Genomic DNA, 57,671 nt, shown 5'->3' with positions numbered 1-57,671 from the left:
TGATTCAAGCCTTTAATTCGGGTCAAATGAAGGTCGCTATAGACATTCATCTGCGGCTTTTTCCCATATTTAAAGCTTTGTTTGTAACCACAAATCCCATTCCAGTTAAAAAAGCATTACAACTTCAAAACTGGCAAGTTGGTTCAACGCGTCCGCCTTTGTGCGAAGCTGACGCAAAAGTTACTCAGAAGTTGGAAGTTGTGATGAAGGAACTTAATCTTATCTAATAAAACTGGCATCTAACCTACTTTGGCACTCAAAGATACATTAGAAGAATTTAATAATAATTCTCAGTAATTTTGAAAGTGTGGCATACAAAAAGCCTATGTTACCACAGAAAAATTACTAATAAATTCTTTGGTGTAGAGTTATTTTTATCAAAAATATCTAAGCAATAAACAAGCTCATAAAAACAGGACTACAAGAAAGCAGAAGGTGACTATGTTGGAGGAAAAAAGTTAATTTCATAAAACATTAAAAATTATCAATTTGTTACTTATTTTTTTCTGCCATACTCAATCACCTTCTCGCTGAACTTTTAATAGACAGATACTTTGAACTGTCTTCAAAGACCGCTAAATTCTCATATTCTAACGACAAAATAATCTCAGGAGAAAATGACTAAAAACGAAACTAATTCCGCCCTCAAAATTATTCCATTGGGTGGCTTACATGAAATTGGTAAAAACACTTGCGTTTTTGAGTACGAAGATGAAATTATCCTCTTAGATGCAGGTTTGGCATTTCCCACAGATGGAATGCACGGAGTCAATATTGTTCTGCCAGACATGACCTACGTGCGGGAAAATCGCCATAAAATCAAAGGCATGATTGTTACCCACGGTCATGAAGACCATATCGGTGGTATAGCCTTTCACCTGAAACAATTTGAAATTCCTGTGATTTATGGCCCTCGCTTAGCCATGGCCATGCTAGAGGGTAAATTGGAAGAAGCAGGAGTACGCGATCGCACAGAATTAAGAAGTGTCCTTCCCCGCGACGTCGTGCGAATTGGTAAACACTTTTTTGTGGAATATATTCGCAACACCCACTCCATTGCTGACAGTTTCACCGTTGCTATCCATACCCCCCTCGGTGTCCTGATCCACACAGGAGACTTTAAATTTGACCACACACCCGTAGATGGTGAACGGTTTGATATCCAACGCTTAGCCGAACATGGGGAAAAAGGCGTTCTGTGTTTGATGAGTGATTCGACTAATTCTGAGGTACCTGGATTCACGCCTTCAGAAAGCTCAGTTTTTCCTAATCTGGATCGGGTTTTTTCCCAAGCACCAGGACGACTGTTTGTGACAACCTTTGCTTCTAGCGTCCACCGCATCAACATAATTTTGCAGTTAGCACAGAAGCATAACCGTGTCGTTACAGTCGTTGGACGTTCGATGCTGAATTTGATTGCCCATGCCCGCAATCTGGGTTATATCAAGTGTAACGACGACTTGCTTCAGCCTTTAAATTCCATCCGCAATCTGCCAGATGAAAACGTCTTGATTCTGACAACAGGTTCTCAAGGCGAACCGATGTCAGCCATGACACGCATTGCTAACAAAGAACACCCCCATATCAAAATTCGTCCAGGGGACACAGTCGTATTTTCTGCCAACCCGATTCCTGGGAATACGATCGCTGTTGTCAACGTCATCGATAAATTGATGATGCAGGGCGCAAATGTAGTCTACGGGCGGGAAAAAGGCATTCACGTTTCCGGTCACGGCTGTCAAGAAGACCAAAAACTCATGCTAGCCTTAACTCGTCCCAAGTTCTTCTTACCAGTTCATGGTGAACATCGGATGTTGGTGAAGCACGCCGAAACAGCCCAGAGTATGGGTGTTCCTGCCGAGAACATGGTGATTATCCAGAATGGTGATATTGTAGAGTTGACAGAAGAATCAATTCGTGCTGTAGGAAAAGTTCCATCTGGTTTAGAACTAGTAGATACTTCTAGTTCTGGTATGGTCAGCGCCAAAGTCTTGCAAGAACGGCAGAAAATGGCAGAAGAAGGTATTGTTACCATTGCCGCAGCAATAGATTGGACTGGCAAACTGATGGTAAAACCAGAAATTCACCTACGCGGTGTAGTCACAAGTATCGAGCGATCGCTCCTCCAAAAATGGGTAAAACAGCGAATTGAAGAAATCCTCAGTGTACGTTGGTCAGAATTTGCCCAAGGTTTCGAGAGTGATCAACCAGAAGTAGACTGGGGTGGATTGCAAGAAGTATTAGAACGGGAACTAGCACGTTCCATTCGTCGTGAATTGCAATGTCAACCATCACTGACATTGCTGATGCAAATTCCTGATGAACCGCCTGTAAAAGTTGCTGATGGTAGAAGACGGCGGACTCGCACAGCTGCTCAGGTAGCATCGTAGGAAATTGAAAATCTCCTATCTGTTGGCAAAATTCTAATTGCTTTTGAGTAAGCGAACACCAACAGACACATAAATACACACGGATAATCCATCTGTGTGTATCTGTGTGCATCTGTGTTCGATTTTTATTAATCAAACTTAGACGGCGGTATCTTATGGTTCCGAACTGTTGCCAACACGCTCAAGAAATTCAGGATAATTTTCTAAGTCTTCAGTTAGTCCAAATACCCCCTCTCCTGTGCGACCTAAGCGATCGCTATAAACTTTTTGCCAGAAACCTAGTGAATCCACAAATAAACCACAAGTAAAGTTAACACCGTCACCGGCACACCAAAACGTAGATGCTCCCAAAAGGTTAACTTATAACCCAACTCCGCCGCCGCTTCTACGACAATCAAGTTGGCGACTGCACCAAACAAAGTCAAATTACCTGCCAAAGTTGATGCTGCTGCTAGCAACAGCCAAGATTGGGTATCATCTTTCGCAATCAGAGGATGTAACAGCAGTACCGCAGGAACATTAGAAATTAAGTTCGACAAAATAGCTGTCACTCCCAGTAAACCAGCAGCAGAGTTCACTGCATAGGTAAAGGGTTGTAGTAAATTCAGTTTTTGAGCCGCTTTAGTCAATATAAATAGTCCAGAGAACATCACCAACAGATTCCAATCTACTTTTTGCAGAATGCGCTGTGGTTTGACTCGCCTAGTGATAAGTAATAAGCTAGCAGCTACTAAAGCTGACTCTGCTAAAGGTAAACCAACAGCAAAAGCAATTAACAATCCGGTGGTTATTATTAAGGTTTTGTTATACAAAGGTCTAAAGATGCGCTTTTTCCCTGTGGGTAAGTGTTCGCAGGGGACAATTGAGCGTACATTTGGGTAAAGTAAACACAGTAGAATTACTTGAATTGCTAACCCTGTTACAGCAATTGGAGTCATCACCCTCATAAAATCCAAGTAATGGACACCTGAAAAGGAGCCAATCAGGATGTTTTGAGGATTACCGCTCAAGGTAGCGACAGAACCAATGTTTGTTGCACCTGCGATCGCTAATAAGTAGGGTATGGGATTCAATCTCAAAGCTTGAGTGAGGCTCAAGACAAGTGGTGTAAAAATTAGTGCCAAGGTATCATTCAAAAAAAAAGCGGAAAGAATACCACTACCAAAGGTTAAAGCGATCAATATCCCTAAAGGACTGCGAGTAAAACGTAAAAGCAGCGACAATGCTTCAGGGAAAAATCCTGCGTAGGTTAAGTTAGCGTTCACCACCATCATGCTCAACAAAAACACTATCGTGGTGGGATCAATTGCTTGCCAAGCCTCCTGCAAACTTACTACACCCAAAGCAATTAAAAAGGCAGAACCCACCAAGGCGATCGCAGCACGATTCATGCGTAAACCAGGCAGGTAGCCTAATGCTAACCCCAGATAGGTCAACCCTAAAAAAATATAGGTGGCAAATTTCAATATATGTGGTAACATCTTTTGCTGGTTATCCTAATTCTGAATTAGGAATGCACAATTGTTGAATCAGGGGCAAAAAACGACAAACAGCGACCAGAAGACTCATAACCCCAGTCAGTGCGGCGTGAAAAGCATCGCAACTGATGACAAAAAAGTCATTTCTGGATGCTAAGTCTTCTTTCACACTAGACATGTACTTGGGCAAAATTCTAGTGAGAAATTTTCTGCAAAAAAACTTCGTAAATGCTACATTAATATCTGTCTAAAGACAGATGACTTTATTAAAATTTTAACTATGTCAAGTTATTAAGAAAATATCACAATCCCACTTCCGATCCCCAGGAAATTGAGATTAACTTGACGTAGTTAGAACAGTTCTGAGCAAAGTGACTACTGAAATAGCGAGTAGCATGTGTGTCGGGACAAGAATTTTCCGGGAAATGCAATTGTTACATTGTATATCTTCATCGAAGTGGTGAAGACCCTCAAGCAAAAAGAGGAGTAGGTAATGAAGGTATTTGACAATACCACAAAAAAGATTTTTTTCGCTAGCTGGGTAGCACTAACTCCAACCGAAGCCAGCAATACCAATGCTATTCACTCACATCATCCAGCCTCTAAACCTGATTTGGATATTCTCCAGCCTCTACGTCGGTGGCTAGACCACGTTAAAGTAAGCGATCGCCAATTCGCACATCGCTTGTGTCATCTAATTCCTGCTCAATGTCCCTTTGAGCGCGATGTTAAGCTATTTGGTAAAACCTTATTTCACATCCCACCAATGTGTAAGCTGAACCCCTTATACGAAGAAGTTATGAGCTTACGTTTCCGAGCGCTTTGCTATCTAGCCGATGAATGCGGCGAGGATGTTTCCCAGTATTGCTAGGGAATCGGAGATCGGGGATTGGGAATAGGTGTTTATTCCCCCCGTGTCTCCCGCGTCCTCCTTACCTCACTTTTGCGGCTTTCTGTTTTGCCACTTTTCAATGGCTTGCTGAGCCTTGTTATAGGCTGATGTTCCCTCTGGCACTAAAGAAGCCGTGGCAATTGCTGCTTTGGTTTCTCCTCTAGAAGCACGGCGCATAGCCAGTTGCAAAATGATTTCGCTCCACTTATTTATAGATTTTCGCGCTTGATCGGAACCTGGTTCTCCTGGTGAAACTTTCTTAGCGACTTCGATCGCACGGTTGTAAGTAGAAGCTTGTCCTGGCTGAATTAAGCCATTTGCAGCATCCAAAAGGGTTGTGTTAGCCACATATTGCTTGGCTTGTTGACGCCACTGTTGAATTGCTGCTTGTGCTTGTGGATAATTTGGCTGATCTTGATTAATTAACTCAGCAGCAGCCACAGCTGTGGCATACTTTCTCTGTTTGGCACGATTTTTAGCTAAGTCTAAGATCATGCCACTCCAAATTTTAATATTTGTTTGTGCTTGTTCGTAACCTTGAGTTCCAGGTTTGATTTTTTTAGCTTTAGCGATCGCCAAGCTGAGATGGCTTGCTTGATTCGGTTGCAGTGACATTTTCGCTAAGTCCGACAGCGCTTGCTGACGCTTAGCTGATTCAGATAGAGGAACAGTCGGTGGTTTGATTTGATTATTTTGTAGAGGCGGTGGAACAGTTGGCAAAATCTTGACAATCTTGTTATTTCTAGCAACCTCTGGTAGTACAGGCAGAATTTCTGTGTCACTGTCATCAGTAGCAGTTTTAGTGGCAGCTGGGGAAATCTCTACAGTTCTAAAACCTGCCTGATTGCGAAGAAAAACCACTGCCAGCAAGCCAATAACCATCATTGTACTTACACCCCACCACAGCAGTGGTTTCCAAATAGAGGTGCTGGCTGTGGCTGTTTGTTTTGCTTGTGAGTAGTTTGTTGTTGCTGGGGGTGAAAGTGATGAATAGTTGGAAATTTCTTCCTCCATTCCCCCTACTTCCCCCACTCCATTCCAGGTAGTTGTATTTGCTGTTAATTGATGGGAATTAGAATGCAGCGAAGGTGTGGGCAAAGCAGCAGCTAAAATTTCTTTAGAACTAAGGGAAGTTGTATTTTTGATACGATGATTAGTTTGTGATGTCGGTAAGATTCCTTGTTGCCTGGAGGGAATAATAGTAACAGGGTTTTGCGTTGGACGCCAGTAGTGTTGACATAGTTCTGGAGTGCGCAGACTCAAGTATCTTTCTAGATCATCCAAAGTCTTGCCATTGCCAGAACGCAAAGCTTCCAATACTGCTGCTGTAAAGAATCCATGACCAAGTTCGGTACTTTCGTGAGAAAATTGTTCTGGTTGGCAAGAAATAATAGTAGGAATTTGTAATTCTTGTGCTAGTTCAATTGCTTCTTGACCAATGAGAGTATTAGCCTGACTAGCATAAGCACGGTTGATGTCCAGCAATATCAATGTGTCAAGCCTAGCAAGTTGCAGATTTTGCATTAACGCCCGCAATTCTATGCCAGTTTCTTCAATGTGAGCAGGGTTTGCTTCTATAGGCATCAGGTAATCTTGTCCGTTGTGATTGATGCCATAACCACTAAAGAAAAACCACAGTCTGTCTTGGGGCTGCCAACATGCCGCAGCTAAATCTTCTAATAAAAGCAGAATGTTTTCCTTGGTGGGATAAGTAGATCTATCACCGAGAGGTGGTGAAGTGTCTGTCATTAAGAGACACTGCTGTTGTAAAAAACCTGCTTCTACTACCAAGAAATCTTTTAACGCCTCGGCATCGGCTTGAGCACATCCTAACGGTTGAAAGAATTGATATTGATTTACGCCAATAGCGATCGCCCAGTTATTTGCCATCGCACTTTCTGCCGGTTATGTTTTGCTTACTTAAAATCGCGGTTGTCTTTGCTGAAAAAACAAAGCTAACCTAGTGTTTTATTGATAGTCTGCGTGACTAAAACAATTGCGAGTTGGGAGTTCGCTGTTCAGAATTCCCAATTCCGGTTGATTTTCATTTAGACACAGAATAAAAAATGTATTTTTTCTTACTTGATTAACCGAAATTATACTGTGCTTGGATTCACCAAAAATTTTCATAGTGAGGAGTATACAGGTTATGAAGAGTTACAGTCATCAGTCATCATGCAGAATTCTCTTTGGAAATAGAATTATTCCTGGGAGACTTATTCAACTTATGCCATTAATTGCTAAGAGAATCCGGATAGCTCAGGCAGTAGTTTTGCTGGGTACTGCGGTTCCGATTTGGCTGACAATGGGCGCGATCGCACCCGAAATTGTGCGAGCTTACACCGCCAGAGTAGACCTGTTTATTGATCGCTTACCAGAAGAAAACTACGAAACCCTACTGCAAAGAGCAGAAGCCGCTGCTAGAGCTGCTGCTCAACGTAGTTTTGATCAAGATATCTTAGTAACAGATGTTTCCATATTTGTCTCCGTACAAAACAACGGAGCGATCGCACCAGTTTTAGAATTAGCAGTGACTCGCCCCCAGTGGCGTCAGCGTCCCGATCCACGACGCTGGGCAAAATACTTCAAAACAGCGCGATCGCTTCTATATTTTGGAGACAACTTCACAACCCCTGCTCCTGCAACGAATAACCAAGCTGGGAAGTAGGAGTGGGGAGGTGGGTGATGGGGAGCGTGAGGGGTGTGAAGGGACAAGGGAGACAAAGGGGACGGTTAACAACTAACAACTAACAACCAACAACCAATAACCAATTATGCCTTGATGGCTTAGAATAATAAGGTTGTCAAAAATTGCGTTATCCGCTAATATGGCTGTTCCAAAGAAGAAAACATCTAAATCCAAACGTGATAAGCGTCGAGCTACCTGGAGACGTAAAGCTAGCCTGGAAGCACAAAAAGCTCTCTCCCTTGGTAAGTCGATTTTGACTGGACGCTCTACCTTTGTCTACCCGTCTGCGGAAGAAGAGGAAGAAGAGGAATCATAAAACTGCTAATTGGTAATTGGTAATTGGTAATTGAGAGAATACATTATCTATTACCCATTACCTATGACTGATTACCAAATACTTATATAAAAATTAAAGTGTCTACAGAAGACCTATTTTTCTGGTAGCTATGCTAGGAAAGTTTTTTCAGAGACCGGCGCAGGAAGAAAAAGAACGGGTTCCACCCGGTCAATATTTGACTAAGGGTTTTCCTGTCTTAACCTATGGTGATACTCCCCAAGTCAACACAGATGAATGGCAATTTCGGGTATGGGGTTTGGTGACACCCAAGTCTTTTACTTGGTCAGATTTCATGGCGTTACCCCAGCACGAGTTTACTGCTGACTTCCACTGTGTAACCCGTTGGTCTAAACTCGATGTCAAATGGACTGGTATTAAGGTGACAGACTTCATGAAGCAAATTGAAGTTGATCCCAAAGCAGTCTATGTGATGGAACACTGCTACGGCGGTTACACCACTAATATTTCTATGGAAGATTTTCTCAAAGAAGAAAATTTCTTTGCTTTTAAATTATTTGGTGAACCATTACCAGCAGAACACGGTGGACCAATGCGACTGGTAGTTCCTCACCTTTATGCTTGGAAAAGCGCTAAGTGGATAAATGGCTTAGAATTTCTCCAAAATGAGGAATTGGGTTTTTGGGAACGCAATGGTTATCACCATAGAGGCGAACCTTGGGCAGAGGAGCGCTATAGTAATTTTTAATGATTTGACAACCTCACCCCGTCAAGAGAGGGGAGGGGGGTGAGGTTCGCACCTCATGACGGCTACTTATGCCATTTCACTATAAGTTTGATGCATTTGGCAGTCAGGGGGGACAAGGGCGACGAGGGGGACAAAGAATTTGTATCAATAATTTTGTGAAATGGTACTTAGATAGATTCTTAAAAATTTAAAACATTTTGTCGAGTCAGGAATTTATAACGGTAAGTTAAGAGAATCACCTGCCATGTGTAGCATGGAAGGTTAGTCAATCAGTCGTTATTGCAGACCAGTGCAAAGTCATCCCAACCCAGAATTTAATCCTAGTGTCACAGCGCATCGCGATCGCGGTTTGCAAAAAGTACTTGAACGCCTGATCGGAACAATGGAACGAGACGCTTTAGTCATACAAACAACAAACCGTCTCAGAGAAACTTTGCAAGTGGATCGCGTGGTTTTGTATTACTTTTACTATCAATGGCAAGGACAGGTAACATTTGAAGCCTTGAGTTCTGAAGAATTTTCTATCTTAGGTTCAACAGGACCTGATGATTGTTTTAATGATGAGTATGCTGCCATGTATTTGGCAGGACGGGTACGCGCAATCCCCGATATTGAATCAGAGGCAATTGCTACTTGTCACCGAGATTTTCTGCGCCAATTGCAGGTTCGCGCCAACCTGGTTGTACCAGTCTTGACTCCCAAAGGATTATGGGGACTATTAGTGGCTCACCACTGTCAAGCACCTCGTCAGTGGTTGTCATCAGATATTGAACTGATGCAAACAGAGGCGCAAGTTCTAGCAGCAGCGCCTTGTATTCGGGAGAGTTAAGGACTAGTATCCAATCAATCTTTTTAAAAAAGATAATTTACCCTTTGTGTAGGGAGCATATCGCCATTTTAAATCCAACCAAAAGGGATTGTGTAATACACTTTTATAGTGAGAAAATGTGTCAAAACTAAATTTACCGTGATAACTGCCGATACCGCTATCACCTACGCCACCAAATGGTAAGGATGAGACTCCAATATGCATGACTGTTTCATTGAGACACACAGTCCCTGATGAAGTTGTCTGTAAAACTCTTTGTTGAAGATTTTTGTTATTAGAAAATAAGTACAAAGCTAAAGCTTTAGGTAGGGAATTGATCAAAGCGATCGCTTCCGATACATCTGTGTATTCGATAATTGGTAAAACTGGCCCAAAAATTTCCTCTTGCATAATAGAATCTGTCAAGGAAACATTCTCTATTAATGTAGGAGCAATATAAAGTTGTTCTCTGTTTGTTTCTCCACCAAAAATAATTTTATTTCCCTTTAAAAGACTTATGATTCTATCAAATTGTTTTTGATTGATAATTCTGCCATAATCAGGACTGATGGCAGGGTTATTACCATAAAAGTCTTGGATACATTTTTGAATTGCAGATATTAAATTTTTTTTAATGTTAGTATGTACTAATAAATAATCTGGTGCTAAGCAAGTTTGTCCAGCATTAATAAACTTACCCCAAGTAATGCGTCTAGCAGTATGTGCAATATGAATATCTGTATCAACAATACAAGGATTTTTGCCACCCAATTCTAAGGTAACAGGTGTAAGATGTTTGGCTGCGGCTTCCATAATAATTTTAGCTACAGCAGTACCACCAGTGAAAAATATGTGATCAAACTTTTCTGACAATAATTTTTGACTTGTTTCCACACCTCCTTCAATAACTGTAATGTATTCTGGCTGGAAATATTTAGCTATGAGCTTAGAAATAACACTGGATGTATGCGGAGCTAATTCTGATGGTTTAATAATAGTACAATTTCCAGCAGCGATCGCTCCAATCAATGGTGTGATTACTAACTGAAAAGGATAGTTCCAAGTACCAATAATTAAAACAACTCCTAACGGTTCTGGATAAATTTTTGCTGAAGCAGGAATTAATTGCCAAGGGACTTTTGCTTTTTGAGGCTTAGTCCAGTTCTTAAGATTTTTGATACAATATTCAATTTCTTTGAAAACTAATATTATTTCTGAGGAAAAAGCCTCAAATTCTGGTTTATTTAAATCTGCTTTTAAAGCCTGACAAATTACTGTTTTGTTTTCCTTAACGCTTTGTTGTAAAAGTTTGAGCTGGGAAATACGAAAAGATAGTGATTTAGTTTTACCAGATTGAAAAAAAACTCGTTGTTGCTCAAGAATTGGATGAATTGAGGTTTCAGAAATCATTTAATTTCTCCAACAACTTTGTTTAATTTAAATGAGGATAACTGAAGAATGCCCATATCGATAAATTTTAATACATTTTGGTTATAAATAGATGTATCTCAACTTAATTGATAACTTATATCTAATGTGCATTCACTGCTGTTGTTAACGAGTAATCGCTCTGCATCCATTGGTTTATCGGTGTTCGTCTTCCCAAAAATTATCGGACGATGAGATGAATTCAAGCTACAAAAAATCGGTGAATATCGAACACAGATGAACACCGATGTACACAGATGAATCATCCGTGTGTCGGTGTTCGCTTTCTACAAAATAAATGTTTTGCACGCTGAATTCACATCAAACGTAATTTAGAAAGTTATTGTTTGATGGGTAAATTAACAGTAAATATGCTGCCTTTTCCTAACTCTGAATTTACTTCGATACTTCCTTTGTGCGCTTCTACTATTCGACGAGAAAGATACAGTCCTAAACCACTACCAGAACGCTTGTGACTACCTTGGCGAAATCGTTCAAATAAAGTTGCTTGTTCTTCAGGAGGAATTCCAGGTCCTGTATCTGCTATTTTGATCGTAATACTTCTATCATTACTGGTAATTGGTACAAGACTTATGGTGACAAAACCTTTATCGGTAAACTTAATGGCGTTACCGATTAAGTTGGTGAATAGGCGATGTAGTTCTAAGCGATCGCCTACAATTGTACTTTTGCTAGAATGCTCATCAATATCTAAATTTATTGCCAGTTGCTTGGCTTGGGCCAAAGGAGTTAGTTCGCCTGCAACTTCTTTGAGTAATTGCTCTAAATTAACTGGTTGAAAGGCTAGGGTTTTACGACCTGCTTCAAAACGATATACTTCCAATAAGGTATTCACCATCGCTAGCAGGTTGGTATTACTACGAGCCATGATGGTGATCACTTCCTGCATCGGTGCTGATAAACTCCCTAGCGCACCTTCCGAAAGCAGTGTCAGCATTCGTTCTGCTGCAACTAGAGGTGTGCGTAAGTCGTGGGTGAGACGAGAAACAAAATCTTCTCTTTGACGCGCAATTTCATCTCTTTCATCTATACTATGCTTTAATCGCAGCAGCGATCGCACTCTTGCTAATAACTCATCCACTGTCACAGGTTTACGGATAAAATCATCAGCACCTAAATCTAAACCTTGGGCGACATTGGGTGAATCGTGGGCTGTAATCAGTAAAATCGGGATAAATGGCAAACTCCTATTTTCTCTGATCCGCTTAGTTACTTCATAACCATCCATCCCTGGCATCATCAGATCTAGCAACACTAAATCAAAATTAGCTTCAGAAATTTTTGCCAATGCAGAAACACCATTTTCTGCTGTAGTAACTGTGTAGCCTTCTTCTTCTAAAATGGTTTTGATTAAAAACACGTTATCAGGTGAATCATCAACTACCAGAATATTGTCTGAGTTAAAAGATTGTGTAATCATTGGCCTTTAGGAATTTGAGTAATGTTGAATTAATATTTAATTTATTAGTATTAATGATATCTATATTTACTACTTTTTTCTCACTTGCTCTCTTATTACTTTTATATATCGATGATAAAATGATTTTGCGAATGAATCACGAAAATGCAAATATTTTTGTATGCTGATGCAAGAAATTGTTAGAAATCAAGTCCATAAAATAAAAAATACTAATTACTGCTTTTATCAAGCAATAAACAACTATCATTTATGCTCACATAAAATTATATTTTTGGCCACGTCTATCTATTTATAACAAATGAAGAGGAAACAAAAACCACATATTAATATAAAGTCAAGTAATTATTAGTTTACCAGCTATTTGTCCTACCTATATGAACTGGCATCTGACCAATATTTATACACAGCTTTGAGAACAAGATAATTTTGCTGCCCATAAATTTGCATCGAAATGTTTATCTTTACTTGATTATATGTAGCCACTCACTCAACTTTAATTGAAGATATAAATTGCATACTTTTTAATATTGGTAAAGCAACATAACGTAATGATTTTCAATCGCATAACGCTAAGGCATTAGCTCAAGGATTTTTTGGGTAATTTAACAATCCTCATGCAATGCTGAAGTTTATTTTAGCTTAGATTGGTGGTCAATCTTATTCTGACTCAAACTGCATTCTTAATAGCAGCAAGTTGCGATCTAACGACATCATCTTGTGATTGAACGATAGCAAGTTGTGATCTAACGGCAGTGATCGCATACCCAGAAAATGAATACAATCAAGTTGAAAAGTCATAAAATATGTAACTAAATCAGGTTTTATGGGTAAAAATAATCAAAGCGATCGCATTTGTCTTGGCAAACGTTAGGAAAATAGAGAGGTTTGGTTAAAGGGGAAGCGGTCAGACTCGTTACCCATAAAGCCTGACAGCAATTGGTGTGGTGTTTTCCCAGATAACTGATAACTACTAACTGCTAAAGACTCTGGCAAAAGATGAGACTTGTCCTATAGTTATGTAGTATTTTTGGTGAAAGCCCGTCTTTATACATAACATTACTCCAATGAAACAGCTCCTCTGCCAACTATTGAATTGGAAAAAACATATCCAATGGATAATGTCAAAATCAGAAGGATTGAGAATTTCTACTTTCTGCCTTCTGCTTATGGTTTCTGCATTTTTTGCTACACCAGCTTTTGCTACAGGTGTATATGAAATGCCCAATTTAACACCCAATACTTGGGTTGTAGACCAAGCTGAAGTCCTTAGTCGTGTAAATGAAGGCAAAATTAGTAGTGCCTTAGAGGATTTAGCCAAGCAAACTGGAAATGAAGTCAGATTTGTTACCGTACGTCGTTTAGATTATGGTGAAACCCCGGAAAGCTTTACGAAAGCATTATTTGAAAAATGGTTTCCGACAACAGAAGCACAAGCCAATCAAACCTTATTAATGATTGATACCGTTACTAACGGTGCTGCTATTATCAGTGGCGATCGCGTCAAGTCTTTACTGACAGACGAAATTGCCAAAAGTGTGGCAGATGAAACCCTAATGGCACCTTTGCGAGATGGTGACAAATATAATCAAGCATTTTTAGATGCTAGCGATCGCTTAGTCGCTGTACTTTCTGGTGAACCGGATCCTGGTCCACCCCAAATAGTGGAAAAAGTGCAGGTAGAAGGCACCTTTGGGAAAACAGAAGCAGCCGATAAAGGCAATGCGATCGCCTGGGTAGTGGGGCTTTTAATTGCTGCCACTGTCATCCCAATGGCGACTTATTACATTTACCTAGCTGTCCAACCATCATCTTCTGATGGTCAGTAGTTGTTTGTTGGTTGTTGTTAGTTGTATCCTCTGGAAAGCCGCTTGCGCGTCTATGGAATGACCACCAAAAAACAACTAACAACCATTAACCAACAACTAATCTTGAACATACTCTTGCCCTGTCACCAAAGCAATCTCAGCACGAACAAATTCTCGACCTAAATAAGCTGCATGGTTGAGCTGAGTCACGGGACAGGGCTTTGTTTGTTCAAAGATTTGCACACATAATTCTTTTGCTGTCCTCCCTGTAAATACTGTTGTGTGAGTTCGTTCTACTTTTCCTCGTGCCGGAATTACTTTTCCCGTTTCTGGATCTACTGCTAAACCATGCTCATCAATTACATTAGTGAAATGCTTGGCACAAATCAGCCCTGTTTCTCGCTCTAAGTAAATAATGAAATATCCACCAGGATCAAGATCAATGTGACGCTGAGAAAGTTTATCATCTATTTGCGCTAAATCTTCCAATTTCAAACCCATACGTATCGTAAAACTAAACTTGACTCAAGGATTTTTTACCCTTTCTCAAGTTTAGTTCTTATCTTCGTCTAATTAGTCTGTTAGAGGAGAATTTTAGGCTTCAATTATATTTTTGAGAAAATGGTAATTCTGCATTGATTGCTTCAATTTCTTCTTGTTCGAGTTCATTTACTTCAGCGATGTAAGAACACAAAATTTGTCGCAAACGATTGTTGTAAAAACGATGCAAACTATAGTTTGGCATTGCTGGAAAACCACGGCGTTTTTTGTGGCGTCCGCCTGCACCAGGGTCAAAAATTTGGATACCGTTAGCGATCGCCCATTCAATCGGGGCATAATAACAAGCATTAAAATGTAAACAATCTATTTCTTGAAAGCTACCCCAGTAGCGCCCGTACATCCTATTGCCCTTGAACAAACAAAAAGACATCCCCATTGGTTGATGCTGATTGTGTTCGTTATATGCAGCGAAAAATAAAACGCGATCACGATAATTATCATGTAGCTGCTCAAAAAACCGCTTGGTTAGATATTTACTACCCCACCAGCCAAATTTATCGCAAGTATCTGCATAAAACTCGTACATTAACCCAAATAAAGACTTGGGAATTTCTTCTCCACACAAAGGTTGTAGTCGCAAACCAGCCTTCTCTACCGCTTTGCGTTCTCGCTTGATATTGCGGCGCTGGTTAGCGTTAAATACTGCTAGATAATCATCAAAAGTTTGAAAGCTAAGATTCTGCCAAATATAGCTATGATGCAGCCAAGCAGTAAAACCGCAGCGTTCTAAAACAGGACGCCATTGGGGATCTACATAGAGAAAATGGCAACCAGAAATACGATGTTTTGAGCAAAAAGCATCAATTTCATGCACCATAATTGCTGTAATCTCATCTTCATCTTCCCCAGGCGCAATTAAAAATCGATAACCTTCCGCAGGGGTAAACGGTGACATACCCAACATTTTTGGGTAATATTCTACACCTATACGTTGCGCCAAATCAGCCCATTGGTGATCAAACACAAATTCGCCATAACTGTGTCCCTTTAAGTAAAGTGGAGCAGCAGCAATGAGTGTTCTGTCTCGCCACAAGGTGAGGTGATTAGGTAACCAACCGGTTTTAGCTGTGGCGCTACCTGAAGTTTCCAAATTGTTCAGCCAGTTCCACTCTAAAAATGGGGTTGTCAGTGGTAGTGCTAAAGCATCCCAAATCGATTGGGTAACTTCGGCAATTTTATTGATCCAAGCAACAGAGTAGCGAGGCTTTAGTTGTTCCACCATCGCGAGCTTCCGATACAAAAATTAATAATTATCTTACAACTATTGATGAGGGATTGGGGGTGGGGTGATGGGGGGCTAGGGGTCCCCACTTTGTGGGGTTGGGGGGTGATGGGGAGTGTGAGGGGTAGTGAAAAACCACTAACCACTAACCACTAACCAATAACAACCAACTATCAACCATTAACTAACGAACAACTTGATAATGAAGAAAAACCTCTTGTCCTACAGTATTAACTTCTAGAAGTTTTAGCTGGGGAGCTAATTTTGGTGAAAATCCTTTGCCTCCCACAGGTGTAGGCGCACCAGTACCACCTAAAATTAAGGGACAAATGGTCAGCCAGAGTTCATCTATTAAATCTAATTCCACCATAGAGGCGACTAATTCACCACCACCTAGTATTGCTAATCGTGCTACACCTAATTTTGCTAGATGCTCTAGGGCTGCTGCAATGTCAATTTTTCCCTCTTCTGTTTCAAATACCAAAATCTGCTCAAATTCAGGTCTTTTATGCCAAAAAACCGCCCCTGTGGTTGTGGTGAGCAACCAACGTTTAATCGACTGCTGAAAAAAGCGAATTTCCGGATTTAGGTTGGCAGTGTGTGTAATTACTATCTGTACTGGTTGAAGGGGTTTACCCCCTTGTGTTCGATTTTGCAGCAGTTGTGGATTCGTTACTGTCAGTGTTGTGCCGTAAGCGCGGAGAGTATCAGCACCAAATAAGACTGCATCAGCAGCAGCGATTTTGCTTTCTAGATGTGCTTTATCGCTATTGGAGCCAAAGCGAGCAGGCGATCGCGTAACATCAGCGATCTTGCCATCTGCACTCATGGCTAAAACCACCGTAGTATAAGGTCGATATTTGATCATTGATTTTTTGTATATTTTTTCTCTAATATTTTTGACTTTTGATTATCAAAAATAATGATACTGGCACATTCCTGTTTACAACTAATTTCACTGCTTTATTTGCATAAAATTAAATTTGCAATCACAACTAGTTGCTTTCAGTGTTTGTGTAAGATGTATTTTTTTGCTATCCAGTCATATGATGGTTTAAAATTTTGGGCAACAACCAATATTCATTGCTTAATAATATTAGTTAATCTAATTGCATTTGGTTGCTGTTGTGGTTTGCAAATGCCAAGTGAGAGTGCCGATGGCTAAGCAGCGTCAATCCTCCTTTAGAAGGATTTTAGTATCAAAGATTTTGCTCCTGTCTGTTCCAGTATTATTGATAGGTGAAATAGTTGCCTATCAAAAAGCACGTTATAGTCTGCTAGAAACTGCCCGTCAAAATTTAACCGCAAGTGCCGTTCTCAAGGGAGAAAAGATTGCAGATACATTCGCTGCTTTAAAAGCAAATTTGCTCAGTGCGACTAAAACCCAGGTAATTCAATCAGGTACACTTCCCCAAATAGAAGAGTTTTTGCATCAGCTAGCACAACAGCAACCACGGCAAATTGAATGCATACAATTAGTAGATTCTAATAGCGATACGATTAGTGCTAGTACTTGTGGCAAAGAACCAATAAGTCAATTAAATTCTTCTTTTTCTGATCAGGAATTAGAAGTAAAGTTATTATCACCAAAATTGAACACTACCGGAAATAAAGATGAACAAAGTAAACTAAAGTTACTATTATCAGCACCAGTTTACGATCTTGCTGGTCAATGGCGCTACAATTTAGTCTTCAAATCAACGGTTCTACGCGAAAAAATCAAAAATAAACCTGGCCTACTTACAGGATCAACAGTAGTTATTGCCGAAAATGGAATAATTTTAGCACATCCAATTGCTAGTCGAATTGGTACTAATATTGCCCAGCATATAGATGCTTCACGTCTGCAAATGATCATGAAAAATGCCATTGCTGGTAAGCAAGATACTCTGCATTTATTTTTTGATAAAGAGGGAGAAGAATTACTCGCTGGTTACACTGCGATTGACAGTCCAATCATCCAAGGAAAACAGCAAAAGTGGGTGATTTTAGCGGTTACTAGTCTGGACAATGCTTTGTATGATTTAGGACAAATCAAACTAATTTTGATTGTTTTGACATTTGGCTTAATTGGTGCCAGTGTTTTGGCAGCTTTATATTTAGCTCGTTGCTTGGCTCTTCCTGTAGAAGAATTGCGCGACTATGCTCTGAATCTCCACAGTCACCATAGTACAGTACCAGTCCCGCGCAACTTTAAAATCCGAGAATTCAATCAACTGGCTCAAGCATTGGATCAGATGCTAGAACGTCTCAAAGCTTGGGCAGAAGAAGTAGAAATAGCTTGGAAAGAAGCAAAAACCGCTAACCAGAGTAAAAGTCAGTTTTTGGCAGCAACTTCTCATGAATTGAGAAATCCACTACACATTATTATTAATTGTATTCGCCTAGTTCGAGATGACTTGTGTGATGATCGAGAAGAAGAACTCGAATTCCTCAAGCGTGCTGATGACACTGCAATTCACTTACTAGGTATTATTAATGAACTGCTTGATATTTCCAAAATAGAAGCTGGTAAACTCTCTGTATCTTTAGAACCAATAGACCTGCAAAAATTACTCAAAGAAGTCATCAATTTGCAATCTGTGAATATTCAACAAAAAGGCTTGCAGTTAAATATTCCTCAACAGATGAGCGAGTTGATATTGGTGAATGCTGATTCAGCCAAACTGAAGCAGGTATTAATTAATATTCTCGGTAATGCTACTAAATTTACTGAGGAGGGCAGCATTACAATCACAACAGAAATTCAACAAATTGATGGTAAATCCCAGGTGATTGTTACTGTTCAAGATACAGGTGTGGGCATTGATCCCGCCCAGCAACAAAAGTTATTTCGCCCGTTTGTCATGGTGGATGATGGTACTACACGCAAATTTGGTGGTACAGGACTGGGATTGGCTATTTCACGCAACTTAATTGAACTGATGGGAGGTAAGATCACCCTTGAAAGTAAAGGTATCAATCAAGGTACAACAGTGAAAATTATTTTACCTTTGATAGATACCCATCAGGAGAACACAGAAGATGGTACTAAGTTGCATTCAAAAATAGTAACTGAGGTATCGGAAGATAGGGAGTTTCCTGATGGGGAGAGAATTTCACCCCATCTCCCCATTGCCAAAAGTGTTACGCTTGACCACAACTTGGTATGAGGAGAGTGGGAGAATTAAACTCTCTTAGCCAAAAACCAGAACTCAGTAATGATCTGTGTTCAATACAACAAGTTTGCCATTCTGGTTAAGTGATTCTGTCAGGGCAGCAAGAATATTTACTAACTGCGTGCCTATCCAACCAGATGAAACCATGCAAGGAGTATTGTTGTGGATGCAATGAACAAAGCGATCGCATACTCGTTTTAATGGTTCATTTTTTTCGATTTGCAGCACTTGTTGGCTTTGATTGACAGGAATAAAATTATTGGCTTGCATTTCTAGTTCGCCATGCAGCAGCGTTAAAGGTGATGCAGCTGACATTTCATCAAAAATTAAACTGCCTCGACTACCTACAACTACTAAACGTCGCTGCTTATCAGGATTGAGCCAACACAAATGAATATAAGCTTGAAAACCATTAGGGTAGGTTAGTGTCACCCACACTAAGTCGGCTAAACCTGATGGGGAGATGGGCAGATGGGGAGATGGAGTGATGCTTCTCCCCACCTCCGGTTCTCCCAACTTCCCTACCTTCTCTTGTAGCCACACCCTACCCGATGCTTGTACGCTCACTGGTTGTTGACCTAACCAAGTATTAAATATAGCAATATCATGAATTGCTAAGTCCCATAGGGCATCAACATCTTGGCGGACTGGTCCGAGATGGGTACGACAAGCATAGCCGTAGCGCAAATCCCCTAATTCTCCTTCCTGAACAACAACTTGTCCTCGTTCCACTGCTGGATGAAATAGATAGGTGTGGTCTACCATGAGTTGCCGTTGCCGTTTTTGGGCTAGCTGACAGAGTTCATGACATTCCTTTAGGTTTAAAGTTAAAGGTTTCTCTGCTAAAACATGGTATCCCCAATCTAAAGCATCAGTAATTAGGGAGTAATGTGTGCTAGCAGGAGTGGCTATTACGACTGCATCTAAATCTGTTATTTGCTTAATTTTTTGCCATTCGGTTGTTAATAATATGCTTTTTTCCGTAGTTTTACTAAAAAAATATTGACGTTGTACTGTTGCCAAACGCTCTGAATTGGGGTCTACCACTGCTGCAACTGCAACCTGGGGATTTTCTAGAAAATTTCGCAACAAATGCACGCCCCAACGTCCTACTCCAACGACAGCAATTTTAATTTGATTAGTCATTAGTCAAGTGTCAAGAGTCAAGAATAAAGACGTGAACTCGTGTCTTGCACTAGTTGCAGTCATTAGACCTGTTGCATGAATCCTGAAAGCCCCCTCAATCCCCCGTGAACCGGGAGGGTTAGGGTGGGGTCAAAATATTTGTGCAAGAGGTCTATAAGGCTGAACCTCCAAAACCTCGTCACTAAGTTGAAGAACTTGGTAACGAGAACTAGAAGCAGACTAAATCAAAATTTCAGCTTGTTTTAACAGGTTTAAGCTTTGAGTTGTGAACTTTAGTTCACGGCTTAGTGCAAGATGTGAACGAGAAAGATCACGCCTCTACTCAATCGTGTGTAGTCTATATAACTATCGTCAATTGGGAAAAACCCTGGAATTTTAACTTTTTGCTTGGAAGTAATTAGTGATTTTCCTGTGTACTTAGAGTTAAAAAAGCAACTTTTGCTGCTGCTTGTTCGGCAGCTTTAATGGAACGGCCCTTTCCTTCACCAAATTTTTGTCCGTGCAACCACACTTGGGCAATGAAACGCTCTTGATTATTATGAGGCTGACTAATTTCTACAACTCGATATTCTGGTAAAACCTTAAACTGGGCTTGAGTCCATTCTTGCAGAGCAGCTTTGTAATTTAGTCTGGCTGGATCGAGGCGAATTTCTGCTGCCAGTTCTTTGAAGTGAGGGTCTAGCCAAGGACGAATTAAATCTAGGTTGTTTGTGCTGAGGTAAAGCGCTCCCAGAACTGCTTCAAAAGCATCTGCTAATCTTGACTGTTGACCAGCTTTGTCAGCAGTAGCACTGCCAGCCACAAGTAAATATAGTTCAAAACCGTAAGAGCGTGCTAGTTGAGCTAAAATGCGATCGCTCACTAATACCGAACGAATTGCCGCAAAATCTCCCACCGGACAATTTGGATAATTCTCCCACAACACAATTGCTGCTACCAACCGCACCACAGCATCACCAACAAACTCCAGATGTTCATAATTTGCTGACTCAGATACGGTTGGATGAGTTAGTGCTAAGTCTAGCAGTTGCCATTTAATTGGTGCTTCTACTGCCAAACCTAATTTTCTGACTAGACTTTCAAGTTGTCGTTGTCGGCGTGGATAAGCGAGGGTCATCCGATTTAGATTTTGGATTTTAGATTTTGCGAAAATTTTGTAGACGCGTTCAGCGTCTACGTGCAGCGTCCCGGAGGGAACTTCAAAGCAAAGAATGGAATGTAGCTTGTGCTTGCTATCATTCCATCTGAGTAGAGAGTCGGTAGTAAGCCGGGTTCTGTTCTCTTAATTCAAGAGGGCGGTTATCTATCTGGGACGGCTGTTACCAGACGTCTCTAGCGGCTCTGATCGCGGAACTGGTAAAAGACCAACCGTAGTTCCATTCGCCTTGCTCCCAACCGGGGTTTACCGAGCCAACACCTCTCGATGTTGCTGGTGCGCTCTTACCGCACCTTTGCACCCTTACCAAAGATTGGTAATTGGGGAAAAGGTAATTGGTAATTGGTTTTTTCCCGTTACCCATTACCCTTTACCCATTACCTACTCTTGGCGGTATCTTTCTGTGGCACTATCCTCGCGATCGCTCGCACTGGGCGTTACCCAGCAAGTTTGGTCTTTCGGGAGCCCGGACTTTCCTCAAACTATGCACAAATTGGCTAGTCTGCAACCGCCTACGCCTACTCTCTACCAATACTAGTGTAGTCCTGAATGACCTTTTAACGTTTTCTATTCCAAGGCATAGCGTAATACCAAGGCAGTTTTTTGATTGTGAAAGGACAATCGATAATACACATAGGGGGTTTATTCTCACCTGGAGCTAGACCAACCCGCAATTCAGAGATTCTCAATACTAGCTGCAAAGAAAATTTTAATTCTTTTTTTCCATCCATAAAATCTTGAAATAATAACCTTTGCGCTTTCACAGGGCTTTTTCCCAGTGCACTAATATTAATCAAAGGAGTATTGACTTGGTATGTTTTTGTTAACTCATCCAATTTAAAAACATCTTCAGCAGTCACTGCTGCTGAGAGAGTTTTGCTAGGGGCGATTAAGCTAGGACTTTGCGGTACACCAAGGTCACGCGTGACATCTGGTGATTTGCGAATGACTCGTCGTGATTGCTTGTTGTATTCAACTACTAAAGAGCAATTATCCCAGTCTACATATAAGGCAAGATTTTGAGATTTATTTTCAATACTTACAGATAATTCTTTCAATTCATCAATAAAATATGAGGGGCTGAGCCTAAAAGAGATACCGATATCATTTTGCAGGTCTTTGTCTTTGAGTTGCTCATCGACAACTTGCTTCTCAAAAATAAACTTGATTTTGTCGTCGATGGACTCAATCATTTTTGTAAAGGTATATGTGACGCCGATAATATACAGCGTCAAAAAAATTAAATTCCCCTCATTTCTGGCTACCATGTATATAAACTCCTGTAAACATTTTCATGTGCAGTGAACAGTTATCAGTTAGCAGTTTACTGTTCACTGATTTAACGGTTTAATCTCGAACTATTTTCTAGCCATCCCTTGCGCCAAAAAATATATAGTAAGATACCTGCGATGACTGCCATCACTGCTAAACAAGCTGGGTATCCCCAATACCAGTTCAACTCAGGCATATTATATGGTGATTTTTCTGTATTAAAGTTCATCCCATAGACGCCAGCAATAAAAGTTAGAGGAATAAAAATTGCTGAAATCACAGTTAGCAATTTCATAATTTCATTCATTCTATTACTGACCGCCGAAAGATAAACGTCCATTAAACCTGATGCAAGTTCTCGATAGGTTTCTAGCATATCTATGACTTGTACTGCATGGTCATAACAGTCTCGCAAATAAACTCGTACTTCATGACTAATCATTTCATTTTCGTCCTGAATCAAAGTATGAAGTAAGTTGCGTTGTGGCCAAATCGCACGACGCAGTTGTAGTAATTCTCGCTTAACTTTATAGATTTTCTTTAAGGTTTTAGGTGTAGGTTGAGAGATAACTTCATCCTCTAAATCTTCAATGCGTTCGCCATACTTTTCCAAGACAGGAAAAAAGCCATCAATAATTGCATCCATAAGAGCATAGGCTAGATAATCTGGGCCATTTTTGCAAATAATACCTTTATTTTTGAAAATGCGCGATCGCACTGCTTCAAAACAATCTCGTTTTGGTTCTTCTTGAACTGTCAGCAAGTAATGTTTTCCTAATACTAAGCTGACTTGTTCACTATGAAACCCATGAGATTTTTTCTTAGGCATGACCATACGTGCAATAATCACTAATTGATCTTCGTAATCTTCTACTTTTGGGCGTTCTGGCACATTTACAATATCTTCTAAAACTAAAGGATGTAACTCAAAAACCTGCCCTAATCTTTGTAAAATATCTTCACTACCTAAACCACGGACATCTACCCAACTTACCGATTCAGTATCTAGGTAAGGAATACAATCTTCTGGTGTTTCCACTTCTTTGCTAATCGCTTCGGTTGGGCTATAGTCAATTAATATTATCTTTGGTGGTGGTGCGTTTGCATCAACAATAATGGTTCCTGGTATAGTTCCTGGTTGATGATAGAAATCTTCACTCTCTGGTTCAGTTACTATTGAATTTAAGTGATGCTTTTTTTTAGCCATTTTATTTTTCCTAAATAGTCAATAATAAAGTGTTATTGCTACGAATGGCTGAATAATAAAAATCTTAACATTGGATATTTGATTCAAAGTTATTAATGATTAAAAGATTAATTAAACAATTAAAAATGCATTATTTAGAAAATGCAGGACTTATGCGAAAAGTGCCAAAAAGCTTAATTTATCAAACCGCCAAGACGCCAAGAACGCCAAGAATGCATAGAGAGTGCATAAGTCCTAAAATAATGAATTGGTCAGCATTATAGCTAAGTTTGTTATATAAATAATACTGGGTGAGAAATTGTAGAAAAAAACAGTTTGCCTTAGCAAGGCAAACTGCTGACAAATATATTAGATACAGACAGTATGAGGCTACATCATACCCATACCACCCATACCACCCATACCGCCCATACCACCCATATCGGGAGCACCACCGGCGGGTTTCTTCTCAGGTTTTTCGGCAACCACAGCTTCGGTAGTTAAGACCATAGAAGCAATAGAAGCTGCGTTTTGCAAGGCAGAACGTACGACTTTGGCAGGATCAAGAATACCTGCGGCGATCATGTCTTGAAATTCACCAGTCGCAGCATTGTAGCCGACGTTGAATTCTGTAGTACGGACTTTTTCAACGATGACAGAACCTTCAACACCAGCGTTATCTGCTATTTGGCGCAGGGGTGCATCTAGCGATCGCCCAACAATATCAGCACCAATTTGTTCTTCTTCGTTGAGGCTGTTTTTAATTTCAGCGACTTTTGTAGATAGGTGAATCAGCATCGTACCACCACCAGGAACTATACCCTCCTCTACGGCTGCTTTGGTGGCGTTGAGAGCATCTTCAATCCGCAATTTACGGTCTTTGAGTTCGGTTTCTGTGGCTGCACCAACTTTAATTACGGCTACACCACCAGCTAGCTTGGCGATGCGTTCTTGCAGTTTTTCTTTGTCATATTCGGAATCAGTTTCTTCTAACTGCTTACGAATTTGAGCGATGCGCTTTTGTACGTCGTCTTTGTGTTCGCCATCAGCAACGATGGTTGTGTTTTCTTTGTCAATGGAAATTCTACGGGCAACTCCCAGCATTTCCAAAGAAACCATATCTAAACTTAAACCGATTTCTTCGGAAATTAATTGTCCGCCTGTCAGAATAGCAATGTCTTGCAACATCGCTTTGCGGCGATCGCCAAATCCAGGTGCTTTAATCGCAGCAACTGACAGCACACCCCGTGCTTTGTTGACTACCAAAGTTGCTAAAGCTTCCCCTTCTACATCTTCAGCGATAATCAATAGAGGTTGACCCAAACGGGCAACTTTTTCTAAAACAGGCACTAAGTCCTGAATGCTGCTGATTTTTTTATCGGTGATCAGAATGCGGGCATTTTCAAATTCCACCGTCATCCGTTCGTTATCAGTGATAAAGTAGGGGGAAATGTAACCCCGGTCAATCTGCATCCCCTCAACTACTTCTAATTCCGTAGTTAGGGATTTAGATTCTTCTACGGTGATTACACCATCTTTAGTGACTTTTTCCATTGCTTCGGCAATCATGGCACCGATTTCTTCATCGTTTCCAGCCGAAACAGTCGCGACTTGAGCGATCGCACTTCCTTCTACTGGCTTGGCGACTGCTGCAATCTCCTGCACTAGCCTTTCTACGGTTTTTTCGATCCCATGTCTTGTTGCGACTGGATTTGCTCCAGCTGCTACATTTTTTAAACCTTCGCGGATCATGCTTTGAGCTAGTACAGTTGCTGTAGTTGTGCCATCGCCAGCTACTTCTTTTGTTTTAGAAGCAACTTCTTGGATGAGTTTTGCCCCTGTATTTTCTAGGGGATCTTCTAGTTCAATTTCTTTAGCAACGGTGATCCCGTCATTCACGATTTGGGGTGTACCAAACTTTTTTTCTAAAAGGACGTTGCGGCCCTTTGGCCCCAGGGTAATTTTCACTGCATCAGCAAGAGTATTGATGCCCCTTTCTAAGGCACGTCGGGAATCTTCATCAAATGCAATAATTTTGGCCATACTTTTTAGTTTGGTTTAATTTGTGAGTTCTTCCATTAGACAATTTAGCACTCACAAGCCAAGAGTGCTAAGTCAACAAGCCATAAGCTGTTGAGTTTATTAATCTTTACTAGGCTATAGGAGTATATAGGTTTAGGGATGTAGGGGAATCCACCCAAAAAAATCTAAATTTCCTCCTATTCCCTTAATTCAAGCTACGAGAACCCAAATAAGGCAGTCCATATACTCTCATATTTGTAGTGAGAAAAAAAAATGATTGTTATACACTTGATGCTGATATTGGATACTGGCATTAATGGTGGAAACGGGAGATGAATATATACAGCTCCCTTGAGGCGCTTGGTATTGCTGAACCCAGCGGTTCCGGCTGGTTAGCAGTAGTGTTTACATTTCTATTGGCGTGGGTTGTAACGTGGCGTTTGATTCCAGAGGTACGTAAATTTGCCTTACGAGTTGGTTGGGCTGATCAACCAAATGCACGGCGTTTAAACCGAGAACCTTTGCCAAATGCAGGCGGTCTGGCTATCTACGCAGGAGTGCTAGCAGCTTTGATCTTGGCAAGTTTGTTAAGGCCAATTGAACTTCAAGGTGTACTAGCTCAGGTTTTAACTATTCTTTTGGGGGGTTCGATACTGGTGCTAGTTGGCTTTATTGACGACCAATTCGGTTTACCTCCCTCAGTTCGTCTGTTAGTACAAATTCTGACGGCCCTGCTGTTGGTTGGCAATGGCATTAGCATTAAAGTTACTTTTGGTACTCCCCTCGACTCGCTACTCTCCACATCGCTAACGGTGTTTTGGGTGGTAGCAATTACTAATGCCATCAATTTGATGGACGGTATGGATGGTTTGGCAGGAGGAGTTAGTTTTATCACTGCTATGAGTTTATTAGCTGTTTCGGCGCAGTTTCCCAACTGGGCAGCAGCAACACTAGTTTTGGCAGCCTTAGCAGGAGCAGCATTAGGTTTTTTACGCCACAACTTTCATCCGTCACACATTATTATGGGTGATGCCGGAGCATATTTTTTTGGCTACGTACTAGCTGCAACTGCTATTGTCGGTGAACTACAAGCCACTACAATTTTTTCTTTAGTACCACCTGTTTTGTTTTTACTTTTGCCAGTGCTAGATACTACCCAAGTATTTGTGCGGCGACTTATGGCAGGGAAAAACCCCCTAAGTACTCCCGGAAAAGACCATTTACATCATCGCTTGCTAGCTTGGGGTTTATCTCAGCGCCATGCAGCCTTGACTCTTTGGTCAATTGCTTTAGTTTGCAACTGGCTGGCGATGACAATCCGAGGCATGAGTTTGGTAGTTATAATTGCTACTACCCTCAGTATTATTACTTTGTTAGGTTTCACCGTTTGGCAGAGGGTAAAGGCAACATGAATTATGAATGATGAATTATGAAAAAGACGAAAGCCCAGTTTCATAATTCATAAATTCATAATTTTTTCTATGCCATCACCATACCGCCATCTACGTTAAAGACTTGTCCGGTGATGTAGCCTGCTGCGGGGTCGGCAGCCAGGAAACGCACCATGCCAGCGATGTCTTCTGGCTGACCATAGCGACCAAGGGGAATATACTTGAGAATACCTTCAGCATCGAGATTGCTGGTCATATCAGTGGCGATAAAACCAGGGGCAACGGCGTTAACAGTAATGCCACGAGAAGCTAGTTCTTTCGCAACAGTTTTAGTAAAACCAATCACGCCTGCTTTAGCAGCGCTGTAGTTGGCTTGTCCGGGATTACCCATGAGTCCAGCAACGGAGGTAATGTTGATGATCCGTCCTGAACGCTGTTTGAGCATGATTTTACTGGCGGCACGTGTGCATAAAAATACACCAGTTAAGTTGAGATCAATTACTGCTTGCCAATCTTCTGGCTTCATTCTGAGTAAAAGTGTGTCGCGGGTTATACCAGCATTATTGACCAAGATGTCAAGGCGATTGAACTTTTCGATCGCAGCGTTGATTAAAGCATCAACTTGTTCTTCTTTGCTGACATCAGCCGCAAGCGCGATCGCACTTCCCCCTGCTTGCGTAATTTCTGACACTAATTCATCAGCCGCTTGACTAGAACTAGCATAGTTGACAACTACGCTAGCACCAAATTTCGCTAATTCCCGTGCGATCGCTCTTCCAATTCCCCGTGAAGCTCCTGTAACAATTGCTACTTTTCCTTGTAAAGTTTGTAAGTTTTCTGGCAACAATTCCATAACTACTCTTGTTGATTGTTTCACCGCGCTAATCATCATAGGGCGATTTGGGATCGCAACTAATAACAATTCCTTTTAATTCGACTACAGATAATCTGGTGGGACGCCTTTCAAGGGCCAGAGGAGGATTAATTTCGACTTTTACAAAAAGTCTAATAATTACTGCTTTGATAACTGTAGGAGGCGCTCCCAGTGCAACTCTGACACTGGGACTACAGATAGCCTGGGAAGACGCAGCAAATCAAAGTCTGCAAAGCTGCTATCTTTTTTTATTTGCGCTAAGGAAACTGGTAGAGGTAGTCTTTGCACAGGCCGCAAATCTACAACTACTCGTTTAACATCATCTAATTTTGGATCGGGGTAAGGTTGACTGGTTACTTCTGCCACACCTATAATTCGCCGCTCCTTGCCAGTGTGATAAATTAACGCTAAATCACCAATGGTCATTGTCCGTAGATGCTTTAGGGCTAAAGCATTGCTCACTCCATTCCAAACCGTACTGCCATTGTGTTCTAAATCTGAGTAGGAATATTCCTCCGGTTCAGTTTTCAGCAACCAATATGCCATGAAAGCATCTCCAAAAGTTGTCGTGAAGTTTTCAAGTTTCTAAAAATGTAACCATCCTAGATATAGTAATAATCACGTGTCAAAGTAGAGACACATAATTAGTTAGTTGTTAGTAGTTGTAGAAACGTGCCATGGCACGTCTGTACATTGGTTAGTAGGGACACAAAGCGTTGCGTCTGTATAGAAGTACTTCCAAACAACAAACAACTAATAACAAACAACTAAAAACTAACAACCACTAAAAAAATAATTTCGAGGAGTGAAATTTTATGAACAAACCCACCTTGTTGGGTTCTCAGTTATTGACTGGGAACTTGTGGAAGAGTTTATCATTTGCCATGCTGCTATGTATTACTTTTAGCCAGCCTGTCTTAGCACAAGAGAAACAGAGGATGTTACGAATTCTTACTGTTACTGGTCGCGGGGTAGAATCAATTCCTGCTACTCTGGCTGAAGTTGTATTAGGTGTAGAAGTGCAGGCTAAAACTGCTCAAGAAGCACAAAAAGAGGCTGCTCGGAGATCATCAGCTGTGGTAACACTGCTCAAGACCCGTAATGTGGAGAAACTACAAACTACTGGCATTACTCTTAATCCAGTATATAGTTATAAAGATAACATTCAACGTCTAACTGGTTATAGTGCTAGTAATACTGTAAGTTTCCGCATTGCTACTGATAAAGCTGGCCAGTTGTTAGATGAAGCTGTCAAGGCTGGAGCAACGCAGATTAGCGGTATTAGTTTTGTGGCTACTGATGAAGCGATCGCTCAAGCCCAAAAGCAAGCATTAAAAGAAGCTACCCAAGAAGCTCAACAACAAGCTGAAGCCGTTTTTAGTGTTTTGGGTTTCCAGCGTAAAGAAGTAGTAAGCATTCAAATCAACGGCGCCAGCGCGCCACCTCCACCACCACGCCCCATGTTTCGTGCGGATGCGGTTCAAACAGCAAATGCTTCCACTCCCGTAGAAGGTGGTGAACAGCAAGTAGAAGCATCGGTAACGTTGGAAATTAGTTATTAGTCAAGTGTTGGTTGTTGGTTGTTGATTATTGATTTTTTCAAACAACAAACAACTAAGTAGAACGGTGCAAAAAAACCGAACTATGTAACGGAAAGTAAAGTTGCCCAAAAAGCTCTTCCCTTCAGCATAGCTGCCCTCTGCCTCCTGCCTTGTCATAACGACAATTTTCAACACCGACCTACTTAACAACTAACAACAAAATGATTAAAAATTATCGGGATTATTATCCATCATCTCTGCTTCGTCCCGCTTGGAACCAAGCAAGTCTAGTTGATCTACTCTGATTACTGGGGAAGAACGCAGCGCCCCGGTGGTGCGATCATTCCAAGTATCAAATTTTAAGGAACCTTTAACTCCGATTAGGCTTCCTTTACGTACAAACCGACCGGCGATCTCCGCAGTATTTCCCCATAGTTCTAAATTGAACCAATCAGGTTCATCACTACTACGCGATCGCCGCCTTACTGCTAGTGTTAGTTTACATTTGACACTACCACTATCCTCAAAATACTTCATATCAGGGTCGCCGCCTACACGACCAACTAAGGTGACGATGTTAATGCTCATGGGTGTTACCTTTCAGTACAGACGTACTCATACATAATGATTTTCATCATAGCGAATTCTCAAACTGAAAAAACTGTGTTAAATAATTAACAATTATATTTACTGACTATAATGATAAAAATTACCCTATTATAACTACAAAAGTGTACGGATATGTCTTTACAGTCAGAGAATATAAAACAGTAGCAGCCACAAAAAGGCAAAGATTCCTAAAAGTTATACAAAATATAGCCTGCTTTACTAGACTCAGGTCAAAAAAAGTAATAAAATCCTGCACGATTCTCTCTTACGGTAGTAGTCAAAAGTATCGAAATAGGGGGCGACAAAACCCGTGGGCCTTTTCAGTAAGTTTTCCTTATCGCGAGATATGGGTATCGACCTCGGTACCGCCAATACCCTAGTGTATGTATCTGGTAAAGGTATTGTTCTTCAAGAACCATCAGTAGTTGCCATCGACCAAAACGAAAAGGTAGCACTGGCAGTAGGAGAAGACGCCAAAAAAATGCTCGGTCGAACACCGGGAAATGTGATTGCCCTGCGCCCCTTGCGCGATGGTGTAATTGCTGATTTCGATACAGCCGAAATCATGTTAAAAAGCTTTATACAGCGCGTCAATGAAGGTAAATCACTAGTATTACCCCGGATTGTCATTGGTATACCCAGTGGTGTCACAGGGGTAGAAAGACGAGCTGTGATGGATGCAGCAACACAAGCGGGAGCCAGAGAAGTTTACCTCATTGATGAGCCTGTGGCAGCAGCAATTGGGGCGGGATTACCCGTAGCCGAACCAACTGGCAACATGATCATTGATATTGGTGGTGGTACTACAGAAGTAGCTGTACTGAGTCTTCAGGGTACAGTACTGAGCGAATCAGTACGTATTGCTGGAGATGAACTAACAGAATCAATAATGCAGTATATGAAGAAAGTTCATAACCTGGTGATCGGGGAACGTACTGCTGAAGATATTAAGATTCGCATTGGTTCTGCCTACCCGACTCACGATGATGATGACGCCATGATGGAAGTCCGGGGTTTGCACCTACTATCTGGCCTACCGCGCACTGTAACCATCAAAGGGCCAGAAATTCGTGAAAGTATGTCGGAACCGCTATCAGTGATTATTGAAGCAGTGAAGCGGACTCTAGAACGCACACCGCCAGAACTAGCAGCAGACATCATTGACAGGGGCATTATGCTAGCAGGCGGCGGCGCTTTGCTCAAAGGACTAGATACTCTAATAAGCCATGAAACCGGGATTGTCACCCACGTTGCTGCTGATCCTCTCTGCTGTGTTGTATTAGGTACAGGTCGCGTGTTAGAAAATTTCAAACAGCTAGAACGAGTGTTCAGCGGTCGTTCCCGAAATATGTAGTAAGAACAAGCAATCCCTGAGATTGGGTTTGTAAATAATCCAAATTTGTTAGTATTTACACGGCTAAATAAAGGTATATATGTTTACAGCACGTCGCTGGTGGGAGCATAAAGGATTACACATTGGAATACTGTCTCTAATAGTTGGTGGAGCCTGGATACTGAGACAAACTCAAGGAGCGCTGTTACTGGAGATTTATCAGGGTGTTACCAGTCAGTTCCAGATATTGCAGCCAGGGACAAATCCAGAGGAACGGTTGAAAGATGCTCGTGTATTAGAATTAGAAGCTCAAATAACAGAATTAGAAAACCAGAATAAAAAGCTGCAACAGTTGTTGGGTTACGTCGAAAAAGAGCCTATTTCGTTACGTCCAATCCCAGCACGGGTCGTAGGGCGCAGTGCAGACAACTGGTGGCAACAAGTGATTCTCAACCGGGGTAGTCTAGCAGGAATTCAAGAAGGATTTGTAGTCAAGGCTGAAGGCGGATTAGTCGGTTTGGTAGAGAGTGTAACTCCTAATACTAGCCGTGTGTTATTAATTAGTGACCTGAAAAGTAAGGTGGGTGTAAATATCAGCCGTACAGGAGCCAAAGGAGTTGTACGGGGCGATGCTTCCGCAGAAGCAGTACTGGAGTTTTATGAAAAAGTTCCCAATGTCAAACCTGGGGATGTAGTTGTCACATCGACCTATAGCCAAAAGTTTCCCTCTGGTTGGCCTATAGGAAGAATTAAGTCCCTAGATTTAAAGAAACTGCCAGCCTCAGTAGCGAAAGTAGAACTGTTTCCATCTATTCGATCTTTGGATTGGGTGACAGTATATCCCAAGCCAGAAAATCAACAACAGGAGAATCCCTAATCACAAAAATAAGGATGAAGGGTAAAGATTAATATCTATATTTTTGTGTACTTTACACATGAGTGTTTAATAAAAAAATGAAACTTCCTGCATTTCGGGGTGGCAGGCAAAATAAGCCAAAATCGCGATCGCGAAAATCCATAATAAAAATCAACCCCATTTCACGTTGGCATCCACGCCTCCGACTAATGGTAAATTGGGCCGTGATTTTTGGTTCTGTCATCCTCTGCTTGCTGATGCTGCTTACCCGTCTTCCTGGTATGGAACTATTAGGCATTGGCCCTAATTGGTTATTAATTTGGGTAGTGGCTTGGAGTGTCAAGCGTACACCTTTCCAAGGTGCATTAGCGGGTATAGTTTTGGGATTACTTCAGGATGCAATGACATCACCAGATCCCACTCACGCCCTCAGTTTAGCAGTGGTAGGCTGTCTAACAGCTTTGCTGCAAAAACAGCGTTTTATTCAAGAAGATTTTATTTCCATCGCCTTAATTGTCTTCGGCATGGCGGTTTTGGTGGAAACAATTTTTGCTTTACAACTAATTTTTATGGGCGATCGCAATACGGCAGACATCTGGGGTTATTATCAAAAGGTAGCCCTAGCCTCTGCTATAGTTAGTAGCCTCTGGGCGCCAGTGGTTTATTTTCCTCTGAATCGTTGGTGGCAACAACTGAAATTAGCCGAGCAACAATCCTAAAACAAGTTTAAAAGTTAGTTTTAAAATCTTTGTGGGCGGAGTGTGGATAACCTGGATTCTAACTAGCGGTCTTGCGATGAACCACCAGGCAAAAAGTCAAGGGTGGAGATAATTTGAGACTACAATCCCAAATTATCCTCACCCTTAATTTTTTCTGGAATTTTGGCAATCTCTGGCAAGATGGATTAAAGCTAGAGTTGGAACAGGGCTAGGAAAATTAAAAATTTATCATTTTCTGTTTTTAATTGATTTCCAGCCCCTAGTTGATCACAGTTAAGAAAATGTACTTATAGTAAATTCAGTGATTAAATCAGATTCACATCCCCAACAAAAAGTAGGAACTGAGTTTGACCGGGCAATGATGCGGCGCTGTTTGGAACTTGCTCGGCGCGCTTTGGGATGCACTTCCCCAAATCCGATGGTAGGGGCAGTGATTGTTAAAGATGGTGAAATTATTGGAGAAGGCTTTCATCCCCGTGCAGGTGAACCGCACGCTGAAGTTTTTGCACTCAAAGCAGCAGGTGCAAATGCTCGTGGGGCAACTGTCTATGTTAGTCTGGAACCTTGCAATCACTACGGACGCACTCCTCCTTGTTCAGAAGCATTAATTGCTGCTGGAGTGGCCAAGGTAGTAGTCGGTATGGTTGATCCTAACCCCCTGGTAGCTGGTGGTGGTATTGCTAAATTACGTGCGGCGGGCATAGAAGTCATAGTTGGAGTGGAAGAAGAAGCTTGTCGAAAGTTAAATGAAGGCTTTATCCATCGCATTCTCTACAAAAGACCCTTGGGCATATTAAAATACGCTATGACCTTAGATGGCAAAATAGCTACGACTACTGGTCATAGCGCTTGGGTGACTAACCAGGAGGCTCGTAGCGTAGTGCATCAAGTGCGCGCAGCCTGTGATGCTGTCATTGTCGGTGGAAATACGGTGAGACTGGACAATCCACATTTAACCAGTCGTCAACAGGGAGCGCATAATCCCCTGCGGATAGTCATGAGTCGCAGTCTGAATTTACCAGCACAAGCTCATCTGTGGAATACTCAAGAGGCTCCTACTTTGGTGCTGACAGATGTAGGAGCCAACCCTGTTTCTCGAAAAATGCTGCTCAAACAGGGAGTAGAAGTAATCGAATTATCGCCACTGACACCAGAAAAAGTAATGGCTTACTTATATGATCGCGGCTTTTGTAGCGTGCTGTGGGAATGTGGTGGAACTCTAGCAGCTAATGCGATCGCTCAAGGAGCAGTACAGAAAATCCTAGCATTCATCGCTCCAAAAATAATTGGTGGAAGCAATGCTCCTACACCCGTCGGTGACTTGGGTTTAACCACTATGACTGAAGCATTGTCTTTGGAACGTGTAGAGGTGCGTGTAGTGGGAGCAGATTGTTTAATAGAAGGATATTTACCTCAATAAAGTCATTAGTCCTTTGTCATTTGTTATTTATCGAGAGTTAATGGTTAGTAGTTAGTAGTTGTTAACCATGACCAATGATTAATGACTGATAACCAATGACTTATTTTCATGAATACTGACGTTCATTAGCAAGGTCGCGGATGAGGGGTAAGCGAGATTGAATGTAGTCACAGAGAAAATCTGTTTCTTGGCAATCTAGCAAAGCTTGCGTTTTGGTTTGCTTAACCAACCACTGTACTAAGCTAGCATCATCTAATTGCAGTAGCGTCTTTGTTTGGGTAGTCTCAATTACAGACCAAAGCTGACGCATAATTTTGGGAGTCATCAGACCTCCATTTTGTTGTAATGTCAGTTGTCTTCAGGATACACAATTTAGATTCAAAGTTCCGGCATTAGCCTACAAGCTGAAACAAGTGTTATTACAAACTTAATAATTTGATTCATAACTTGATGAAGATTAAGAATAAGGATATTGCAGCGCTTGTTTAATAAAGTTAACCTCATCTATATTCTGAGTATTTTTTCAATCATTAAAGTTGGTAATGTATCTTTTAGGGAAAAGGATTTTTTAATCCCTGATAATCATAGTCGGATTCTGGACGATTTAAACCATATCCATGACTACCTGCTAAACCGATTAAAATAGTTCTTTTTTCAACTTCAATTCTTTTCATATATATTTCCTACTATTCAACATCTATAAATTTTGCAAGAGACTCCATGAATATAATTCACAACGAGGGTATGAAAATTTCATCCGCTTGCACCCTTCCACCCTTATACCCCTACACCCATTTTTAAGGCAGGTCTAATTTATCTGTTAGATAAGGAAACAGGAGTAGGGTTTCGCTGTTTACTATTCCAACAACAAAAATTTGTAATTAATAATTTTGTTTAGGTAGTTAATAAATGCTATCGATAATTACTAATTATAAGTATTGATATTTAATTATTGATAACCGTAATTTCTCGTATCTTTACACAAAATTCACCAAGTATACGTAAGCAAAAAACCTTGTAATACTTACTACATAAACTTATGTTTAGTAATGCAAAGTTTTTATAGTGAAACATACAATTATTGTGTGTTTTTGAGGAAATAATTGCCATACTTGATGGGGAAAAATTTTTCCCGGTGAGAATGCTTATTTAATCATAAACAATTGGTTATGACAACTTTAAAATCTTGTGTTTCTGCTTGTCGCTACTGTCGGCATTATACGCCCTTAGGGCAGCGCGGGGGTACGTGTAATCTATTAAATGTAGCAGTAAAGTCTGGATGGAAAGCTTGCCCTTTATCAATTCCATCTTTTGCTCCCTCTTGGGAAAGCATAGATACCATTCACAGCTTTAACTCAAAACACTAATCAATACAATTACAATCATCATTTGTAATTGTTACTTATCATTTGTTGCTGGTGTATAAGAATAACTTGCCTCCAAATATCAACTGTTTGTTAACAATTGATTTACTGTATGAATATGTGCTGTAGGGTTTAACAAAATAAAGCCAGAGGACAGTCCCAATGAAAAAATTTCACTACCAAGATGAACATTCATTACAAGATACAGTTCCTCTAGTGAACCTACTGGTCTGTCCCATTAGTTTTAAGGGTTAAAAAAAGGAACTGCAAAGACGCGAAGTAAACGAAGGAAGAGAAATCAAAAAGGAGTTTACCCCACGTAATTAATGAGACAAAGCACTACTACTCAACCACATTGATTTTGATAGGCTGCGAGATCCCAACTTTTTGAAAAAAAGTCTGGTATCTCGCCTTTGCAACCCCTGAGAACTTTAAGTCCTCTGTTGAATACCACACGCTTTAAAACACCGCCCTTTGTGGACTACCTCAAATGTGGTGATTTGCTTGACTAATATATATTTGTAAAGTAAGCTAATAGGTTGTCTGTCTAATTCCTGCTCGGATCAGGTAGACGTATTGCAAAAGCTGGCAAAAATAGTTCCAACAACGCAGGCGATCGCGTTTATTCTGAGACCAAAGCCAGCTACCTGTACGGCAACCTCATTAAGGACAATTAAATGACTTACGCGATTATTGAAACTGGCGGTAAACAATTAAGAGTTGAACCAGGCCGCTTTTATGACATTGAACTGCTTTGTGCCCAACCCGATGAGAAAGTTAGCATAGAATCAGTACTGCTAGTGCAACACAACGGCGAAGTAACAATTGGGCAGCCGTTAGTAACAGGAGCAAAGGTAGAAGGGACAGTGATGCGACAACTGCGGGGTCGTAAAGTCCTAGTCTATAAAATGAAGCCCAAAAAGAAAACCCGCAAAAAACGCGGACATCGCCAAGAAATCACTAGGCTGATGATCAATTCTATTAGCCTTAATGGTTCTGTGCTTGCTTCAGAAGCAGAAACTTCTGTAACTAGTGAAGCAACAACCGAGGTTGCACAAGAATCTGCAGAATAATTTGTTATTAGTTGCTTGTTGATTGTTGTTTGTTGGTTGTTAGTTATTCCAACCGACTATTAACGATCAACGCACAACAATTTTTGTAAGGGAGAAAATCATGGCTCATAAGAAAGGAACAGGTAGTACACGTAACGGTCGTGACTCAAATGCTCAACGACTAGGTGTCAAACGCTATGGTGGCCAAGTTGTTCGCGCAGGTAATATTCTAGTGCGTCAGCGTGGAACTAAATTTCACCCCGGTAATAATGTCGGAATTGGTAGCGATGACACTCTATTTGCCCTCGTGGATGGTGTTGTAAAATTTGAACGCAAGGGTAAAACCCGTAAAAAAGTCAGCGTTTATCCTGCTGCTACTGAAACTGTTGCTGCATCTTAAATATTCAGTAATTTTGGGGCGGGTAGTAATACCTGCCCTAATTTTAAAAAATTAGACCATAGTTAAACATCAACTTTTCTGCTAGTACACCCAAGGCTAAACCTGCAAAGGAAAAGGCCACTGTGAGCCAAAAAGCTAGTATTTGGCTAAATCCTGCTGCTTGAAAGTCTATTTTTACCAACATAGTCACAGCAATAATCACCAAGGTATCAAGAAATAGACGAAAACGGGCCATAATCAGAAAGAACAAAAAAGCTCCCAAGACAGCAATACCAAATGACCTTAGATTTGATCGAAATAAGCTTACAGAATAGTCAGCCATTTTTGATAAAGGAATAGTCAAGATAGCAATAAAAATTACAATAGCGATCGCAACCGCTAGCCATAATATTGGCTGAGTTCTGGATCTTGATAGTACCCAGCCAAAGGTAGTGTACGTAAGCAACAGCAGTATTAAAGAAAACCAAGGAAGTCTTTGCAAAAAAGCCATAGGATGAGTTGTGATTGCCACAGGGATTTATACTTTTAGGAAGGCAGAAAGATGAAAAATTTTTCATACTTCATCTTTGATATCTGTCTTCAAAATGGGTGTAGGGTTGTAGGAGGAGTCAAATTTTCATTCCTTCGTTGTGGGCAATTGCCCGTGGGGGTCATACACCTGGCGACTAGACGTCGCTGCTACACATATAAAACCCACTTACGTGGATTAAAAAACCTTTATTTCAAGAACTTTATTTTTACAGGCTTGCTACTTAATAATCCCGTTTTTAAGCTAAATAGCTGCAACAATAACTAAAATTTTCTGACTTGTCTTGTCTGTAATCAATAGGCGATGATGCTCTGCTAAAAAACAATTGAGCAATTTAACAGAAGAATTTCAGCAAAATTAAGTTATATATATTCTTAAACATTTGTAAACTGTTAGCAGTTATATAGCCACGTGTCACATCTTGATTCAGGAAATATTATGAAACAACTTGTTATCGCTGAGCGCGTGTGCCTAATTGGTCATATTGTATCAATGGTGTTTGGACTGGTAGGAATATTACTGGTCGTTCCTCACGCTGAAATAATTTTGAATTTAGCAGAGATTGGACAAACCGCCATGCAATGGAGTTTGGCTGGAGGCGGCGTCGTTTATATGATTTTGGGAGCAGCAGCAGTTTCCTTATATGCTTATAGAACATTAGGGTTAGGTTTGTGGCTCTCATTTCTGCTGCCATCGGTGTTGATTTCTTTAAGCAGTGAATTACTAGGAACCAGTACTGGCTTTCCTTTCGGTCATTACAGCTACTTAAGTGGGTTGGGTTATAAAATTGCGGGTTTAGTACCTTTTACTATTCCTTTATCTTGGTTTTACGTAGGATGTGTAGCTTACCTCCTAGCACGTGCTGGTTTAGAAGTTGATAAAAAACCTAGTTTGTGGCGTCATCTAGGCGCGATCGCTTTAGGTGCTTTATTGCTGACTTCTTGGGACTTTGTGCTTGATCCAGCAATGAGCCAAACATCTCTACCTTTTTGGTATTGGCAGCAACCAGGAGCTTTCTTTGGGATGCCTTATCAAAACTTTGCTGGATGGATTGGTACTGGCTCAGTGTTTATGACAGTAGCTGCATTATTATGGCGGAATACACCGATCAAATTAGAGCGATCGCAACTTAATTTACCTTTGATTGTTTATTTAAGCAACTTTGGCTTTGCAACAGTCATGAGTTTGGCGGCTGGTTTTTCCATCCCCGTCTTACTAGGTTTGTTCTTAGGTGCAGTTCCAGCCGTAGTCTTGTGGTGGAAGACTCAAAGTACTTCTACAGATGCTGCTGTAGAACCTGCTAGCAATAAAGTACAAATAGCCCCGGTAAAAGTTGCTCTTAAGTAAACTACCCACCGCCAGCCGAAGAAGTCGCGGTATGGCGGGAGAATAAAGTCTGCTGAGTACAGTTTATACAACACGAAGGCAGACAAGGAGTTTGCGATGTAGGGAGATGAAAGGAATGATCGCAGTTTACTTGCGGGTGATTCAATTGTTTAGTCTGATAATATTAATCGAACTCACGTTATATTAACTCAGTATTTTTACAGTGATAGACTCGTTAACTATAGTAAGTTCTTTTTCGTTTTTTCTACTACTTATACAAGTACCAGCAGTAGCAATTCTGTTGTCACGTCTGTTGAAAGGGCCTTTACGTCATCCTCCTGTTACGCCACAAAACCCAACACCAGACCTTTTAGGTAGTGTGAGTGTAGTAGTTCCTACCCTGAATGAAGCCCTTCGTATCAGTCCTCTATTGGCTGGTTTAAGTCGTCAAAGTTATGAAGTCCGGGAAGTAATTGTTGTAGATAGTAATTCCCAAGATCACACTCCTGATTTAGTAAAAGCTGCACAAAAACAAGACCCCCGCTTTCGTTTAATTACCGATGATCCTTTACCCCCCGCTTGGGTAGGACGTCCTTGGGCTTTACACAACGGCTTTTTACACTCTTGCGAAGCCAGCGAGTGGTTTTTGGGTATGGATGCTGATACTCAACCATCACCAGGCTTAGTTGCGGGTTTGGTAAAAACGGCAATAACTGGAGGATATGATTTAGTTTCTCTCTCGCCAAAATTTATCCTTAAGTATCCAGGAGAGTGTTGGCTACAACCAGCGTTGTTAATGACGTTGCTTTATAGATTCGATCCTGCGGGTGTAAATACGCAACAACCAGAACGAGTTATGGCTAATGGGCAATGCTTTTTATGCCGTCGTTCTGTTTTAGCTGCTGTCAATGGTTATACTAGTGCCAAAAGTTCTTTTTGCGATGATGTTACCTTGGCTCGACACATCGCCGCTTGCGGCTTTAAGGTAGGCTTTTTAGATGGGTCGAAAGTCTTGAAAGTGCGGATGTACGAAGGGGCAATAGAGACTTGGAAAGAATGGGGTCGGAGTCTCGATTTAAAAGATGCTTCTTCCCGTACTCAGCTATGGACTGATTTATGGGTACTAACTTCAACTCAAGCTTTACCTGTTTTGATCATCCTCAGTTACTTATTGCTTTCCCGCCATCTCCCCATCACCCCAATCCCCCATCTCCTATTACTGGGACTGAACCTATTTTTGTTGATAGTTCGCTTTGGTATGCTGTTTGCGATCGCACCTTGTTATGACCGCACTCAGACTAGAGGCGGTTGGTTATTTTGGCTTTCCCCATTGGCTGACCCCTTAGCCGTCATGCGGATTTTCATATCAGCATTTCGCACTCCACGACAGTGGCGAGGAAGAAATTATAACTAATTGTTCGTGGTTGAGGGTTGGTAGTTGCTGGTTCTAGTAACAAGCAAAAAATAACACTATCAAGTATCATTTTCATCACTCAGATGATCACCACGCTCCAATTCCCAAAGAATTTGATTACCTTCTCGTCGGACTCGCGAAACAATCCAATTACGCCAACGCCATTGATCACCGCGACTAGTGACAGCACTGGCGTGGACATCCATTAAATCTGCTAATTCCGAACTAGTGATTAAGTAACCTTTTTCGGCTATTTCTTCAGCAATCCGTAGAGTTTCAACTAAGTTGCGCAGTTGTACTACCCTCATTTCGCGAGGTAATTCTTCATGGGAAAGGGTCGTTGAATGATTCGATGTGTCCGTCATGGTTATTTCTGATGCAAGGGTACTGATCTCTCGTGTGTTTTTGTTAATTATCATCGATTCGGGATCAGAATCAGATACACTTGCTACCACAAAATCAGTTGATGTCAGTAAAAAATCATCCAATAAACTGATATCAGAAATTTGTCGTAACACCGGAGTTTTGCCACTAGCAAAAGCACGAGCGATCGCATCACAGCGTTCGTTGCCTACGTTACCAGCATGACCACGGACGTGTTGCCATTGTACCTGACGGCTGTTGAGTTGCTCAAGTTGTTCTAGCAAGTCTCTGTTTAGAACAGGACTACCATCCGCCTTTTTCCAGCCTTTTCTTTTCCAGGTTTTGATCCATTTAGTTACACAGTTAATCAGGTACTCACTGTCACTATAGAGAGTGATAGGTTGAGTTTGTCCTGATGCTTTGAGGAAAGATAAAGCTGCGATCGCCGCTTGCATTTCCATTTTGTTATTCGTGGTTTCAGCAGCAGCATTGCCCATTTCATGCACCGAACCATCATCAAAGTAGACGACAACACCCCAACCACCAGGGCCAGGATTACCGATGCAAGCACCATCAGTATATATACTCGCAATTTTATGTTGAAAAGACATATTGAGAATTATCGAACTGCACAAGGATATTTAGACACCCTAAGAGTGCCTTCCCGCAGGTAAATTCTCCCAAGTGTATCAAAACTTTGGCAAAAATTGCCCTAACGATTGTAACAAGTTATTGCCAGGACTTGCGCTAGACCAAAGTGATCTTTAAGAACTTCTGGATTTTGAGCCATTGCGACCATGATATCTCGCATATGCTCTGGGGGATTCAAGAAGCAATCAGTTAAGGTTTGGGTGTACTGAGCATAATTCCAAAATTCATCGAATACCCCTTGCATCTATGACTCATCAAAGCGTTGATTACCATGTTCAATAAGTGGAATCGATCGCAGCCAGGAAATTCATCATCCCAGAAATTTATTCCTAAATCACGTTCTAGTTGCAGTGCATTGGGGAACAACAGGTTTACCATTGAGGATCGCTTCTGGAGTGCGATCGCTATACAATGTCACTGCGTAAACTGCACCAATAAGACCAACACCCAACTGCCCCAATAATTCCTATTCGTCGCATATTTATTACGTGTGTTTTTAGTTGATAGTTGTTTGTTGTTTGGTGTGTGAAACACTAAAAATCAACTACCAAGACATAACTGGGGATTTCAGATAAAAGGTGCGATCGTACGTTTAAACCTAAAAGTTCCTGGTTGCAGGTTGATAGTTGATGGTTGATTCTCCAAAGAACGAGCAACTAACAACTAACAACATATACATTAGTAAAGAATGATTTCCACAGAATCAATGCAGTTTCTAAGTACAATCAACTCATCGTTACCCTTACTCGCAACTACGGGTGAAACCGCTGATAGTTCCCTAGTAGTGGCAGCAGTGCTGCTGAGTTTGGTAGTAATCTACTTTGCTAGTAAACTTGGTGGGGAATTATCCAATCGCTTCGGCTTACCACCGGTATTAGGCGAACTTGTAGGTGGTGTAGTAGTAGGTATATCTATTCTGCATTTTTTGGTATTCCCAGAAACAGGCGCAGATAGTTCTAGTTCTTTAATTATCTCCTTTCTAAAAACCACTGCTGGCTTGAATCCTGATGCCGCAGAGAGTGTGTTTGTTGCTCAATCAGAGGTAATTTCTGTTTTAGCAGAACTGGGTGTAATTATCCTACTGTTTGAAATTGGTCTGGAGTCAAACCTCAAAGACTTAATGGCAGTGGGTATTCAAGCTACTATTGTGGCAGTAGTGGGGGTGGCTGTACCCTTTGCTGCTGGTACGGCGGGTTTGATGATTTTGTTTGGTATCCCTGCTGTTCCGGCAATTTTTGCTGGGGCGGCACTAACTGCCACTAGTATTGGTATTACTTCCAAAGTTTTGTCAGAGTTAGGGCGTCTCAATTCTAAAGAGGGACAGATTATTCTGGGTGCGGCTGTCATAGATGACGTACTGGGAATTATTGTTCTGGCTGTGGTGGCCAGCCTTGCCAAAGACGGCGCTGTTGATGTCGGCAAGGTCGTTTATTTAATTATCAGTGCAAGTGGTTTTCTTTTGGGTGCGATCGCTCTTGGTAACCTTTTTAACAAAACTTTTGTGGCGATCGTTGATAAGCTCAAAACACGCGGCGAACTGGTCATACCAGCATTCATTTTTGCTTTTGTGATGGCATATATTGCCGCCGTCATCCAGCTAGAAGCAATTCTGGGGGCTTTTGCAGCCGGTTTGGTTTTGGAAGAGACAGATAAACGTAAAGAACTCCAAAAGCAAATCGTTCCTATTGCTGATATGCTAGTGCCGATTTTCTTTGTAACTGTAGGAGCAAAAACTGACTTGAGTGTGCTAAACCCAGCAGTTCCTACCAACCGAGAAGGTCTAGTTATGGCTTTTTTCCTGATCTTAATTGCCATTCTCGGTAAACTTGTCACAGGTTTTAGTGTGTTTGGTCAACCTCAAATCAATCGCTTGGCAATTGGTGTGGGAATGATTCCTCGGGGCGAAGTCGGATTGGTGTTTCTGGGTATTGGTTCGAGTATTAATATTCTCTCGAAACCACTGGAGGCAGCAATTATCATGATGGTGATTATCACAACCTTTTTAGCCCCTCCTTTGTTAAGGTTCGTTTTTCCAGAACCAACATTGGTGTCACCAAACTCCAATGAATTACTTCTAGATGCTTCCTCTGGAACTTCATTAGCAATAAATTCCTCTAATAGTGAAAGCCTAGAAGCCAATCCAAATTCTCAAGAAGCTAATTGAGGGACGCTCCCCGACATACAATATACGGGGATTCGCCCAATGCAAGGGTAGCGGAGATTGTCCGGTAATTGGTAATTGGAAAATTTAGAACAAGTTCTTTCCTATTACCCATTACTTATTACCGGGCGACGTGCCGTGTTATCGAGAAGATTTCATGAAGAGAGGAAACTTCTATGTTGCACTACCCGTCACTCCTAGTTATGCTTTTGAGGAGCTTTTCTTAATTACTAAATAGCCATGGATTTAAATTGCATATTAAATTGTTGAGATGATCATTTATCATTAAGTCATTTGAGGCATTTGGTGTTGTACAAAGGACAAAAGTATCACCTACTAGTCTTGAGTCATCAATTAAGAAAGGCTGATTTTTTGTAGCCAGTACTGATAGGAGAAATCAACCCATCAAATGACAAGATAAGGAACTCTCACAAAAGAAGGCTTTTGACTTTTATACAGTCCCTAGCAATTACTTCTGTTAGTTCGGCTTCCTTATAGGGAAGGTGCATCAATTGCCAACAACCGAAAAATTCAAAAAATCTTTGTGCAACGCAAGTGTATATCGTTGTGATTGACTGCTATTGTTAATTTTATCCATTTATTTTGTTGATTTAATTTGAGCTTTGCACATGAAATATTCCTGTCACCAACGCACGGTAAGAGTAAGTAACATGCTAAAACTTACGCCATTATTTGCCAGTTTATCTAAGTTCAAAATCACGTTTTTTAGAGTACAAATGAAACAAGTAGGTGAGCAAAATTATACATAAAACTCTAATGATTGAAACCGTATGCAAAAAGAAATTTCTCTTTTCTAGCAACTTATTTAATCGTATAGCTAGTAGCTGCTTGCTATTTAGATTACTTATCCAAGCCAAAAATTGGCAGTAACCATCTGTTGGATTGACTAACACCTCTACAGATTAACCGCTTAACCGCTCTCATAAAATGCGACTCAGGAGAAAGCACTGTGAAACTACACTGGTTGATACCTAGTACTGTCTTAAGTATCTCCTCTGTTCTATTGTCGCCTGCTGATGCAGCGAATCTAGAATCTTGGCGTTTTGATAGCAATCAAAATCGGTTAGAAATCAACACTGATGGTGCTGTCCAACCCACAGCCCAACTTGTTTTTAATCCCACACGCTTAGTAATTGATTTACCCGGGATTAAATTTGGGCGTCCACAGCTTGTCCAGTCGGTTGGTGGTGCGATTCGTGCTATCCGTATCGGTCAGTTTGACCCCCAAACCACCAGGGTAGTAGTTGAAATGACTCCTGGTTATACCCTTGACCCCCAGAAGGTGAAATTTGAGGGGATAAGTGCTAATCGCTGGCGGGTGCAATTACCCAAACCAAAACGTGAGGAAACTAACTCACTCAACAGAAATCTTTACAGTGTGGTCAAAACCGAATCTCGTAACTCATCCAATAATAATAGGGAGACAGTAGTTCAAACCGCAGTTGGTGCGACTCAAATTGAAAGTTTACGCGTCACAGGAGATGGCTTTTTTGTGCGCACCAGTGGTAGAAAACCAGAGGTGAAGGTAAGACGCAGTAGCGATCGCACAAACATTTACATGGATATCTCCAACGCTACTGTCTCAGCAAATCTCCAACAGCGGAACTTACCAATTAATCGCTATGGTGTCAACAATATCCAACTCTCCCAACTAGAAACCACACCACCCACAGTCCGGTTGACAATGCAGGTGAACAGAAATAGTCCCGACTGGCGAGCAACAGTTAGTGGTGGAGATGGTTTAGTAATTTTACCCAATGCCGTGCTGAGTAAATTGCCCAGGGGTAATAATTCTAGTATTTCTTTTGGCGATAACCAAAAACCATCAATACTGCGTAACTCTGACAATGATAATGATTCACTAGCCACAATTGAATCTATAGAATTGGCTGGTAATGGCACTCAATTACTCATTAAAAGTGATCAATCTTTATCTGGTAATGCTGGTTGGGATAGAGCCTCTACATTGTTCCGCATCACTATTCCCAATGCACGCCTAGCTTCCGATGTCAAAGGGCCAGAATTAAATGCTACTAGCCCAATTTTACGGGTACGCCTACAACAGCAAGACCCCCGTACAGTCGTTGTCTTTGTCCAACCCGCAGCAGGGGTACAAATTGGCGAACTTAACAAACCAGGCGGTCGGCTTTTAGCCCTAGAGTTACGCCGATCATCAAATCGATTATCAAATGGAGTAACACCACCGTCTGTTGTTTTACCTCCTTTACCAAGACCGAACCCGCAACCTTTGTCAGAAATTCCTAATCCAAATCAACCCCCACCCTTACGTCCCGTCAAGGGAAAAGTGGTAGTTCTTATAGATCCAGGACATGGTGGTAGAGACTCAGGGGCTGTTGGTATTGGCGGAGCTAGAGAAAAGGATATTATTCTACCTATCAGTAAAAAAATAGCAGAGGTTTTACAAAAAAATGGCGTACAAGTTGTATTAACAAGGAGTTCTGACTACTTTGTCACCCTTCCAGCGAGAGTACAAATGGCTGAACATGTGAATGCGGATGTATTTGTCAGCATTCACGCAAATTCAGCAGGTGCAGGTCGTCCGGATGTCAGTGGTTTGGAGACGTATTATTACGATACTGGTTTAAGTCTGGCGCGTATAGTGCATAGGAGTATTCTGCAAAGTGTGAACGTTAGAGACAGAGGAGTGCGAAAGGCTAGATTTTATGTTCTCCGGAAAAGTTCTATGCCCTCAATATTAGTAGAAACAGGTTATATGACTGGTCGGGAAGATATGGCTAAGTTAAAAAGTGCATCTTATCGCAATCAAATGGCAGAGGCGATCGCGCGTGGTATTCTCCAGTATCTTCAGCGCAGATAATCAGATCACAATATACTTTAAATGATTACCGTAGCTATTACCGTATTTATGCTGAAGCGGCAAGATTTTTTCAGCAATTAAACTATGGTATTTTCCAGTTTTACTCTCAGGCTGAATGTATAAGTTACCAGAAACTACACAATACAAAAATTTTTTGCTGCCAACCATATTGTTGACCAAAACTAACAACAGTAGTTAATTTGGGTTATCTATATATTAGTGTAATTTGCTGCTATTCATAGACAGTTTTTACTGTGTTCACAGCAGCGAAAACACAGAGGATTTGACTAGATCTTGACGCCATTAGCTGTAACTTTATAAAGTATCTTTGTCTATATAGTACAAACCGATACACCAAAGGTATAAGCTAAGACTTGGGCGATAACGGTGTGAAGATTTGAGTCTTAACCAACACTTGATAAATTACATCTCCCCTAAAAAGCCAATCAGGAGAAGAATTGTGAAACTACACCACTGGTTGATACCTACTACTTTTTTAAGTATCTGCCTGTTATCGTCGCCTGCGAATGCAGCGAATTTACAATCTTGGCGTTTTGATGCCAATCAAAATCGATTAGAACTTAATACTGATGGTGCTGTCCAACCCACAGCCCAACTTGTTTTTAATCCCACACGCTTAGTAATTGATTTACCCGGGATTAAATTTGGGCGTCCACAGCTTGTCCAGTCGGTTGGTGGTGCAATTCGTGCCATTCGTATCGGTCAGTTTGACCCCCAAACCACAAGGGTAGTAGTCGAACTGAATCCCGGTTATACCCTCGATCCCCAACAAGTAAAATTTGAAGGAGTGACGGCTAATCGCTGGCAGGTGCAATTACCACAGCCCAAACGACAGGAAGTTGCTACCACTCCTAGAAATATCTATAGTGTGGTAACTCCAGAAAATTCTAATACTCCTCCTGCAAATAAAGGAACACTAGTTAGTGCCAATACTAGTACCACACAAATAGAAAGTTTGAGAATCACAGGAGATGGTTTTTTTGTTCGCACTAGTGGTAGTCGTCCCCAAGTAAAGGTAAATCGTAGTCAAGACAAAAGCACTGTTGATATTGATATTACTGGCGCTAGTTTATCACCAAATTTAGTACAGCAGAATGTAAATGTGAATCGCTACGGTGTTGGCAGTATCCAATTCACCCAACTGACAACTACACCACCCACAGTCCGCATAACAATGCGAGTAAATAAGAGTAGTCCTGATTGGCGGGCAAGTACCAGTGCAATTGGTGGTTTAGTGCTTTTACCTAATAGTAGTGTAACGAGATTACCAGGAGGGAACTTAGCTAATAATCCCAGCCCTTCGCCCATTCTTACCAATGATGTGGCCACAATTCAAGCTGTGGAACTGAGTGCTACTGGCAGACAATTAATTATCAAAGGCGATCGCAATTTAACTGCAAGTGGTGGTTGGGATAGATCCTCCGGTCTGTTCCGCATCACCATTCCCAATGCCAAGTTGGCTACACCTGTCAAGGGTCCAGTCATGGATGCAAACAGCCCCATCCTCCGGGTGCGCTTGCAACAACAAGACTCTAATACTGTTGTTGTTTACGTCCAACCCGCTTCTGGAGTGCAAATTGGGCCCGTTAACCAAATTGGTGATCAATTTGTCTCTGTAGAACTACAACGCAATCGTACTTCTGTTGTGTTACCTCCCCTACCACAAGCAGATCCACAACCATTACCAGTACCAAACGCCAATAATTCCGACGGTCTACCAAAGACACAACCACCACGTCCAGCACCTAGAGGACGAGTAGTAATAGTCGTTGACCCCGGACACGGTGGTAAAGATTCCGGTGCGCCAGGATTAGGCGGGTTGTTAGAAAAAGATGTTGTTCTGCCTATTGGGAGAAAAGTAGCAGCTATTTTGGAACAAAATGGCTATCAAGCAGTTTTAACACGTGATTCTGACTATTTTGTCGAATTACAGGGAAGAGTAGATATCGCAGAGCGGGCTAATGCTACTTTATTTGTTAGCATTCACGCCAATTCCGTGGATCAGCGCCCGGATGTAAATGGTCTAGAAACTTACTATTACGACAGTGGCTACCGCTTGGCCCAAGTAGTCCACAATTCTATTCTTAGCAAGATTAGTACTCTCAAAGACCGGGGTGTCAGAAAGGCCAGATTTTACGTCCTGAGAAAAAGCTCCATGCCCTCAATTTTAGTGGAAACAGGTTATATGACTGGTCGGGAAGACAACCCCAGACTAGGAAACCCTGAATATCAAAATCGGATGGCAGAAGGAATTGCTAGTGGTATACTCCAATACTTACAGCAAAGATAGAAGTGTAGTTAATTGTTGTTTGGGTGTTGTAGCTAACCACTACCAACAATCAACCATGAACAAATCGTTACAAAATCCTGTATCTTAAAATATCGCAATACTGACATCAAATTCTGCCTGTGATTTCATCTTCTCAGTTTGAAGGCAATCTATACGATTTCTCCCAAGAACCCCAGCGTGCGCCAATTGGTATTTTTGATAGTGGTGTGGGTGGACTGACGGTACTGCGACAACTCTATCGCCAACTCCCAAATGAATCAATTATTTATTTTGGCGATACAGCTAGACTTCCCTATGGGATTCGTTCTCAAGCAGAAATTCTCCAGTTTGTCCGAGAAATACTCACCTGGATGCAACAGCAACAGGTGAAAATGGTGATTATGGCTTGCAACACGAGTTCTGCCTTGGCACTAGAGATAGTACGCGAGGAATTTCCTATGCCAATTCTAGGGCTAATTCTACCAGGGGCAAGGGCAGCAGTGCAGCAAGGAAAGCGCATAGGTGTAATTGCTACTCCCGCAACTGCTAAGAGCAATGCTTACAAGCGTGCTATTATTGAAATAAATCCCGATGTCCAGGTTTGGCAGGTTAGTTGCCCGGAATTTGTGCCGCTAATAGAGCAAAATCGCATTCATGACCCCTACACAGTTGAAGTGGCACGTTCCTATCTAGAGCCTTTAGTACAACAGCAAATAGATACTCTTGTTTATGGCTGTACCCATTATCCCCACCTAGCACCAGTATTGCGATCGCTCCTTTCAACTTCTGTGAAACTGATTGATCCGGCTGTACATGTTGTAGCTGCTTGTGCAAAAGAGTTAGACTTACTAGGTCTTAAAAACACCTATCCAGCTTTGCCAACCCGCTTTATTGTGAGTGGTTGTCCGCAACAATTTGCTGAGTCATCCGCGCAATGGTTAGGTTTTACTCCTATGGCCGAGGTCGTATGCTTATCTAATACAGCAGTTTCTAGTAATTAGCCATTGGTCATTGGTCATTGGGCATGGATTAATAATTAGTACTCATTACAAAGAACAAATGACCAATGACAATTGACAATTGACCATTAACTAACGTACACTACTGGCTTCAGTGACATTTGGTGTTACCGATACCTCCTGTGTATAATTTCCTGTATGAGTTAAAGCAGTATTGTTAGATGTTGTTTTATTGCCTGTTCGCTTTGCTAGTGCCAATAGCAAGTAGATGGTGAACAAGTATCCAGAAGCTAATATGAAGATCATCATAGGCATCTTCCCATAAATCATTTTTCCTACCAGTGCCTTTGCCAAAGAAATATAAATTGAGTAAAATTAGCAAGAATTGAGCCACACAAATTACTGGCGGCTTAGATATTGCATACGAGACTAGCGGGAGAACTTTTGTCCTTCCGAATTAATAGATTGTGTTTATTACGATTTTTTCGCAGACCATACTTACCACAGCAGTTAAATAATCTAAGAGAAATTTAACTACTGTTTCAGCAGTCTACCCAGTCTGCTGTCTTGAATGCGTACCTTAAATTGCTAGGAGCGACGCCGACACAAAAACAGCGTCGAAGATGTGTAAACCACTCTGCTTCCTCTAAAGGAAATCCACAGCTCCTAACCTAGAGGTTCGCTCATCACAGGTGTAAGCACAAAAATGAATTTTTTGGCTTGACCTGCGATTATTTCGTGTTCATTCACAACATATTAAGCAAATTTACCTAAAGGCTATTTACCTTGCTGTGGTGAACATCTGAAAATTTTAAAATCCCTAGATTTTAGCGTAACACAATAGCCCTGACTTTTTCAGGTAAGTTTTATGCTTATTCAAAAATTTTCTAAACTATTGCACAAAAGATTTCAGAAATTTTTCTTTATATAAGAAATAATTTATGTGTAATAGTTTATAGGCGATTTCTCAGTAGTGTTTTGTAGTTTTTTTCGCATTTACTTAAAGATTTTATATAGTAGAGATAAATTTTTTGTTAACGAAGTTACGTGTTTACCGCATTTAGTGAATATATACGCAACTATAACTGTATTAAATTTATCAATAAAATGTTGATTTTTCTGAAACTAGTACAAGTATATTTTATTTTATTGTCCCCAAAATTAGGAACTTCCTGAGAAAACCTTTGCGCTAATTCTGGGTTATCTTAAAATGAGTATAGGATATGTAAACTTTCGTAACCTAAGCCAAAGTCCGCCAATCCATGACCCCAGCTACCTCCCTATTTTCCCCTGTGGAAGCAGACCTGCAAATACTAGCAGATAACCTCAAACAGCTAGTTGGGAATCGTCATCCCATCCTTTATGCAGCAGCCGAACATCTATTCGGAGCTGGGGGAAAACGCATCAGACCAGCCATTGTTCTACTGATATCGCGAGCAGTCATGCTCGATACAGACATTACACCACGTCATCGCCGCTTAGCTGAAATCACGGAAATGATTCACACAGCGAGCTTGGTACATGACGATGTTGTTGACGAATCAGAAATGCGGCGTGGTGTACCCACAGTTCATAGTCTGTTTGGCAATCGTATAGCCGTCCTAGCAGGGGATTTTCTCTTTGCTCAGTCTTCTTGGTATCTAGCAAATTTAGACAATTTAGAAGTAGTAAAGCTGTTATCAGAGGTGATCATGGATTTGGCCGCTGGAGAGATTCAGCAAGGGTTGAATCGCTTTGATACCAATATTTCTCTAGAAACCTATCTCAAAAAAAGCTATTACAAAACAGCATCTCTGATCGCTAACAGTTCCAAAGCCGCCGGAGTTATTAGTGAAGTATCAAAAGAAACTGCCGAACATTTTTATCACTATGGTCGAAATCTGGGTTTAGCATTTCAGATTGTCGATGACATTTTAGATTTCACTAGTTCAACAGATACTCTCGGTAAACCAGCTGGTTCGGACCTCAAAAGTGGTAATTTGACTGCGCCAGTTTTATTTGCTTTGGAAGAAAAACCTTACTTGGAAGTACTGATTGAAAGAGAATTTGCTCAAGAAGGTGATTTAGAGCAAGCATTAGCGCTGATTCATGATAGCCAAGGTATCCAAAGGGCAAGGGATTTAGCTGCTCACCATGCGAAGTTGGCAGTTGAACAACTTGGGGTGCTTGTGCCCTCAGAATCACGTCAAGCATTGATTCAAATAGCTGACTATGTATTGAGTCGGCTTTATTAGGGATCGGGAATTAGAAAGAATTTTGGATTTTAGATTTTGGATTTTAGATTGAAATCCAAAATCTAAACTTTCTAGTTCCCTCAAGCAATATCTGGTGGAACTTGATTCTTTGGTTGGTTTTGTTGCAGCTGCTGTTGGACTAAATGCTGCAAATCAGTTCGTTTGACTTCAATTCCATTTGTGTTGGTGCTAGCCGTGTCAAAAAAGACTATACTATCTACGGGTTCTAGTGCCAGTAGCTGGAACAATATATGGGTGACAGGTATGGGGGCAGCTATTACTTGAGGGTCAAGCCCAGCACTATAAGATCTAGGAATATCCTGTAAGGTAGGAAAAGCATAAATTACCTGCTTTTCTTCTTGTGGATTTCCACGGTTGCTTAATGTAGTTAAGACCAATTCCTCATCCAAGTTTTGGAGAATATAGTATTGGGAATGGCTTAACTTATGAGCGATCGCACTAAGGGCGGGGGCAATTGCTGCAACCAGTGTCGGTGTTATACCATCTTGGGGTGCATTATCAATCAGCGATTGGATTTGTGCTTTTAAGTCCATAATTACCTGTAAACGGCTTATCGAGTATTGGCTATAACTTCAAGGGCTGTGCAAACAATCAAACAAAAATCGGGAATCATAAAATCAGCCGCATTCTCAAGGCAAAACTGCCTTGGGTTTAGCTTATACGTAAAACCCCTCCCAATACCCGCAGTCATACAGGTTGTCAACAAGTTTGTTAGGGTCAGTTTAGACACGAAACTTATGAAATTAGCCGCAACCACAACTATTCAGGGAGAATTTTCTATCGGCGTGGAGGCGATATTTCCATTCCTTTTCCAAGAACTTCAGCAGTCAACTAAAGCTTGCGACCAGAATTGCCGTGACGTAGCAATGCGAATTGCTGCCGAGGTCTACCGGATTTGCAATGAAAGTAAACGTATTCAGGCTTCCGGTTCTGTAGAAAATTCGGCAATGACCCTAGCCAAGCATCGCCTGCAACAGTGCCTGAGATACTACCAATTGGGTTCAAATCGCGGCAGGGTTGAATTACATAGTACCTTGAGTGCGATCATCTACCGCTACATCAATCCGCCACAAAGGCAATTGAGTTATCAAGGACGACTAACTGTTATTGAAGATTTTCTCCAAAGTTTTTACTTGGAGGCTTTAAACGCTTTCCGGCGAGAAAATCAGTTAGAACCAACTTACCGTCCACGTACACTGCTGGAATTAGCAGAGTACATGGCATTTACGGAACGCTACGGCAAGCGACGCATTCCCCTTCCAGGACGTCAGCAACAATTGATCATCCTACGGGCACAAACTTTCTCGCAACAGCAACCTCCAGAAACTTGTGTAGATATAGAACAAGCAGCGGAAGGTAGTGGTGAAGCCGAAGGTTCTTGGGAAGATCCAGCAGTACAACAATTGCGAAGCGCAATGGCTACACAGACTGAGCCAGAGCCCCAAGAAGATACCCTGCGATCAGTTGTGGTTACGGAATTAATGAATTATTTAGAAGAACGCCAACAAACTGATTGTGCTGATTACTTTGCTTTGCGCCTCCAAGATTTGTCCGCTCAAGAAATCGAGTCAATTTTGGGCTTAACCCCCCGTCAGAGGGATTACTTGCAGCAACGATTCAAGTATCATTTAATTCGGTTTGCTTTGTTGCATCGTTGGGAGTTAGTTCACGAGTGGTTAGAAGCGGATTTGCAAACTAACTTAGGTTTAACTCCTCAACAATGGCAAGCTTATACCGAAAAGCTTGACGAAAAGCAACGCTCTTTATTAGAACTGAAGCAGCAGGGACAAACCGATGAAAAAATAGCTAAAACTTTGGGTTTATCAATGGCACAACTTCAGAAGCGTTGGTTTAAAATTCTTGAACAAGCCTGGGAGATTCGTAACTCCCTAGTGTCCGGATCAAGTGCTTCTACTCATGAATAGTGACTCAGAAACCTTACAAAAAAATTTACTCTCTTGGTTATTGACAGATCCTGTCAGTTCCAGAAAGTATACGCAAGTTAAATGTAAGGACATCAACGGGGCAGACAAACCTTTGCTAACAACCACAGAATTTACCAGTGGCGAACAAGAGGGATGGAAGCCCCAAACATCTTTATTGGGAGAAATTCCAACTGTGCAAGAACGTTTCCAAGCCGTACTTAAACGTCGGTTAAAAGTCGAAGTTGAAGACCAGCCTCCGCTATTTCCTTGGGAAACACAAATACTAGATTATCCCGAGTATGTGGATGAACCAGTGATGGAGCTAGTTCCTAGCTGGGCGTGGGTGGCCCACCAGTCCAAACTGAATTTACCGACACTTCTGCCGGAGAATATTTTCCGGCAATTGCTTGACAGATGTCAAGCACTGATAACATCTTCTTTACCATTAGGGGCAAAATTAGTCCAAGCAGTGGAAAGCTTTTTCCCTAATGAATCTCAACTCTTAAACGACTTAGCAGGGACAATCCAGCTAAGAGCCAACCTCCGGTATGGAGATACCCTAAATCCTATGCCGAATCTGGATAGCGATTATTCAGATTTACAACCACAGCAACAGATGCTGGTGTCGTTGCTAGCAGCTCAACAACTGTTAGAAAGCTTGACATTGCCAATTTCTACTACAAACCCAGTGTTAGAAAGGCAATGGCTAACTAGTGTGGGTGTTCTCAATTTGAGAGTAGAATACCAATCTCAAGGCCCAGTGCCGAAATTGCTGATTCGAGGAGATTTACCCTCGAAAGGGGTTGTCAAACTTCAAGGTAGTGGTTCCCAAGCAAGGGCAGAGTCTTCTAGCCCAGGTTGTTTGAGTGTGGAATTATGCTGTACTCAACTAGATGAGGCTTATACCTTAATGGTTGAGTTGAAAGAAATAGACCAGCAGCCTTTGTTGTTTGTAATTATTCCCACAAAATAACTCAATAGTTAGCGATCGCTAGCACTGAAACTTGATAATAGCCTTTGTTATGAAATGAATATCATCCTGGTTTTGCAAGAGTTCCCATTTTTTAAAAAGCGGTTATTAGGGCGTCTACAGGCAGCTACAGTGAGGAGATTTGTAATACGAGAGAGGTAAAAGTTGACCTCGCTCGTTTTGCGTCAGTAGCGTCTACTATTATCGCTTTGCTTTTGTACCCATCCGCTGCTTTTTAGATCGAAATGTTTAACTTTTCCAGGATGAATTGGCTTTGGCGTCTACCTTTGGGCCATGACTGGCGGCAAAATATGCTCCAGTCCCCTGTAACAGCAGAAGTGGAAGATTCAATTACCTTGCGGGTGCTAGTGCTAGCGTTGGTAATTGTGGGCATTGTAGCGACGGATATTGCCGCTGAAACTTGGTCTAGTTTCTGGGCAGTACCACTGTCGATATTAGGTGCAATTTGGAGTTATTATCGTCGCCGCGATCGCAATATCCCAGTTAAATTCTGTATTGCCATAGGAATGTTAGTAGCACTAGGTGCTTTCCTAGGGCGATTGTTAGGAGAATTGAACGATACACGACTGACTTTAGCAGAACTATTAATCCAACTTCAGGTACTGCATTGCTTTGATCTCCCTCGTCGGAAAGACTTGAGTTACTCAATTCTCATTGGATTGATTCTGCTGGGTGTGGCAGCAACACTGAGTCAAACTCTGGCATTTGCGCCAATATTACTGTTATTTTTAGCGATCGCCCTGCCCACTTTAGTAGTAGATTACCGTTCCCGACTTGGATTAGAGCAATTAAATACTCAGAATGAACAAATTTTGAGGAATTCCTCTACACAGGGGAATTCCTCTGTTTTTAATTTAAAATTTTTAATATTTAATTTTGTGATGATAGTAGGGCTAGGGCTGGTAATCTTTGCCCTTTTACCCCGCCTACCAGGATATCAATTGCGGATGTTTCCGGTCAGTTCTCCAATTGAGACGAAAGGCGAATTTACAGGACGTAATATTATTAACCCTGGCTATGTCCGCCAAGGTAATCCTAACAATCAAGCTAATGGTAGCAGTGGTACCAGCAGCAGCCAAACCGGTCAACCGGGGAAAGTAGATAATAGCTTTTATTATGGTTTTAATAGCCAAATCAACCAAAACCTGCGGGGAGAGATGACACCCAAAATAGTCATGCGGGTGCGATCGCAAGCAGCAGGTTTCTGGCGAGTGTTGGCTTTTGACCGCTACACAGGTAAAGGCTGGGAAGTTTCTCGCAATGATCAAGTTAAACGCTTACAGCGATCACCTTGGTCTTACCAAATTTTTCTTGACCCGCCAATCAGTGCAGTTCAAACTAAAGAAATTATCCAGACTTATACAGTGGTGTCTGATTTGCCAAACCTGATTCCAGCAATGGCATTTCCCAAAGAAATTTACTTCCCGACACCCATGCTGGCTGTGGATCAAGAAGACGGATTGCGATCGCCTGTAGGATTATCAGAAGGTATGACCTACACAGTCATTTCCCAAGTTCCCTATCGCGATCGGACTTTGTTAGGCAAAACTTCCAATAAATATCCACAAAGTATTAAAAATTACTACCTGCAAATCCCACCGGAAACCGCCGCCAAAGTACGTAAACTTACGGAAGACATTCTGGCTAACTACAACCAACAAAGAGTCGCACAATCAAATAAATCACTAGACTCTACTTACGAAAAAGCTCTTTACCTAGCTCAGTATCTCAAACAAAACTATAAAGTCCCGGAAAATCCCCTCGATTTACCTTATTTGAGTGAAAACGAAGACTTAGTAGAAGCTTTTTTATTCAAACATAAAGGCGGCTATCCAGACCATTTCTCTACAGTCTTAACGGTAATGCTACGTTCCATTGGCATTCCCGCACGCTTGGTAGCGGGGTTTGCGCCGGGAGAGTTTAATCCTTTTACGGGGATGTACATCGTCCGCAACACCGACGCCTATGCAATGACAGAGGTGTATTTTCCCAAATATGGCTGGTTTGCGTTTGACCCGATTCCCAACCACCCCCTAATTCCTCCTTCAGTAGAAGATGAGCAGACTTTCAACACTTTGCGTCAATTTTGGAATTGGGTTGCAGGCTGGCTACCCTCTCCTGTAACAGGTTTGCTGAATTATGTATTTGGGGCTATATTCACCTGGGCTAGCAAAGCTTTTTCTTGGTTTTTGTCGCTATTTTACCAAGGATGGCTGGGTGTTTTCACTGGCTTAATTTTTGCCACAACAGCAGCTTTCTTAAGTTGGTTAGGCTGGGATAGATGGCGGGAGTGGCGCTATCACTACGCTTTGAGGAAATTACCACCAATGGAACGTCTATATCGGCAAATGTTGCGTTGGACAAGTGAACAAGGTTTAGTGAAACACCCAGCCCAAACACCGCTAGAGTATGCAACAATTTTATACCAATATCATGCGACAGCAACGGCTAAGGTGATAGAGGAAATCTCCCAAGCCTATGTCAGTTGGCGTTATGGTGGTCATAATCATGATGTGCAGAGACTGCAACAAAAATGGCAAGAAATGAAAAAGACTACCAAAAAATTAAAGTTAACTTAATTTGGTTAAGACTGGCTAGTTCATGGTGTAATTTATACAATGGCTGTGCTGATTAACCAAGGCGATCGCACAGTCACTGATGTAATTAAAGGTTATGGCTTCATCGGTGTTC

The 57,671-nt window shown here is 41.3% G+C and carries 51 protein-coding genes and 1 other RNA gene (1 of these 52 running past the window's edge); 27 read left to right on the top strand and 25 right to left on the bottom strand.

What is annotated here, in order from left to right; all coding sequences use genetic code 11:
* Together dapA and UYK_RS0105415 are read left to right on the top strand one after the other, a co-directional pair.
* Nucleotides 1–227, top strand: partial view of a 4-hydroxy-tetrahydrodipicolinate synthase gene (dapA, locus tag UYK_RS0105420; RefSeq protein ID WP_009457969.1) — the 3' end only. 658 nt of this gene lie to the left of the window's left edge; 227 of the gene's 885 nt are visible here — the last part of the coding sequence; its start codon lies off the left edge, out of view; it ends in the stop codon at nucleotides 225–227.
* A gap of 390 nt (nucleotides 228–617) precedes the next feature.
* The gene (locus UYK_RS0105415; RefSeq protein WP_009457970.1) at nucleotides 618–2,390 is read left to right on the top strand and encodes a ribonuclease J; all 1,773 of its coding nucleotides are present in this window, start codon (nucleotides 618–620) and stop codon (nucleotides 2,388–2,390) included.
* A gap of 153 nt (nucleotides 2,391–2,543) precedes the next feature.
* Here UYK_RS0105415 and UYK_RS25970 read toward each other — a convergent pair whose 3' ends face one another.
* Genes UYK_RS25970 through UYK_RS26675 form a run of 3 tightly spaced genes read right to left on the bottom strand, consistent with a single transcriptional unit; the run spans nucleotide 2,544 to nucleotide 4,046 of the window.
* Nucleotides 2,544–2,681: a hypothetical protein gene (locus UYK_RS25970; protein WP_016871053.1), complete on the bottom strand. Its 138-nt coding sequence runs from the start codon at nucleotides 2,679–2,681 to the stop codon at nucleotides 2,544–2,546.
* Entirely contained in the window at nucleotides 2,669–3,871 is a 1,203-nt protein-coding gene (locus tag UYK_RS0105405; protein ID WP_009457972.1) for an anion transporter, read from the bottom strand. Before UYK_RS0105405 ends, UYK_RS25970 begins: the two co-directional genes overlap by 13 nt.
* A 10-nt stretch (nucleotides 3,872–3,881) precedes the next feature.
* Entirely contained in the window at nucleotides 3,882–4,046 is a 165-nt protein-coding gene (locus UYK_RS26675; protein ID WP_009457974.1) for a hypothetical protein, read from the bottom strand.
* Nucleotides 4,047–4,361: 315 nt separating this feature from the next.
* On the opposite strand from UYK_RS26675, the gene UYK_RS0105395 reads away from it, so the two are divergent.
* Complete coding sequence (locus UYK_RS0105395; RefSeq protein ID WP_009457976.1) at nucleotides 4,362–4,739, top strand: Mo-dependent nitrogenase C-terminal domain-containing protein; 378 nt, start codon at nucleotides 4,362–4,364, stop codon at nucleotides 4,737–4,739.
* A gap of 66 nt (nucleotides 4,740–4,805) precedes the next feature.
* On the opposite strand, the gene UYK_RS0105390 is transcribed toward UYK_RS0105395, so the two are convergent.
* The gene (locus UYK_RS0105390; protein WP_016871052.1) at nucleotides 4,806–6,650 is read right to left on the bottom strand and encodes a caspase family protein; all 1,845 of its coding nucleotides are present in this window, start codon (nucleotides 6,648–6,650) and stop codon (nucleotides 4,806–4,808) included.
* Nucleotides 6,651–6,987: 337 nt separating this feature from the next.
* Here UYK_RS0105390 and UYK_RS0105385 point away from each other — a divergent pair, with 337 nt between their 5' ends.
* From UYK_RS0105385 to UYK_RS0105370, 4 genes are all read left to right on the top strand, one after another.
* Nucleotides 6,988–7,428 carry a hypothetical protein gene (locus UYK_RS0105385; RefSeq protein ID WP_016871051.1) on the top strand — a complete coding sequence of 147 codons (441 nt, stop codon included), beginning with the start codon at nucleotides 6,988–6,990 and terminating at the stop codon, nucleotides 7,426–7,428.
* Between the two features lie 160 nt (nucleotides 7,429–7,588).
* Complete coding sequence (gene rpmF, locus UYK_RS0105380) at nucleotides 7,589–7,765, top strand: 50S ribosomal protein L32 (RefSeq protein WP_009457986.1); 177 nt, start codon at nucleotides 7,589–7,591, stop codon at nucleotides 7,763–7,765.
* Nucleotides 7,766–7,895: 130 nt separating this feature from the next.
* On the top strand, nucleotides 7,896–8,492 hold the full coding sequence (locus UYK_RS0105375) for a sulfite oxidase-like oxidoreductase (RefSeq protein ID WP_009457988.1): 597 nt from the start codon (nucleotides 7,896–7,898) through the stop codon (nucleotides 8,490–8,492).
* Nucleotides 8,493–8,781: 289 nt separating this feature from the next.
* Entirely contained in the window at nucleotides 8,782–9,321 is a 540-nt protein-coding gene (locus UYK_RS0105370) for a GAF domain-containing protein (RefSeq protein ID WP_009457990.1), read from the top strand.
* A gap of 3 nt (nucleotides 9,322–9,324) precedes the next feature.
* On the opposite strand, the gene UYK_RS0105365 is transcribed toward UYK_RS0105370, so the two are convergent.
* A complete protein-coding gene (locus UYK_RS0105365) occupies nucleotides 9,325–10,710 on the bottom strand; it encodes an aldehyde dehydrogenase (RefSeq protein WP_016871050.1) in 1,386 nt (461 codons plus the stop codon).
* Nucleotides 10,711–11,068: 358 nt separating this feature from the next.
* Nucleotides 11,069–12,169 carry a hybrid sensor histidine kinase/response regulator gene (locus UYK_RS0105360; protein ID WP_009457994.1) on the bottom strand — a complete coding sequence of 367 codons (1,101 nt, stop codon included), beginning with the start codon at nucleotides 12,167–12,169 and terminating at the stop codon, nucleotides 11,069–11,071.
* 1,064 nt (nucleotides 12,170–13,233) lie between these two features.
* On the opposite strand from UYK_RS0105360, the gene psb32 reads away from it, so the two are divergent.
* Nucleotides 13,234–13,995, top strand: a complete 762-nt coding sequence (gene psb32, locus UYK_RS0105355) for a photosystem II repair protein Psb32 (protein ID WP_026086370.1) — start codon at nucleotides 13,234–13,236, stop codon at nucleotides 13,993–13,995.
* Between the two features lie 96 nt (nucleotides 13,996–14,091).
* On the opposite strand, the gene UYK_RS0105350 is transcribed toward psb32, so the two are convergent.
* From UYK_RS0105350 to UYK_RS0105340, 3 genes are all read right to left on the bottom strand, one after another.
* Entirely contained in the window at nucleotides 14,092–14,475 is a 384-nt protein-coding gene (locus UYK_RS0105350) for a DUF4346 domain-containing protein (protein WP_009457998.1), read from the bottom strand.
* Between the two features lie 100 nt (nucleotides 14,476–14,575).
* Nucleotides 14,576–15,757 carry a GNAT family N-acetyltransferase gene (locus tag UYK_RS0105345; RefSeq protein WP_009458001.1) on the bottom strand — a complete coding sequence of 394 codons (1,182 nt, stop codon included), beginning with the start codon at nucleotides 15,755–15,757 and terminating at the stop codon, nucleotides 14,576–14,578.
* A gap of 184 nt (nucleotides 15,758–15,941) precedes the next feature.
* On the bottom strand, nucleotides 15,942–16,625 hold the full coding sequence (locus tag UYK_RS0105340) for a RibD family protein (protein ID WP_009458002.1): 684 nt from the start codon (nucleotides 16,623–16,625) through the stop codon (nucleotides 15,942–15,944).
* 289 nt (nucleotides 16,626–16,914) lie between these two features.
* Between UYK_RS0105340 and UYK_RS0105335 the strand changes: the two genes are divergently transcribed.
* Entirely contained in the window at nucleotides 16,915–18,909 is a 1,995-nt protein-coding gene (locus tag UYK_RS0105335) for a sensor histidine kinase (RefSeq protein WP_009458003.1), read from the top strand.
* Between the two features lie 42 nt (nucleotides 18,910–18,951).
* On the opposite strand, the gene UYK_RS0105330 is transcribed toward UYK_RS0105335, so the two are convergent.
* The 6 genes from UYK_RS0105330 to groL form a co-directional block, all read right to left on the bottom strand.
* Complete coding sequence (locus UYK_RS0105330) at nucleotides 18,952–20,061, bottom strand: Gfo/Idh/MocA family protein (protein ID WP_009458004.1); 1,110 nt, start codon at nucleotides 20,059–20,061, stop codon at nucleotides 18,952–18,954.
* A 397-nt stretch (nucleotides 20,062–20,458) separates the two neighbouring features.
* Entirely contained in the window at nucleotides 20,459–21,178 is a 720-nt protein-coding gene (gene rnc / locus UYK_RS0105325; RefSeq protein WP_009458005.1) for a ribonuclease III, read from the bottom strand.
* Nucleotides 21,179–21,308: 130 nt separating this feature from the next.
* Nucleotides 21,309–21,743: RNase P RNA component class A (gene rnpB / locus UYK_RS24650), an RNA gene on the bottom strand.
* Between the two features lie 31 nt (nucleotides 21,744–21,774).
* The gene (locus UYK_RS0105320) at nucleotides 21,775–22,485 is read right to left on the bottom strand and encodes a hypothetical protein (protein ID WP_009458007.1); all 711 of its coding nucleotides are present in this window, start codon (nucleotides 22,483–22,485) and stop codon (nucleotides 21,775–21,777) included.
* Between the two features lie 71 nt (nucleotides 22,486–22,556).
* Nucleotides 22,557–23,696 carry a magnesium/cobalt transporter CorA gene (gene corA, locus UYK_RS0105315; protein ID WP_009458009.1) on the bottom strand — a complete coding sequence of 380 codons (1,140 nt, stop codon included), beginning with the start codon at nucleotides 23,694–23,696 and terminating at the stop codon, nucleotides 22,557–22,559.
* Nucleotides 23,697–24,065: 369 nt separating this feature from the next.
* Nucleotides 24,066–25,718: a chaperonin GroEL gene (groL, locus tag UYK_RS0105310; RefSeq protein ID WP_009458011.1), complete on the bottom strand. Its 1,653-nt coding sequence runs from the start codon at nucleotides 25,716–25,718 to the stop codon at nucleotides 24,066–24,068.
* Nucleotides 25,719–26,029: 311 nt separating this feature from the next.
* On the opposite strand from groL, the gene UYK_RS0105305 reads away from it, so the two are divergent.
* Nucleotides 26,030–27,109, top strand: a complete 1,080-nt coding sequence (locus UYK_RS0105305; RefSeq protein ID WP_009458012.1) for an MraY family glycosyltransferase — start codon at nucleotides 26,030–26,032, stop codon at nucleotides 27,107–27,109.
* Nucleotides 27,110–27,176: 67 nt separating this feature from the next.
* On the opposite strand, the gene fabG is transcribed toward UYK_RS0105305, so the two are convergent.
* Both fabG and UYK_RS0105295 read right to left on the bottom strand, forming a co-directional pair.
* Nucleotides 27,177–27,941 carry a 3-oxoacyl-[acyl-carrier-protein] reductase gene (gene fabG, locus UYK_RS0105300; protein ID WP_016871049.1) on the bottom strand — a complete coding sequence of 255 codons (765 nt, stop codon included), beginning with the start codon at nucleotides 27,939–27,941 and terminating at the stop codon, nucleotides 27,177–27,179.
* A gap of 159 nt (nucleotides 27,942–28,100) precedes the next feature.
* A complete protein-coding gene (locus tag UYK_RS0105295) occupies nucleotides 28,101–28,508 on the bottom strand; it encodes an EVE domain-containing protein (protein WP_009458016.1) in 408 nt (135 codons plus the stop codon).
* A 269-nt stretch (nucleotides 28,509–28,777) separates the two neighbouring features.
* Between UYK_RS0105295 and UYK_RS0105290 the strand changes: the two genes are divergently transcribed.
* Nucleotides 28,778–29,524: an SIMPL domain-containing protein gene (locus UYK_RS0105290; RefSeq protein ID WP_009458017.1), complete on the top strand. Its 747-nt coding sequence runs from the start codon at nucleotides 28,778–28,780 to the stop codon at nucleotides 29,522–29,524.
* Nucleotides 29,525–29,728: 204 nt separating this feature from the next.
* On the opposite strand, the gene UYK_RS0105285 is transcribed toward UYK_RS0105290, so the two are convergent.
* The gene (locus UYK_RS0105285) at nucleotides 29,729–30,091 is read right to left on the bottom strand and encodes a single-stranded DNA-binding protein (RefSeq protein WP_009458019.1); all 363 of its coding nucleotides are present in this window, start codon (nucleotides 30,089–30,091) and stop codon (nucleotides 29,729–29,731) included.
* A 367-nt stretch (nucleotides 30,092–30,458) separates the two neighbouring features.
* Between UYK_RS0105285 and UYK_RS0105280 the strand changes: the two genes are divergently transcribed.
* From UYK_RS0105280 to ribD, 4 genes are all read left to right on the top strand, one after another.
* On the top strand, nucleotides 30,459–31,466 hold the full coding sequence (locus UYK_RS0105280) for a rod shape-determining protein (RefSeq protein ID WP_009458021.1): 1,008 nt from the start codon (nucleotides 30,459–30,461) through the stop codon (nucleotides 31,464–31,466).
* 79 nt (nucleotides 31,467–31,545) lie between these two features.
* Complete coding sequence (mreC, locus tag UYK_RS0105275; protein WP_009458022.1) at nucleotides 31,546–32,322, top strand: rod shape-determining protein MreC; 777 nt, start codon at nucleotides 31,546–31,548, stop codon at nucleotides 32,320–32,322.
* 77 nt (nucleotides 32,323–32,399) lie between these two features.
* The gene (gene mreD, locus UYK_RS0105270) at nucleotides 32,400–33,020 is read left to right on the top strand and encodes a rod shape-determining protein MreD (protein WP_026086369.1); all 621 of its coding nucleotides are present in this window, start codon (nucleotides 32,400–32,402) and stop codon (nucleotides 33,018–33,020) included.
* Between the two features lie 301 nt (nucleotides 33,021–33,321).
* Nucleotides 33,322–34,440: a bifunctional diaminohydroxyphosphoribosylaminopyrimidine deaminase/5-amino-6-(5-phosphoribosylamino)uracil reductase RibD gene (gene ribD, locus UYK_RS0105265; RefSeq protein WP_009458024.1), complete on the top strand. Its 1,119-nt coding sequence runs from the start codon at nucleotides 33,322–33,324 to the stop codon at nucleotides 34,438–34,440.
* Nucleotides 34,441–34,546: 106 nt separating this feature from the next.
* Here the strand turns inward: ribD and UYK_RS0105260 are convergent, their stop codons facing one another.
* On the bottom strand, nucleotides 34,547–34,765 hold the full coding sequence (locus tag UYK_RS0105260; RefSeq protein WP_009458025.1) for a hypothetical protein: 219 nt from the start codon (nucleotides 34,763–34,765) through the stop codon (nucleotides 34,547–34,549).
* Nucleotides 34,766–34,991: 226 nt separating this feature from the next.
* Complete coding sequence (locus UYK_RS25965; protein ID WP_009458026.1) at nucleotides 34,992–35,114, bottom strand: nucleotidyltransferase domain-containing protein; 123 nt, start codon at nucleotides 35,112–35,114, stop codon at nucleotides 34,992–34,994.
* A gap of 1,367 nt (nucleotides 35,115–36,481) precedes the next feature.
* Between UYK_RS25965 and rplU the strand changes: the two genes are divergently transcribed.
* Nucleotides 36,482–36,877 carry a 50S ribosomal protein L21 gene (rplU, locus tag UYK_RS0105250; RefSeq protein WP_009458027.1) on the top strand — a complete coding sequence of 132 codons (396 nt, stop codon included), beginning with the start codon at nucleotides 36,482–36,484 and terminating at the stop codon, nucleotides 36,875–36,877.
* A gap of 100 nt (nucleotides 36,878–36,977) precedes the next feature.
* The gene (gene rpmA, locus UYK_RS0105245) at nucleotides 36,978–37,256 is read left to right on the top strand and encodes a 50S ribosomal protein L27 (RefSeq protein ID WP_009458028.1); all 279 of its coding nucleotides are present in this window, start codon (nucleotides 36,978–36,980) and stop codon (nucleotides 37,254–37,256) included.
* A gap of 43 nt (nucleotides 37,257–37,299) precedes the next feature.
* On the opposite strand, the gene UYK_RS0105240 is transcribed toward rpmA, so the two are convergent.
* Nucleotides 37,300–37,746 carry a hypothetical protein gene (locus UYK_RS0105240; RefSeq protein WP_009458029.1) on the bottom strand — a complete coding sequence of 149 codons (447 nt, stop codon included), beginning with the start codon at nucleotides 37,744–37,746 and terminating at the stop codon, nucleotides 37,300–37,302.
* A gap of 477 nt (nucleotides 37,747–38,223) precedes the next feature.
* Between UYK_RS0105240 and cruF the strand changes: the two genes are divergently transcribed.
* Nucleotides 38,224–39,132 (top strand): gamma-carotene 1'-hydroxylase CruF, encoded by a 909-nt coding sequence (gene cruF, locus UYK_RS0105235; RefSeq protein ID WP_009458030.1) that lies wholly within the window; start codon nucleotides 38,224–38,226, stop codon nucleotides 39,130–39,132.
* Between the two features lie 202 nt (nucleotides 39,133–39,334).
* On the top strand, nucleotides 39,335–40,525 hold the full coding sequence (gene cruG / locus UYK_RS0105230; RefSeq protein ID WP_026086368.1) for a 2'-O-glycosyltransferase CruG: 1,191 nt from the start codon (nucleotides 39,335–39,337) through the stop codon (nucleotides 40,523–40,525).
* 59 nt (nucleotides 40,526–40,584) lie between these two features.
* On the opposite strand, the gene rnhA is transcribed toward cruG, so the two are convergent.
* Together rnhA and UYK_RS0105220 are read right to left on the bottom strand one after the other, a co-directional pair.
* Nucleotides 40,585–41,499 carry a ribonuclease HI gene (gene rnhA, locus UYK_RS0105225; protein ID WP_009458032.1) on the bottom strand — a complete coding sequence of 305 codons (915 nt, stop codon included), beginning with the start codon at nucleotides 41,497–41,499 and terminating at the stop codon, nucleotides 40,585–40,587.
* 101 nt (nucleotides 41,500–41,600) lie between these two features.
* Entirely contained in the window at nucleotides 41,601–41,783 is a 183-nt protein-coding gene (locus tag UYK_RS0105220) for a hypothetical protein (RefSeq protein WP_016871045.1), read from the bottom strand.
* A 444-nt stretch (nucleotides 41,784–42,227) separates the two neighbouring features.
* On the opposite strand from UYK_RS0105220, the gene UYK_RS0105210 reads away from it, so the two are divergent.
* The 4 genes from UYK_RS0105210 (at nucleotide 42,228) to murI (ending at nucleotide 49,851) form a co-directional block, all read left to right on the top strand.
* Nucleotides 42,228–43,703, top strand: a complete 1,476-nt coding sequence (locus tag UYK_RS0105210) for a cation:proton antiporter (RefSeq protein WP_009458034.1) — start codon at nucleotides 42,228–42,230, stop codon at nucleotides 43,701–43,703.
* 967 nt (nucleotides 43,704–44,670) lie between these two features.
* Nucleotides 44,671–46,560 (top strand): N-acetylmuramoyl-L-alanine amidase, encoded by a 1,890-nt coding sequence (locus tag UYK_RS0105205; RefSeq protein ID WP_009458035.1) that lies wholly within the window; start codon nucleotides 44,671–44,673, stop codon nucleotides 46,558–46,560.
* Nucleotides 46,561–47,020: 460 nt separating this feature from the next.
* Nucleotides 47,021–48,871, top strand: coding sequence for an N-acetylmuramoyl-L-alanine amidase (locus tag UYK_RS0105195; RefSeq protein ID WP_009458037.1), 1,851 nt, complete (start codon nucleotides 47,021–47,023; stop codon nucleotides 48,869–48,871).
* A 119-nt stretch (nucleotides 48,872–48,990) separates the two neighbouring features.
* Nucleotides 48,991–49,851, top strand: coding sequence for a glutamate racemase (murI, locus tag UYK_RS0105190; RefSeq protein ID WP_016871043.1), 861 nt, complete (start codon nucleotides 48,991–48,993; stop codon nucleotides 49,849–49,851).
* A 90-nt stretch (nucleotides 49,852–49,941) separates the two neighbouring features.
* On the opposite strand, the gene UYK_RS26670 is transcribed toward murI, so the two are convergent.
* On the bottom strand, nucleotides 49,942–50,118 hold the full coding sequence (locus UYK_RS26670; RefSeq protein WP_009458039.1) for a hypothetical protein: 177 nt from the start codon (nucleotides 50,116–50,118) through the stop codon (nucleotides 49,942–49,944).
* Between the two features lie 953 nt (nucleotides 50,119–51,071).
* Between UYK_RS26670 and sds the strand changes: the two genes are divergently transcribed.
* Nucleotides 51,072–52,043, top strand: coding sequence for a solanesyl diphosphate synthase (gene sds / locus UYK_RS0105180; protein WP_009458040.1), 972 nt, complete (start codon nucleotides 51,072–51,074; stop codon nucleotides 52,041–52,043).
* 80 nt (nucleotides 52,044–52,123) lie between these two features.
* Here sds and UYK_RS0105175 read toward each other — a convergent pair whose 3' ends face one another.
* Entirely contained in the window at nucleotides 52,124–52,597 is a 474-nt protein-coding gene (locus UYK_RS0105175; RefSeq protein WP_009458041.1) for a hypothetical protein, read from the bottom strand.
* Between the two features lie 204 nt (nucleotides 52,598–52,801).
* On the opposite strand from UYK_RS0105175, the gene hetZ reads away from it, so the two are divergent.
* The 3 genes from hetZ to UYK_RS0105160 all read left to right on the top strand — a co-directional run bounded on the left by hetZ (nucleotide 52,802) and on the right by UYK_RS0105160 (nucleotide 57,559).
* Nucleotides 52,802–53,989, top strand: coding sequence for a heterocyst differentiation protein HetZ (gene hetZ / locus UYK_RS0105170; RefSeq protein ID WP_009458042.1), 1,188 nt, complete (start codon nucleotides 52,802–52,804; stop codon nucleotides 53,987–53,989).
* Nucleotides 53,982–54,962, top strand: coding sequence for a hypothetical protein (locus tag UYK_RS0105165; RefSeq protein ID WP_009458043.1), 981 nt, complete (start codon nucleotides 53,982–53,984; stop codon nucleotides 54,960–54,962). The genes hetZ and UYK_RS0105165 overlap by 8 nt, the downstream gene beginning before the upstream one ends.
* Before the next feature lie 260 nt (nucleotides 54,963–55,222).
* A complete protein-coding gene (locus tag UYK_RS0105160; protein WP_009458044.1) occupies nucleotides 55,223–57,559 on the top strand; it encodes a transglutaminase TgpA family protein in 2,337 nt (778 codons plus the stop codon).
* The last annotated feature ends 112 nt before the right edge of the window (nucleotides 57,560–57,671 follow it).

This window comes from Fischerella thermalis PCC 7521 (assembly GCF_000317225.1).
GTDB lineage: Bacteria > Cyanobacteriota > Cyanobacteriia > Cyanobacteriales > Nostocaceae > Fischerella > Fischerella thermalis.
Note: the sequence above shows the minus strand (reverse complement) of the source record. Positions and strands in the feature narration are given on the sequence as shown.

What these genes read in the sequence shown, in the direction of transcription:
- UYK_RS0105415 (WP_009457970.1), top strand. Translation starts at nt 618, where the DNA reads ATGACTAAAAACGAAACTAATTCCGCCCTCAAAATTATTCCATTGGGT.
- UYK_RS0105405 (WP_009457972.1), bottom strand. Translation starts at nt 3,871, where the DNA reads ATGTTACCACATATATTGAAATTTGCCACCTATATTTTTTTAGGGTTG.
- UYK_RS26675 (WP_009457974.1), bottom strand. Translation starts at nt 4,046, where the DNA reads ATGTCTAGTGTGAAAGAAGACTTAGCATCCAGAAATGACTTTTTTGTC.
- UYK_RS0105395 (WP_009457976.1), top strand. Translation starts at nt 4,362, where the DNA reads ATGAAGGTATTTGACAATACCACAAAAAAGATTTTTTTCGCTAGCTGG.
- UYK_RS0105390 (WP_016871052.1), bottom strand. Translation starts at nt 6,650, where the DNA reads ATGGCAAATAACTGGGCGATCGCTATTGGCGTAAATCAATATCAATTC.
- UYK_RS0105385 (WP_016871051.1), top strand. Translation starts at nt 6,988, where the DNA reads ATGCCATTAATTGCTAAGAGAATCCGGATAGCTCAGGCAGTAGTTTTG.
- rpmF (WP_009457986.1), top strand. Translation starts at nt 7,589, where the DNA reads ATGGCTGTTCCAAAGAAGAAAACATCTAAATCCAAACGTGATAAGCGT.
- UYK_RS0105375 (WP_009457988.1), top strand. Translation starts at nt 7,896, where the DNA reads ATGCTAGGAAAGTTTTTTCAGAGACCGGCGCAGGAAGAAAAAGAACGG.
- UYK_RS0105365 (WP_016871050.1), bottom strand. Translation starts at nt 10,710, where the DNA reads ATGATTTCTGAAACCTCAATTCATCCAATTCTTGAGCAACAACGAGTT.
- UYK_RS0105360 (WP_009457994.1), bottom strand. Translation starts at nt 12,169, where the DNA reads ATGATTACACAATCTTTTAACTCAGACAATATTCTGGTAGTTGATGAT.
- psb32 (WP_026086370.1), top strand. Translation starts at nt 13,234, where the DNA reads ATGAAACAGCTCCTCTGCCAACTATTGAATTGGAAAAAACATATCCAA.
- UYK_RS0105350 (WP_009457998.1), bottom strand. Translation starts at nt 14,475, where the DNA reads ATGGGTTTGAAATTGGAAGATTTAGCGCAAATAGATGATAAACTTTCT.
- UYK_RS0105345 (WP_009458001.1), bottom strand. Translation starts at nt 15,757, where the DNA reads ATGGTGGAACAACTAAAGCCTCGCTACTCTGTTGCTTGGATCAATAAA.
- UYK_RS0105340 (WP_009458002.1), bottom strand. Translation starts at nt 16,625, where the DNA reads ATGATCAAATATCGACCTTATACTACGGTGGTTTTAGCCATGAGTGCA.
- UYK_RS0105335 (WP_009458003.1), top strand. Translation starts at nt 16,915, where the DNA reads ATGGCTAAGCAGCGTCAATCCTCCTTTAGAAGGATTTTAGTATCAAAG.
- UYK_RS0105330 (WP_009458004.1), bottom strand. Translation starts at nt 20,061, where the DNA reads ATGACTAATCAAATTAAAATTGCTGTCGTTGGAGTAGGACGTTGGGGC.
- rnc (WP_009458005.1), bottom strand. Translation starts at nt 21,178, where the DNA reads ATGACCCTCGCTTATCCACGCCGACAACGACAACTTGAAAGTCTAGTC.
- UYK_RS0105320 (WP_009458007.1), bottom strand. Translation starts at nt 22,485, where the DNA reads ATGGTAGCCAGAAATGAGGGGAATTTAATTTTTTTGACGCTGTATATT.
- corA (WP_009458009.1), bottom strand. Translation starts at nt 23,696, where the DNA reads ATGGCTAAAAAAAAGCATCACTTAAATTCAATAGTAACTGAACCAGAG.
- groL (WP_009458011.1), bottom strand. Translation starts at nt 25,718, where the DNA reads ATGGCCAAAATTATTGCATTTGATGAAGATTCCCGACGTGCCTTAGAA.
- UYK_RS0105305 (WP_009458012.1), top strand. Translation starts at nt 26,030, where the DNA reads ATGAATATATACAGCTCCCTTGAGGCGCTTGGTATTGCTGAACCCAGC.
- fabG (WP_016871049.1), bottom strand. Translation starts at nt 27,941, where the DNA reads ATGGAATTGTTGCCAGAAAACTTACAAACTTTACAAGGAAAAGTAGCA.
- UYK_RS0105295 (WP_009458016.1), bottom strand. Translation starts at nt 28,508, where the DNA reads ATGGCATATTGGTTGCTGAAAACTGAACCGGAGGAATATTCCTACTCA.
- UYK_RS0105290 (WP_009458017.1), top strand. Translation starts at nt 28,778, where the DNA reads ATGAACAAACCCACCTTGTTGGGTTCTCAGTTATTGACTGGGAACTTG.
- UYK_RS0105285 (WP_009458019.1), bottom strand. Translation starts at nt 30,091, where the DNA reads ATGAGCATTAACATCGTCACCTTAGTTGGTCGTGTAGGCGGCGACCCT.
- UYK_RS0105280 (WP_009458021.1), top strand. Translation starts at nt 30,459, where the DNA reads ATGGGTATCGACCTCGGTACCGCCAATACCCTAGTGTATGTATCTGGT.
- mreC (WP_009458022.1), top strand. Translation starts at nt 31,546, where the DNA reads ATGTTTACAGCACGTCGCTGGTGGGAGCATAAAGGATTACACATTGGA.
- mreD (WP_026086369.1), top strand. Translation starts at nt 32,400, where the DNA reads ATGAAACTTCCTGCATTTCGGGGTGGCAGGCAAAATAAGCCAAAATCG.
- UYK_RS0105260 (WP_009458025.1), bottom strand. Translation starts at nt 34,765, where the DNA reads ATGACTCCCAAAATTATGCGTCAGCTTTGGTCTGTAATTGAGACTACC.
- UYK_RS25965 (WP_009458026.1), bottom strand. Translation starts at nt 35,114, where the DNA reads ATGAAAAGAATTGAAGTTGAAAAAAGAACTATTTTAATCGGTTTAGCA.
- rplU (WP_009458027.1), top strand. Translation starts at nt 36,482, where the DNA reads ATGACTTACGCGATTATTGAAACTGGCGGTAAACAATTAAGAGTTGAA.
- rpmA (WP_009458028.1), top strand. Translation starts at nt 36,978, where the DNA reads ATGGCTCATAAGAAAGGAACAGGTAGTACACGTAACGGTCGTGACTCA.
- UYK_RS0105240 (WP_009458029.1), bottom strand. Translation starts at nt 37,746, where the DNA reads ATGGCTTTTTTGCAAAGACTTCCTTGGTTTTCTTTAATACTGCTGTTG.
- cruF (WP_009458030.1), top strand. Translation starts at nt 38,224, where the DNA reads ATGAAACAACTTGTTATCGCTGAGCGCGTGTGCCTAATTGGTCATATT.
- rnhA (WP_009458032.1), bottom strand. Translation starts at nt 41,499, where the DNA reads ATGTCTTTTCAACATAAAATTGCGAGTATATATACTGATGGTGCTTGC.
- UYK_RS0105220 (WP_016871045.1), bottom strand. Translation starts at nt 41,783, where the DNA reads ATGCAAGGGGTATTCGATGAATTTTGGAATTATGCTCAGTACACCCAA.
- UYK_RS0105210 (WP_009458034.1), top strand. Translation starts at nt 42,228, where the DNA reads ATGATTTCCACAGAATCAATGCAGTTTCTAAGTACAATCAACTCATCG.
- UYK_RS26670 (WP_009458039.1), bottom strand. Translation starts at nt 50,118, where the DNA reads ATGATGATCTTCATATTAGCTTCTGGATACTTGTTCACCATCTACTTG.
- sds (WP_009458040.1), top strand. Translation starts at nt 51,072, where the DNA reads ATGACCCCAGCTACCTCCCTATTTTCCCCTGTGGAAGCAGACCTGCAA.
- UYK_RS0105175 (WP_009458041.1), bottom strand. Translation starts at nt 52,597, where the DNA reads ATGGACTTAAAAGCACAAATCCAATCGCTGATTGATAATGCACCCCAA.
- hetZ (WP_009458042.1), top strand. Translation starts at nt 52,802, where the DNA reads ATGAAATTAGCCGCAACCACAACTATTCAGGGAGAATTTTCTATCGGC.
- UYK_RS0105165 (WP_009458043.1), top strand. Translation starts at nt 53,982, where the DNA reads ATGAATAGTGACTCAGAAACCTTACAAAAAAATTTACTCTCTTGGTTA.
- UYK_RS0105160 (WP_009458044.1), top strand. Translation starts at nt 55,223, where the DNA reads ATGAATTGGCTTTGGCGTCTACCTTTGGGCCATGACTGGCGGCAAAAT.